The sequence below is a fragment of the Humitalea rosea genome, from assembly GCF_003253705.1.
GTDB classification, from domain to species: Bacteria; Pseudomonadota; Alphaproteobacteria; order Acetobacterales; family Acetobacteraceae; genus Humitalea; species Humitalea rosea.
Genome location: NZ_QKYU01000027.1, coordinates 1 through 53,995 on the forward strand (window position 1 = coordinate 1; position 53,995 = coordinate 53,995).

At 70.8% G+C, this 53,995-nt stretch carries 57 protein-coding genes and 1 pseudogene (1 of these 58 cut by a window edge); 31 read left to right on the forward strand and 27 right to left on the reverse strand.

Annotated features, from left to right (window positions below; translation table 11 throughout):
- Positions 1-263: 263 nt before the first annotated feature.
- The 10 genes from C8P66_RS19240 (at position 264) to C8P66_RS19280 (ending at position 9,944) form a co-directional block, all read left to right on the forward strand.
- A complete protein-coding gene (locus C8P66_RS19240; protein ID WP_111399913.1) occupies positions 264-1,733 on the forward strand; it encodes an FAD-linked oxidase C-terminal domain-containing protein in 1,470 nt (489 codons plus the stop codon).
- Positions 1,730-2,899, forward strand: coding sequence for a glycolate oxidase subunit GlcE (gene glcE / locus C8P66_RS19245; RefSeq protein WP_111399914.1), 1,170 nt, complete (start codon positions 1,730-1,732; stop codon positions 2,897-2,899). The genes C8P66_RS19240 and glcE overlap by 4 nt, the downstream gene beginning before the upstream one ends.
- A 147-nt stretch (positions 2,900-3,046) precedes the next feature.
- A complete protein-coding gene (locus C8P66_RS19250; protein WP_211314205.1) occupies positions 3,047-3,589 on the forward strand; it encodes a DoxX family protein in 543 nt (180 codons plus the stop codon).
- Between the two features lie 547 nt (positions 3,590-4,136).
- Entirely contained in the window at positions 4,137-5,150 is a 1,014-nt protein-coding gene (locus tag C8P66_RS19255) for an ABC transporter substrate-binding protein (protein ID WP_158537317.1), read from the forward strand.
- A 4-nt stretch (positions 5,151-5,154) separates the two neighbouring features.
- On the forward strand, positions 5,155-5,973 hold the full coding sequence (locus tag C8P66_RS19260) for an ABC transporter ATP-binding protein (protein ID WP_245903679.1): 819 nt from the start codon (positions 5,155-5,157) through the stop codon (positions 5,971-5,973).
- A 2-nt stretch (positions 5,974-5,975) separates the two neighbouring features.
- Entirely contained in the window at positions 5,976-6,860 is an 885-nt protein-coding gene (locus C8P66_RS19265; RefSeq protein WP_111399974.1) for an ABC transporter permease, read from the forward strand.
- 52 nt (positions 6,861-6,912) lie between these two features.
- Positions 6,913-7,053 carry a hypothetical protein gene (locus C8P66_RS23935; RefSeq protein ID WP_158537318.1) on the forward strand — a complete coding sequence of 47 codons (141 nt, stop codon included), beginning with the start codon at positions 6,913-6,915 and terminating at the stop codon, positions 7,051-7,053.
- Between the two features lie 235 nt (positions 7,054-7,288).
- Positions 7,289-8,251, forward strand: a complete 963-nt coding sequence (locus tag C8P66_RS19270) for a YncE family protein (RefSeq protein ID WP_111399918.1) — start codon at positions 7,289-7,291, stop codon at positions 8,249-8,251.
- Complete coding sequence (locus C8P66_RS19275) at positions 8,251-9,000, forward strand: polysaccharide deacetylase family protein (RefSeq protein WP_111399919.1); 750 nt, start codon at positions 8,251-8,253, stop codon at positions 8,998-9,000. The genes C8P66_RS19270 and C8P66_RS19275 overlap by 1 nt, the downstream gene beginning before the upstream one ends.
- Positions 9,000-9,944, forward strand: coding sequence for a sterol desaturase family protein (locus tag C8P66_RS19280; protein WP_111399920.1), 945 nt, complete (start codon positions 9,000-9,002; stop codon positions 9,942-9,944). The genes C8P66_RS19275 and C8P66_RS19280 overlap by 1 nt, the downstream gene beginning before the upstream one ends.
- Positions 9,945-10,086: 142 nt before the next feature.
- Here C8P66_RS19280 and C8P66_RS19285 read toward each other — a convergent pair whose 3' ends face one another.
- Entirely contained in the window at positions 10,087-10,584 is a 498-nt protein-coding gene (locus C8P66_RS19285) for a YqhA family protein (RefSeq protein WP_111399921.1), read from the reverse strand.
- A 71-nt stretch (positions 10,585-10,655) separates the two neighbouring features.
- Between C8P66_RS19285 and C8P66_RS19290 the strand changes: the two genes are divergently transcribed.
- The 7 genes from C8P66_RS19290 to C8P66_RS24775 all read left to right on the forward strand — a co-directional run bounded on the left by C8P66_RS19290 (position 10,656) and on the right by C8P66_RS24775 (position 19,010).
- Complete coding sequence (locus tag C8P66_RS19290) at positions 10,656-11,012, forward strand: RidA family protein (protein WP_111399922.1); 357 nt, start codon at positions 10,656-10,658, stop codon at positions 11,010-11,012.
- On the forward strand, positions 11,009-11,956 hold the full coding sequence (locus C8P66_RS19295) for a potassium channel family protein (protein WP_111399923.1): 948 nt from the start codon (positions 11,009-11,011) through the stop codon (positions 11,954-11,956). Before C8P66_RS19290 ends, C8P66_RS19295 begins: the two co-directional genes overlap by 4 nt.
- 152 nt (positions 11,957-12,108) lie before the next feature.
- The gene (rfbB, locus tag C8P66_RS19300; RefSeq protein WP_111399924.1) at positions 12,109-13,161 is read left to right on the forward strand and encodes a dTDP-glucose 4,6-dehydratase; all 1,053 of its coding nucleotides are present in this window, start codon (positions 12,109-12,111) and stop codon (positions 13,159-13,161) included.
- On the forward strand, positions 13,158-14,036 hold the full coding sequence (gene rfbA, locus C8P66_RS19305) for a glucose-1-phosphate thymidylyltransferase RfbA (protein ID WP_111399975.1): 879 nt from the start codon (positions 13,158-13,160) through the stop codon (positions 14,034-14,036). The genes rfbB and rfbA overlap by 4 nt, the downstream gene beginning before the upstream one ends.
- A complete protein-coding gene (locus C8P66_RS19310) occupies positions 14,026-15,024 on the forward strand; it encodes an NAD-dependent epimerase/dehydratase family protein (protein WP_111399925.1) in 999 nt (332 codons plus the stop codon). Before rfbA ends, C8P66_RS19310 begins: the two co-directional genes overlap by 11 nt.
- Entirely contained in the window at positions 15,021-16,160 is a 1,140-nt protein-coding gene (locus C8P66_RS19315; protein WP_111399926.1) for a DegT/DnrJ/EryC1/StrS family aminotransferase, read from the forward strand. The genes C8P66_RS19310 and C8P66_RS19315 overlap by 4 nt, the downstream gene beginning before the upstream one ends.
- 42 nt (positions 16,161-16,202) lie before the next feature.
- On the forward strand, positions 16,203-19,010 hold the full coding sequence (locus C8P66_RS24775) for a phosphoenolpyruvate carboxylase (protein ID WP_111399927.1): 2,808 nt from the start codon (positions 16,203-16,205) through the stop codon (positions 19,008-19,010).
- Between the two features lie 110 nt (positions 19,011-19,120).
- Here C8P66_RS24775 and C8P66_RS19325 read toward each other — a convergent pair whose 3' ends face one another.
- From C8P66_RS19325 to C8P66_RS19350, 6 genes are all read right to left on the reverse strand, one after another.
- Positions 19,121-20,125, reverse strand: coding sequence for an aldo/keto reductase (locus C8P66_RS19325; RefSeq protein ID WP_111399928.1), 1,005 nt, complete (start codon positions 20,123-20,125; stop codon positions 19,121-19,123).
- A gap of 99 nt (positions 20,126-20,224) precedes the next feature.
- Positions 20,225-21,568, reverse strand: coding sequence for a 3-carboxy-cis,cis-muconate cycloisomerase (pcaB, locus tag C8P66_RS19330; protein WP_111399929.1), 1,344 nt, complete (start codon positions 21,566-21,568; stop codon positions 20,225-20,227).
- Complete coding sequence (pcaG, locus tag C8P66_RS19335; protein ID WP_245903680.1) at positions 21,568-22,104, reverse strand: protocatechuate 3,4-dioxygenase subunit alpha; 537 nt, start codon at positions 22,102-22,104, stop codon at positions 21,568-21,570. Before pcaG ends, pcaB begins: the two co-directional genes overlap by 1 nt.
- Before the next feature lie 15 nt (positions 22,105-22,119).
- Positions 22,120-22,854 carry a protocatechuate 3,4-dioxygenase subunit beta gene (gene pcaH, locus C8P66_RS19340; protein ID WP_111399931.1) on the reverse strand — a complete coding sequence of 245 codons (735 nt, stop codon included), beginning with the start codon at positions 22,852-22,854 and terminating at the stop codon, positions 22,120-22,122.
- Positions 22,855-22,927: 73 nt separating this feature from the next.
- Positions 22,928-23,173 (reverse strand): DUF1150 family protein, encoded by a 246-nt coding sequence (locus C8P66_RS19345; protein WP_111399932.1) that lies wholly within the window; start codon positions 23,171-23,173, stop codon positions 22,928-22,930.
- 104 nt (positions 23,174-23,277) lie between these two features.
- Entirely contained in the window at positions 23,278-23,715 is a 438-nt protein-coding gene (locus C8P66_RS19350; RefSeq protein WP_111399933.1) for an Hsp20 family protein, read from the reverse strand.
- A 147-nt stretch (positions 23,716-23,862) separates the two neighbouring features.
- Between C8P66_RS19350 and def the strand changes: the two genes are divergently transcribed.
- The 3 genes from def to truA are packed head-to-tail and all read left to right on the forward strand — an operon-like array spanning position 23,863 to position 26,050.
- A complete protein-coding gene (gene def, locus C8P66_RS19355; protein WP_111399934.1) occupies positions 23,863-24,381 on the forward strand; it encodes a peptide deformylase in 519 nt (172 codons plus the stop codon).
- A complete protein-coding gene (gene fmt / locus C8P66_RS19360; protein ID WP_111399935.1) occupies positions 24,381-25,292 on the forward strand; it encodes a methionyl-tRNA formyltransferase in 912 nt (303 codons plus the stop codon). The genes def and fmt overlap by 1 nt, the downstream gene beginning before the upstream one ends.
- Positions 25,289-26,050, forward strand: a complete 762-nt coding sequence (truA, locus tag C8P66_RS19365; protein ID WP_111399936.1) for a tRNA pseudouridine(38-40) synthase TruA — start codon at positions 25,289-25,291, stop codon at positions 26,048-26,050. The genes fmt and truA overlap by 4 nt, the downstream gene beginning before the upstream one ends.
- On the opposite strand, the gene C8P66_RS19370 is transcribed toward truA, so the two are convergent.
- The 7 genes from C8P66_RS19370 to dapD all read right to left on the reverse strand — a co-directional run bounded on the left by C8P66_RS19370 (position 26,019) and on the right by dapD (position 31,624).
- Entirely contained in the window at positions 26,019-27,221 is a 1,203-nt protein-coding gene (locus C8P66_RS19370) for a multidrug effflux MFS transporter (protein WP_111399937.1), read from the reverse strand. The two genes, truA and C8P66_RS19370, sit on opposite strands and share 32 nt — an antisense overlap.
- Positions 27,218-27,676: a MarR family winged helix-turn-helix transcriptional regulator gene (locus C8P66_RS19375; protein WP_111399938.1), complete on the reverse strand. Its 459-nt coding sequence runs from the start codon at positions 27,674-27,676 to the stop codon at positions 27,218-27,220. The genes C8P66_RS19370 and C8P66_RS19375 overlap by 4 nt, the downstream gene beginning before the upstream one ends.
- Before the next feature lie 64 nt (positions 27,677-27,740).
- On the reverse strand, positions 27,741-28,301 hold the full coding sequence (locus C8P66_RS19380; RefSeq protein ID WP_281271363.1) for a sugar O-acetyltransferase: 561 nt from the start codon (positions 28,299-28,301) through the stop codon (positions 27,741-27,743).
- A gap of 101 nt (positions 28,302-28,402) precedes the next feature.
- On the reverse strand, positions 28,403-28,954 hold the full coding sequence (locus C8P66_RS19385) for a hypothetical protein (RefSeq protein ID WP_146422971.1): 552 nt from the start codon (positions 28,952-28,954) through the stop codon (positions 28,403-28,405).
- Between the two features lie 104 nt (positions 28,955-29,058).
- Positions 29,059-29,583, reverse strand: a complete 525-nt coding sequence (locus C8P66_RS19390; RefSeq protein ID WP_146422973.1) for a hypothetical protein — start codon at positions 29,581-29,583, stop codon at positions 29,059-29,061.
- Between the two features lie 65 nt (positions 29,584-29,648).
- A complete protein-coding gene (dapE, locus tag C8P66_RS19395) occupies positions 29,649-30,782 on the reverse strand; it encodes a succinyl-diaminopimelate desuccinylase (RefSeq protein WP_111399941.1) in 1,134 nt (377 codons plus the stop codon).
- 5 nt (positions 30,783-30,787) lie between these two features.
- Positions 30,788-31,624: a 2,3,4,5-tetrahydropyridine-2,6-dicarboxylate N-succinyltransferase gene (dapD, locus tag C8P66_RS19400; RefSeq protein WP_111399942.1), complete on the reverse strand. Its 837-nt coding sequence runs from the start codon at positions 31,622-31,624 to the stop codon at positions 30,788-30,790.
- Between the two features lie 112 nt (positions 31,625-31,736).
- Here dapD and C8P66_RS19405 point away from each other — a divergent pair, with 112 nt between their 5' ends.
- The 3 genes from C8P66_RS19405 to C8P66_RS19415 are packed head-to-tail and all read left to right on the forward strand — an operon-like array spanning position 31,737 to position 34,952.
- Positions 31,737-33,230: a GGDEF domain-containing protein gene (locus C8P66_RS19405; RefSeq protein WP_158537319.1), complete on the forward strand. Its 1,494-nt coding sequence runs from the start codon at positions 31,737-31,739 to the stop codon at positions 33,228-33,230.
- Positions 33,227-34,453, forward strand: coding sequence for a DUF2336 domain-containing protein (locus C8P66_RS19410; protein WP_111399944.1), 1,227 nt, complete (start codon positions 33,227-33,229; stop codon positions 34,451-34,453). Before C8P66_RS19405 ends, C8P66_RS19410 begins: the two co-directional genes overlap by 4 nt.
- 46 nt (positions 34,454-34,499) lie before the next feature.
- On the forward strand, positions 34,500-34,952 hold the full coding sequence (locus C8P66_RS19415) for a hypothetical protein (protein ID WP_146422974.1): 453 nt from the start codon (positions 34,500-34,502) through the stop codon (positions 34,950-34,952).
- A 9-nt stretch (positions 34,953-34,961) separates the two neighbouring features.
- Here the strand turns inward: C8P66_RS19415 and argB are convergent, their stop codons facing one another.
- From argB to rpmH, 9 genes and pseudogenes are all read right to left on the reverse strand, one after another.
- The gene (gene argB / locus C8P66_RS19420) at positions 34,962-35,846 is read right to left on the reverse strand and encodes an acetylglutamate kinase (protein WP_111399946.1); all 885 of its coding nucleotides are present in this window, start codon (positions 35,844-35,846) and stop codon (positions 34,962-34,964) included.
- 80 nt (positions 35,847-35,926) lie between these two features.
- Positions 35,927-36,943: an FkbM family methyltransferase gene (locus C8P66_RS19425; RefSeq protein WP_111399947.1), complete on the reverse strand. Its 1,017-nt coding sequence runs from the start codon at positions 36,941-36,943 to the stop codon at positions 35,927-35,929.
- Positions 36,940-37,848 (reverse strand): polysaccharide deacetylase family protein, encoded by a 909-nt coding sequence (locus tag C8P66_RS19430; protein WP_111399977.1) that lies wholly within the window; start codon positions 37,846-37,848, stop codon positions 36,940-36,942. The genes C8P66_RS19425 and C8P66_RS19430 overlap by 4 nt, the downstream gene beginning before the upstream one ends.
- Positions 37,848-37,943: pseudogene (locus C8P66_RS19435) on the reverse strand (SDR family oxidoreductase); the annotation flags it as partial. The gene C8P66_RS19430 and the pseudogene C8P66_RS19435, both read right to left, overlap by 1 nt.
- A gap of 87 nt (positions 37,944-38,030) precedes the next feature.
- Positions 38,031-38,747, reverse strand: coding sequence for a ribosome biogenesis GTP-binding protein YihA/YsxC (gene yihA / locus C8P66_RS19440; protein WP_111399978.1), 717 nt, complete (start codon positions 38,745-38,747; stop codon positions 38,031-38,033).
- Between the two features lie 221 nt (positions 38,748-38,968).
- On the reverse strand, positions 38,969-40,753 hold the full coding sequence (gene yidC, locus C8P66_RS19445) for a membrane protein insertase YidC (RefSeq protein ID WP_111399948.1): 1,785 nt from the start codon (positions 40,751-40,753) through the stop codon (positions 38,969-38,971).
- Positions 40,754-40,783: 30 nt separating this feature from the next.
- Positions 40,784-41,050: a membrane protein insertion efficiency factor YidD gene (yidD, locus tag C8P66_RS19450; protein WP_111399949.1), complete on the reverse strand. Its 267-nt coding sequence runs from the start codon at positions 41,048-41,050 to the stop codon at positions 40,784-40,786.
- Entirely contained in the window at positions 41,047-41,421 is a 375-nt protein-coding gene (rnpA, locus tag C8P66_RS19455; RefSeq protein WP_111399950.1) for a ribonuclease P protein component, read from the reverse strand. Before rnpA ends, yidD begins: the two co-directional genes overlap by 4 nt.
- Before the next feature lie 26 nt (positions 41,422-41,447).
- Complete coding sequence (gene rpmH, locus C8P66_RS19460) at positions 41,448-41,582, reverse strand: 50S ribosomal protein L34 (RefSeq protein ID WP_111399951.1); 135 nt, start codon at positions 41,580-41,582, stop codon at positions 41,448-41,450.
- Between the two features lie 190 nt (positions 41,583-41,772).
- Here rpmH and C8P66_RS19465 point away from each other — a divergent pair, with 190 nt between their 5' ends.
- From C8P66_RS19465 to C8P66_RS19480, 4 genes are all read left to right on the forward strand, one after another.
- Complete coding sequence (locus C8P66_RS19465; protein ID WP_111399952.1) at positions 41,773-43,200, forward strand: dihydrolipoyl dehydrogenase family protein; 1,428 nt, start codon at positions 41,773-41,775, stop codon at positions 43,198-43,200.
- A 40-nt stretch (positions 43,201-43,240) separates the two neighbouring features.
- On the forward strand, positions 43,241-44,035 hold the full coding sequence (locus tag C8P66_RS19470; RefSeq protein ID WP_111399953.1) for a 3-hydroxybutyrate dehydrogenase: 795 nt from the start codon (positions 43,241-43,243) through the stop codon (positions 44,033-44,035).
- Between the two features lie 140 nt (positions 44,036-44,175).
- Positions 44,176-45,855, forward strand: a complete 1,680-nt coding sequence (locus C8P66_RS19475) for a Hint domain-containing protein (RefSeq protein WP_111399954.1) — start codon at positions 44,176-44,178, stop codon at positions 45,853-45,855.
- Positions 45,856-45,886: 31 nt separating this feature from the next.
- The gene (locus C8P66_RS19480; RefSeq protein WP_211314206.1) at positions 45,887-47,137 is read left to right on the forward strand and encodes a low temperature requirement protein A; all 1,251 of its coding nucleotides are present in this window, start codon (positions 45,887-45,889) and stop codon (positions 47,135-47,137) included.
- Positions 47,138-47,227: 90 nt separating this feature from the next.
- Here C8P66_RS19480 and C8P66_RS19485 read toward each other — a convergent pair whose 3' ends face one another.
- Genes C8P66_RS19485 through C8P66_RS19500 form a run of 4 tightly spaced genes read right to left on the reverse strand, consistent with a single transcriptional unit; the run spans position 47,228 to position 49,669 of the window.
- On the reverse strand, positions 47,228-47,629 hold the full coding sequence (locus C8P66_RS19485; RefSeq protein ID WP_111399955.1) for a DUF3574 domain-containing protein: 402 nt from the start codon (positions 47,627-47,629) through the stop codon (positions 47,228-47,230).
- Positions 47,630-47,632: 3 nt separating this feature from the next.
- Positions 47,633-47,977 carry a DMT family transporter gene (locus tag C8P66_RS19490; RefSeq protein ID WP_111399956.1) on the reverse strand — a complete coding sequence of 115 codons (345 nt, stop codon included), beginning with the start codon at positions 47,975-47,977 and terminating at the stop codon, positions 47,633-47,635.
- On the reverse strand, positions 47,974-48,924 hold the full coding sequence (locus C8P66_RS19495; RefSeq protein ID WP_111399957.1) for a glycosyltransferase family 2 protein: 951 nt from the start codon (positions 48,922-48,924) through the stop codon (positions 47,974-47,976). The genes C8P66_RS19490 and C8P66_RS19495 overlap by 4 nt, the downstream gene beginning before the upstream one ends.
- Before the next feature lie 4 nt (positions 48,925-48,928).
- Positions 48,929-49,669, reverse strand: coding sequence for a class I SAM-dependent methyltransferase (locus tag C8P66_RS19500; RefSeq protein ID WP_111399980.1), 741 nt, complete (start codon positions 49,667-49,669; stop codon positions 48,929-48,931).
- Between the two features lie 185 nt (positions 49,670-49,854).
- Between C8P66_RS19500 and C8P66_RS19505 the strand changes: the two genes are divergently transcribed.
- The 4 genes in view from C8P66_RS19505 to C8P66_RS19520 are tightly spaced (at most 7 nt apart) and all read left to right on the forward strand, a layout consistent with a single transcriptional unit that may run on beyond the window.
- Positions 49,855-51,462: a hypothetical protein gene (locus tag C8P66_RS19505; protein ID WP_111399958.1), complete on the forward strand. Its 1,608-nt coding sequence runs from the start codon at positions 49,855-49,857 to the stop codon at positions 51,460-51,462.
- Positions 51,463-51,469: 7 nt separating this feature from the next.
- The gene (locus C8P66_RS19510) at positions 51,470-52,291 is read left to right on the forward strand and encodes an FAS1-like dehydratase domain-containing protein (RefSeq protein ID WP_111399959.1); all 822 of its coding nucleotides are present in this window, start codon (positions 51,470-51,472) and stop codon (positions 52,289-52,291) included.
- A gap of 6 nt (positions 52,292-52,297) precedes the next feature.
- Complete coding sequence (locus tag C8P66_RS19515; protein ID WP_111399960.1) at positions 52,298-53,230, forward strand: DMT family transporter; 933 nt, start codon at positions 52,298-52,300, stop codon at positions 53,228-53,230.
- Positions 53,230-53,995, forward strand: the 5' portion of a protein-coding gene (locus C8P66_RS19520; protein ID WP_111399961.1) for a DMT family transporter. Its footprint extends 149 nt past the window's final position; 766 of the gene's 915 nt are visible here — the first part of the coding sequence; the start codon lies at positions 53,230-53,232; the stop codon falls past the right edge of the window. Before C8P66_RS19515 ends, C8P66_RS19520 begins: the two co-directional genes overlap by 1 nt.

Sequence of the window (53,995 nt, forward strand, 5' to 3'; positions counted from 1 at the left end):
ACGGGCTGCGACGCCCCAGGGCCCTGCGGCCTTTCACCCGCCACCGCACCACCAACGCTAGCCGATGCCGGCGCGGATGAGCCAGACTTACAAGGCTCGGCGCCTCATCCAGTACGCAACGGCGGGCCTTGGCCCGCCGTTTTGCGTTTTGCTACCGGGCCTTGGCCCGCCGTTTTTGCGTTTGGGGTCGGGCCTTGGCGCTCTGCACCGTTGCAGCCCCGCCACGTCATGCGCATCTTCCCCGTCAGAGGGGAACCGCCACGATGATCCGCCAGCCCGATCCCAAGCCCGAGGTTTTGGCCCGCGCGCCCGAAATTGTCGCGGCCTTGCGCGCCATCGTCCCGGACGGCCCCCTCGGCCATGGCGTGATCAGCGACGCCAGGCGCCTCAAGCCCTATGAAACCGACGGCCTCGCCGCCTATCGCCAGCCGCCGCTCGCCGTGGTGCTGCCCACCACCACCGAACAGGTCGCCGCCCTCCTCGCCTATTGCAACCGCATGGGCGTGCGCGTGGTGCCGCGCGGGGCAGGGACCTCGCTCTCCGGCGGGGCGCTGCCGCTCGCCGATGCGGTGGTCATCGGCATGATGCGGATGAACCAGATCCTGGAGATCGACTACGCCGACCGGTTTGCCGTGGTGCAGGCCGGCGTCACCAATATCGGCATCACCAAGGCCGTCGAGGCCGCCGGATTCTTCTACGCCCCCGATCCGTCGAGCCAGCTCGCCTGCATGATCGGCGGCAATGTGATGATGAATTCCGGGGGCGCGCATTGCCTGAAATACGGCGTCACCGCCAACAACCTGCTCGGCCTCACCTTCGTCTCCATCGAAGGCGAGGTGATCAAGATCGGCGGCGACCATCCCGATGCGGCGGGGCTGGACTGGCTCGGCCTCATCACCGGCTCCGAGGGCCAGTTGGGCCTGGTCACCGAGGTCACCGTCCGCATCCTGCGCGGGCCCGAGGGCGCGCGCGCCATGCTCGCCGCCTTCGATGGCAATGAGGTCGCGGGCCAGGCCGTGGATGCCATCATCGGCAGCGGCATCATCCCCGTCGCCCTGGAATTCATGGACCGCCCCGCCATCCATGCCTGCGAGGCGTTTGCCCATGCCGGCTATCCGCTCGATGCCGAGGCGATGCTGATCATCGAGGTCGAGGGCAGCGTGGCCGAGCAGGACGACATGCTCGCCCGCATCCGCGACATCTGCGCGCAATTCAACCCGATCAGCATGAAGGTCGCCGAGAGCGCGGAGCAATCCGCCGCCATCTGGAAGGGGCGCAAGGGTGCCTTCGGCGCGGTCGGGCGGATCAGCCCGGATTACCTCTGCATGGACGGCACCATCCCGACCAGCCAGCTCCCCTTCACCCTGCGCCGCATCGGCGAGATGTCGGCGGACTACGGCCTGCAGGTCGCCAACATCTTTCACGCGGGCGACGGCAATCTGCACCCGCTGATCATGTTCGACGCCAATGATGCGGATAGCTTCGTGCGGGCGGAAAAATTCGGTGCCGATATCCTGCGCCTCTGCGTCGAGGTCGGCGGGTGCCTGACCGGCGAACACGGGGTGGGTGTGGAGAAACGCGACCTGATGGGGGTGCAGTTCACCGCCCGCGAGCTTGACCAGCAGCGCGCGCTGAAAACCGCCTTCGACCCGCAATGGCTGCTCAACCCCTCCAAGGTCTTCCCGCTGGACGGGCTGCCCGCCAGCGCCTCGATGCCCATGGCGGCCGAATGAGCGGCAGCCTCGCGCCCGCGGATGAGGCCGGCATCGCCGCCGCCGTGCTGGCCGCCGCCGCCGCCGGCGAACCGCTGGCGATCGAGGGCAATGGCAGCAAGGCGGGGCTGCTGCGCCCGGTGCAGGCGGCGCGCGGCCTCTCCACCCGGGGGCTGACCGGGATCACCCTCTACAAGCCGGCCGAATTGGTGCTGTCGGCCCGCGCCGGCACGCCGATCCCTCAGATCGAGGCCGCGCTGGCCGAACACGGCCAGCATCTGATCGCCGAGCCGCCCGATACGCGCGCGGTCTTCGGCAGCGACCTGCCCGCGACCCTCGGCGGCATCGTCGCCACCAACCTCTCGGGGCCGCGCCGCATCGCCTGGGGCTCCATGCGCGACCATGTGCTCGGCGTCCGCTTCGTGAACGGGCAGGGGGAGGTGCTGCGCTCGGGGGGGCGGGTGCTGAAGAATGTGACCGGGCTCGACCTCTGCAAGCTGCTCGCCGGCAGCCATGGCACGCTCGGGATCATGACCGAGATCACGCTGAAGGTGCTGCCCGCGCCCGAGGCCAGCGCCACCGTCGCGGTGCCGGTCGCCGATCTGGCCGAGGGCGTGCGGGTGCTGTCGGCGGGCCTGGGCAGCCCCTTCGGGGTGTCCGGTGCCGCGGTGCTGCCCGAGGGGTATGAGGCGCTGCGCGGCCCCGTCGCGCTGCTGCGGATCGAGGATTTCATCCCCTCCGTCGCCTATCGCTGCGGGCGGCTCGCGGCGGAGTTTCCGGGCGCCATCCTCATCGAGGAGGCCGCCTCCCGCGCCCTGTGGCGCGCGATCCGCGATCTTGGGCCGCTCGGCGCGGCACCCGGCGAGGCGATCTGGCGCCTCTCCGCCCGTCCCAGCGCGGGGGCGGGGCTGGCCGCCTGCCTCGGCGGCCGGGCGCTGCTGGATTGGGGTGGGGGGCTGGTCTGGCTCGCGGCCGAGGCCAGCGAGGCGAACCACCGCCGGGTGATGGCGGCGGCCGAGGCGGCCTCGGCCTCCTTCACCCTGTTCCGCGCCCCGGATGCGCTGCGCGCCGCGGTGCCGGTGATCAATGCGGAGGCGGCGCCACTCGCGGCGATCGCGGCGCGGATCAAGGCGGCGCTGGATCCGGGGCTGCTGTTCAATCCGGGGCGGATGCGGGCGGGCGGCTGATCGCTCCACCGACCCGCGGTTTGTTGAGGTGAATCAACGAAGGCTGCCTCGCCCTGAACCAGAGTGCCGTCAAATAAACGGCGCCTCTCTTCTTCAGGAGTTACTCAGATGGTTGAACAACCCCTTTTCTCGAATCCCCGAGACCGTATGTTTCTGCCCTTCATGGGGGTGTTCTACGATCGCGTCGCGCAGCCGCTGGGATGGATGTTGTTCCGGGTGCTGATCGGTGGGGCGCTTGTCTATGAAGGCTGGCCGAAGATCATCGACCCCCTGGGCCAGGTCGGATTTGTCGAGAACCTCGGTTTCTACCCCGGCTGGCTCTGGTCGCCGCTGCTGGCCGCCATGCAGTTCTTCGGTGGCTTCGCCATCGCCGCCGGCTTCCTGACCCGGCCGATCGCCCTGGCCAATGCGGTGATGCTGGCGATCACCCTCTGGTTCCACGTCTCCTTCCCCTATGGCGATCGCCTGGTCACCGATGCCGGCTTCCAGGTGCTGAGCGCCGGTGGCGCCGAGTTGCTGACCTCGGCCGGGGCACGGCGGCTGGCGGATGGCGGCCAGGCCTTCCTCGGCCAGGTGCAGGAGAAGGCCGAGATGGCCTCGCTGCTCTGGACCGGCGGGGCGGCCTTCTTCGCGGCCTTCGGCGGCGGCATCTGGTCGGTGGACCGCTGCCTGATGAAGAAGGAGTTCTGACGGCCCGCCGCGCGTAAAACCGCGGCGTCGTTCGCAGCTCACGCGTATTCGTGAATTAGCGATTTACAATATGAACGCGGCGGGGAAGCTTCCGGTGATTGCGGCGATGCCGCGCGCATATCCCGATCAACCTGGAGCGGGTCTTCGCCGCGCCTATCGCCATGTGGAGCTGCTCCGCTGGGGCCTGCCGGACCCCGACTGCCATGGTGCCGCGCGCGAACTTGCGCGGGGCTCGCGATCGCGGCGGTGGCGGCGGGGCGGGCCCCTTTCGCGCCGGCCGGTTGGATCATGCGGGCCTGCTGGCCGCATGGCCGCGATATCACCGACGCCGGCATGCTGGACGAGTCGCGCGGCCGCTTCGATGCGGCGCCCCTGATCAAGGCAGCCCGATCCCCCACGATCCCGGCCATCTGGCATGCCAATACCGAGCCGCGTGCGTCTTCGGCGCGCCCAGCTATGTCGTGGCCGGGCGTATGTTCCGGGGACAAGACCAGCTCGAATGGGTCGAGGACGCGCTGCAACAGGTTTCAACCGGGAGAACAGACCGATGCCCATCCTGACCAGACGCACCATGGCGGGCGCCGCCTTTCTCAGCCTCGCCGCGCCCCGGCTCGCCCGTGCCGAGGTCAGCGAGGTCCGTTTCGCCGAGGGCTTCGGCCTCAGCTATCTGCCGATCACGGTGATGGCGCATGAGCAGATGGTCGATCGCCGCGCCCGCGCCATGGGCCTCGGCCCGGTCAATACCCGGCTGCTGAAGCTGACCGGTGGCCCCGCGATGATCGACGCCATGCTGGCGGGGCAGGTCGATTTCATCTCGGGCGGCGTGCCGCCGATGATCAACCTCTGGGACAAGACGGTCGCCTCGCTGCATGTGAAGGCCATCGCCTCCATGGGCAATTCGCCGCTGCATCTGAACACCATCGTGCCCGATGTGCATGACCTCGCGGGGTTGGTGGACAAGGGCCGCATCGCGCTGCCGGCGGTGCGCATCTCGGTGCAGGCGCTGACCTTGCAGATGGCCTGCGAGAAAGCCTTTGGCAGGGATGACTACCAGAAGCTCGACCGCCAGACCGTCTCCATGCCCCACCCCGAGGCGATGCAGGCGCTGCTCGGCGGCCGCACCGAGATCACCTCGCATTTCGCCAGCATGCCCTTCCTTTGGTACGAGGCGAAGGATACGCGCGTGGCCCGCGTGCTATCCTCCAGGGATGTGCTGGGCGGCAACCATACCGGGGCGGTGCTCTACAACAGCGGCCGCTGGCGCGATGCCAATCCCAAGGTCTTCGATGCCGTGGCGCTGGCGATCGACGATGCCAACACGCTCATCAACGAACAGCCGCGCCGCGCCGCCGAGATCTATGCCGCCGCCAACCCCGGCCGCATCGACCTCGCCGAGATCGAGGCCATGATCGCCGACCGCGAGACCACCCAGTTCACCTCGACCCCGGAACGCGTGATGCCCTACGTCGAGTTCATGCATCGCCGCGGCCAGATCAAGACGATGCCGGCAAGCTGGAAGGATCTGTTCTGGGACAACATGCATGACCGCGCCGGGAGCTGAGGCGATGACCGCCGTCCCGCTGCTCGATGTGCCCCTGTTGCTTGATGTGCCCCTGTTGCTTGATGTGCAGGACGTCACCCTGCGCTTCGCCACGCCGGAGCGGCAGGTCACCGCGACCTCCCGCGTCAGCTTCCAGGTGCGGGACGGGGACCGTTTCGTGCTGCTCGGCCCCTCCGGCTGCGGCAAATCCAGCCTGTTGAAGGCGGTGGGCGGGTTCCTCAAGCCCGCGGAAGGGCAGATCCTGCTGAACGGCCGCGCGGTGGACCGCCCGGGGCCGGACCGGATGATGGTCTTCCAGGAATTCGACCAGCTGCTGCCGTGGAAGACCGTGCTCGGCAACATCGCCTTCCCGCTCAAGGTCGCGGCCAGCCTGGGGCGGCGCGAGCGGCAGGAGCGGGCGGAATATTATCTGGAGAAGGTGGGCCTGGCCCGCTTCGCCCATGCCTATCCGCATACCCTCTCGGGCGGCATGAAGCAGCGCGTCGCCATCGCCCGCGCCATGGCGATGAAGCCGGACATCCTGCTGATGGACGAGCCCTATGCCGCGCTCGATGCGCTGACCCGGCGGCGGATGCAGGAGGAGTTTTTGGCACTCTGGGACGACATCGGCTTCACCGCGCTGTTCGTGACCCATTCGATCGAGGAGGCGATCATCATCGGCTCGCGCATCCTCGTGCTCTCCCCGCATCCGGGGCGGGTGCGGGCGGAGCTGGATGCCTCCCGCTTCGACCAGCACCACCAGGGCGGCGCTGATTTCCAGGCTTTTCAACGGTGTATCCACGACATGCTCTTCGCCGAACCCATCGAGGAGGCGGTGGCGTGAACATGCTGAGCCCCGCCCCCCGCCGCAGCACCGCGCCGCGCCCCGATTTCGAACCCGCCGGGATCGCCGCCGAGGCGCCCGAGGCGGTGGAGACCCCGCTGCCTGTCCTGCGCCGGCTGCTCAACCAGGGCTGGGTGCGGCGCGGCATCATCCTCGCCGCCATCGCCTGCCTGTGGGAGCTGAACGCGCGGCTGCTGGACAATCCGCTGCTGTTCCCGACCTTCCTCGTCACCTTCAAGGCGCTGTGGGGGCTGATGCTGGATGGCACGCTGCCGGACCGGATCGGGGTGTCGATGCAGGTGCTGCTCTTCGGCTATGGCGCCGGGATCGTGCTCGCCGCGATCATGACCTCGCTGGCCGTCGGCACCCGTTGGGGGGCGGATGTGCTCTCGACCCTGACGGCGATGTTCAACCCGCTGCCGGCGATCGCGCTGCTGCCGCTGGCGCTGATGTGGTTCGGGCTCGGCACCGGCAGCATCGTCTTCGTCATCATCCATTCGGTGCTCTGGGCGGTCGCGCTGAACACCCTGGCCGGCTTCCGCGCGGTGCCGGATGCGCAGCGTATGGCGGGGCAGAACTACGGGCTGCGGGGGCTGCGCTATGTCGCGCTGATCCTGGTGCCGGCGGCGCTGCCCTCGATCGTCTCGGGGCTGAAGATCGGCTGGGCCTTCGCCTGGCGCACGCTGATCGCGGCCGAGCTGATCTTCGGGGTCTCGGCGGGGTCGGGCGGGCTCGGCTGGTTCATCTTCGAGCGCCGCAATGCGCTGGAAACCGCGGATGTCTTCGCCGGGCTGATGACCGTGATCCTGATCGGCCTGCTGGTCGAGGGCGTGGTCTTCCGCACGCTGGAGGCGCGCACGGTGGTGCGTTGGGGCATGCAGCGATAGGCTCGGGCCAAGCTGGGGCCGGCCGGCAGGAGAGGGAACCGCCCTGGACAGCATGCGCAGCGGCATTTCCGATCTGGCGCAGCGGGCCGATGCCGCCGCGACCCTGCGGGACGGTCAGCAGCGCCTCGCGCCGCGTGATGCGGTCGGCCCCCGCCTCGCACCATCGCGGGGTATGGCCTGGCTGTCATCCTGATCCAATGGATCTCTCCCCATTGGTTTGAGGGGGGGGATCGCAAGAGCCGCGCCGATGCTTTCGGCCGCCGGGGCCGCAATGCGCGCCCGTCGTTCGCGGAATGCATTGCAAATCGGTAACTCTCTGAAAACTCCCGATATTTTGCGGTGGTCACATCCTGGTCTTCGCTCGCCGGGGACAGAAAACTGGCGTAGAAGGGGCCCACCCCCCCGTTGCCACGAGACAAGTCCCCGCCATGCGCGTCCTCATCCTGTTGCTGACCCTCGCCTTCGTGGCCCCGGCGCACGCGGACCTGCTCTATGTGCTGAATTCCGGCGATGCCGACATCCAGGTGCTGGATGCCGGGACGCGCGAGGAAGTCCGCCGCATCTCCGTGCTGCGCGAGGCGCATCATCTGGTCTGGGCGCCCGATCGCTCGGTGCTGCTGATCGGGGATTCTGGCGGCAATGAGATGCTGTTCATCCAGCCCGCGACCGGCGAGGTCATCAGGCGCGAGCGGATCTCCAACCCCTACCACATGGAATTCAGCCCGGACGGCAAGCATCTGGTCGTCACCAGCCTGCGGCGGAACCAGGTGGACATCTACAACTGGGACGGCGCTGACCTGACCCTCGCCGCGCGGCTGCGGGTCTCGGACAAGCCGAGCCATCTCGCCTACCGCCCGGATTCCAAGGTCGTCTATGTCACCTTGCAGGGCACCCGCAGCCTGATCGCGATCAGCCTGGAGACCAACCAGCCGCTCTGGACCATGGAGGTCGGCCGCGATCCTGCCGGGGTGATCTGGCACCGTGACCGGCTGCTGATCGGCATCATGGGCAGCGACAATGTCGCGGTGGTGAACGCCGAGACCCGCGTGGTGGAGCGCCGGGTCGTGGTCGGCCGGGGCGCGCATGCGCTGTTCGTGGGCCCCAATGACGGGCCGGTCTATGTCACCAGCCGGGTGGACAGCCGGATCACCGTGCTCGACCCCGGCAGCCTCGCGGTGCTGCATGCCTGGAACGTGCCGGGCGGGCCGGATTGCCTGACCTTCGACCCCGAGGGCCGGGTCTGGGCCACCTTGCGCTGGGCCGGGCGGGTCGGGCTGGTCGATGTGGAATCCGGCACCATGGAGGAGACCCGCGTCGGCCGCAGCCCGCATGGCGTGCTCTTCGTGCCCCGGCGGGATGTGGCGGCGGCGGTGCCGGCGCCCGCCCCGTGATGCTGCGGCGGGGGCTGCTGGGCGCGGCCGGGGCGCTGCTGGCGCGGCCGGTTTTCGCGCAGCCGCGCGGCGCCGGCACGCTGTACCTGACGATCGACACCGGCTGGGGGCGGGAGGCGGAGCAGATCGCGGCCCTGCTGCGCGAACGCCAGATCCCCGCGACCCTGTTCCTGGCCGATGAGCCGACCTTTCGCGGCGACCGCAGCCTCGGCCCCGGCTGGGCGCCGTTCTGGCAGGCCCGCGCCGCCGAGGGCCATGCCTTCGCCAGCCACACCTGGCGGCATTGGTATTTCTCCGGCGACACCGGGCGGGACCGCGTGCGCTTCGCCTCCCGCCGGAGCGGCGAGGGGTCTGAGGTGCTGACCCCCGCCACGCTTTGCGCGGAGCTGGAGCATCCGATCCAGGCCCTGCGCGCGATGGTGCCCCATGCCTCGGTGCTGCCGCTGTGGCGCGCGCCGGGCGGGCGGGTCACGCCCAATGCCATCCGCATGGCCCGCGCCTGCGGGCTGACGCATCAGGGCTGGACCAGCGGCGGCTTCCTCGGCGACGAGCTGGAGTCCGCCGCCCATCCGAACGCCGCCCTGCTCAGCCGCGCCCTCGGCGGCATCCGCGATGGCGAGGTGCTGGTGATGCATTGGGGCGTCCGCTCCCGCCGCGACCCGATGGCCAATGTCTTCGGCGCGATGCTGGATGGGCTGTTGCACCGCGGCTTCCGCTTCGCGCTGCTGCCGCCGCAGGGCATCGGCTGATGTTCGACTTCATCGGGGACCTCTGGATACGCTTCACCGGCACGCTGTTCGAGCAGGCGCTGCAACCCACGCTCTACGCGCTCGGGCTGATGGATTGGGCGGATGACGCCTTCCAATGGATGGATTTCTTCCTCTTCGGCCTGTTCAGCGTCGGCGTGGTCTATGCCGTGTGCCGGCCGCTGGAGGCCTGGCGCCCGGTCGAGCGCTGGGCCGACCGGCGCGATGTCGGCACCGACATCATCTACACGCTGCTGGCCCGCCTCGGCATCCTGCCGCTGCTGGCCTTCATCCTGCTGGCCTCGGTCGACGCCTGGGTCATCGGCACCATCGCCGACAGCGGCTGGGTGCCGCCGAGTTTGGAGAACCTGTGGCCCGCGCTGCGCGAAAGCCCGCTGCTGGCCTTCGCCGTCTATGTCGTGGTGCTGGATTTCGGCGAATACTGGCGCCACCGCTTCCAGCACCGCATCGGCTGGTGGTGGGCTCTGCATTCGCTGCACCACGCCCAGACCCAGATGACCTTCTGGACCGATGACCGCAACCACATCCTGGACGACTGCCTGGGTGCGCTGTGGTTCGGCGGGCTGGCCTTGCTGATCGGCGTGCCGCCGGGGCAGTTCCCGCTGGTGGCGCTGGTGCTGCGGCTCGCGGAAAGCCTCTCCCACGCCAATGTCCGGCTCTCCTTCGGGTCGGTCGGCGAGCGGCTGGTGGTCTCCCCGCGCTTCCACCGGCTGCATCACGGCGTGCTGTCCGCGGGCGAGAGCGGGCGCAATTACGCCGTGCTGCTGCCGATCTGGGACTGGATCTTCGGCACCGCCGATTTCCGTCGCGACCAGTTCCCGTTGACCGGGGACCCCGATGCCTCGCCGGTTCTGGTGCATGGCGGCTGGTTCGCGCAGCAGATCGAGGGGGGGCGGCGGCTCTGGGGCGTGCTGCGCCGCGGCTGAAGCAGCCCGGTCTGAAGCAGCCCGGCCTGGGGCCGGCCGCCCCGAGCGCGATCGCCGCGCGATGATGCGCCAGAGTCGTATTTATAGCGCAATTTCATGGCGTTACCAATCGCCTCGCGATTCAGTCTGACGCGATGCCGCGCTAATGATCCTTCTTGTCCTCAAGCCGGTCGAGCAGGCCGAGCATCAGGATGCCGCCCAGGAACATCCCATGCAGCGCCATCGCCATCCAGAGGTCGCGGTCGCTGTAGTGGCCGACCTTGAGGAACATCGACAGCAGATGGATGCTGCTGATCGCCACGATCGAGGTCGCGAGCTTCACCTTCAGATTGCCCGGATCGACCGAACCGATCCAGGCGATGCCATCCGCATCCGCCTGTTTCGCCAGACGGCTGACCATGCCGTCATAGGAGGCGATGACGACGGTGATCACCAGCGAGGCCACCAGCGCCGAATCGAGCAAATAGAGCAGGCCGAGCAGGACGTCCTCGTCGCTCGCGACGAAGAGGTCGGTCCCGAATTTCCAAACCTTCCAGGCAAAGCGCACCCCATAGAGCCCGAGCGCCAAGGCCAGGCCGAGCATGAACACCGTCAGCACATGCCGGCTGGCGAGGATGATGCGGTCGAGCGGTGTGGTCATCACGATGCCTCCGGCCCCACACTTGCCCCGAATCCGGCGGACGGGGCAACATCATGGCAGTGACATCGGGCATGGGCATCATGCGGCTGGCGCCCGAGGCGCGCCTGTCCGGTGCCACCATCGGCGCCGGCTGCATCTGGCTCGCCGGGCAGGTCGCCGATGATTCGAGCCTGGATACCGAGGGCCAGACCGCCGACATCCTCGCCCAGATCGACGCGCTGCTGGCCGAGGCCGGGACCGACAAGCGCGCCCTGCTGTCCGTCACCATCGTGCTGACCGACATCAAGGAGGCCCCGGCCATGAACCGCGCCTGGGACCGCTGGCTCGACCCCGCGCACAAGCCCGCGCGCATGACCATCCAGGCGCCGCTGGTCGATCGCGCCTGGCGGGTCGAGATCACCGGAGTGGCGCTGGCCCCCCCGCCGTGAGCCTCCCCCACCTGCCCAGCCGCGCCTGGCTGCGTTCCTCCGCCATGACCTTCGGCCTGTCGCTGGTCGTGGCGGCGGGGGTGGCCGACCATGGCTGGACCTTGCCGCTGACCGTGCTGGCGGTGGCGGCGATCGGGCTGGGGCTGCTGTACCATCTGTTTCCGCGCGGACTGCATTTCGCCATCGGCACCGCCACCGGCCTGGCCCTTTATGCGAGCTTCTTCGCCGTGCTCGGCCGTGGCGCCTTTCCCGGCGCCAACCCCGGCGCCGTCGCCCTGGCCTTCACCTTGCCGGTCGCGGCCTTCCTCGGCAGCCTCTGGGTGCGGCGGGGCAGCCTCGCCGCGCTGGCCGAGCAGCAGGTTGCCTTCAACGCCGATCATGTGCCGGGCATCCTGCGCTGGCTGGTCGGGCTGGCGGGGGTGGCGACGCTCTCTTTCTCGATGCCGATCAACCGGCTGGACGGGCTCGGGCAGTCGCTCGCCTTGCTGGCGGCGATGGCGGTGATCGGCCTGCTGGTCGCGGTTGCGGCGCGCGACGTTGTCCGGCTGCTGACCTATGCCGCGCTGATCCTGGAGGAGATGGCCGACCGCGCCGCGCATCTGCTGGTGCCGGTCGTGGCCTTCATGATCCTTTACGCGCTGCTGACCATCGGCTTCGCCTCGGTCTATCGCGTCGCCGATGCGATGTCGCTGCATCCACTGTTCATTGGCCCGACCGGGGATGCGGCGCGGCTGAGCTTCAGCGATGCGCTGTATTTCTCGGTCGTGACCCTCTCCACCGTCGGCTACGGCGATATCCGGCCGAGCGATGACGGCATCCGCCTCTTGGCGGCGGTGCAGATGGTCTCGGGGCAGTTGCTGCTGCTGTTCGGCTTCTCCGAGGTGATGCGCAGCCGCGGCGCGCAGATGCCCCGCCCCCCCTCCGAGACGGGTGGGGAGGGCTGATGCGTTGATCGCCGCGGCAATGCCGGGCATAGCGCATGGCTGCTGCCGCCGGGGTGCCGCCAAGGCGCCGCGCGGCCGCCGCAATCGGGCGGCAGTCTCGGTGGACTCCCTAGAGTTCTTCTCTGGGGCAGATTGGATTCGGAAAACAGCGCATGCGTCTTCTCGTCACCGGCGGCTTGGGTTTCATCGGTTCGGCCGTGGTGCGGCGTCTGATCGGGCAGGGGCACCAGGTGCTGACGCTCGACCTCGCGACCTATGCCGCGAGTCCGGAGGCGCTGGGGACCGCGCTGAAGCACCCGAGCCACATCTGGCTCCGCGGCGATATCACCGACTTCGAGGCGGTGGCCGAGGCCTTCCGCCAGGCCGATCCGGATGCGGTGATGCATCTGGCGGCCGAGAGCCATGTGGACCGTTCCATCGACGGCCCGACCGCCTTCGTCGAGACCAATGTCACCGGCACGCTGGTGATGCTCCAGACGGCGCTCGCGCATTGGCGCGCGCTGCCGGAGGGGCGCAAGGACGCCTTCCGCTTCCACCACGTCTCCACCGACGAGGTGTTTGGCGCGCTCGAACCCGGTGACCCGGCCTTCAACGAAGCCACCCGCTACGATCCGCGCAGCCCCTATGCGGCGACCAAGGCGGCCTCGGACCACCTCGTCCGCGCCTGGCAGCACACCTATGGGCTGCCGACCTACATCACCAACACCACCAACAACTACGGCCCCTGGCAGTTCCCGGAGAAGCTGATCCCGCTGGTCGCGCTCAACGCGCTCGATGGCCGTCCGCTGCCGGTCTATGGCAAGGGCGACAACATCCGCGACTGGATCCATGTCGAGGACCACGCCGAGGCGCTGTGCCTCTGCCTGGAACGGGCGCAGCCGGGCGGCACCTACGGGCTCGGCGCGCGGCAGGAACGCACCAACCTTCAGGTCGTGTACGCCATCTGCGCCGTGCTGGACCGGCTGCGTCCCGACCCCGCCGGGCCGCGCGCGCGCCTCATCACCCATGTCGCCGACCGCCCGGGCCATGACTTCCGCTACGCCATGGACCCGGCCGCGGCCGAGGCCGCGATCGGCTGGCGCGCCCGCTACAGTTTCGAGGAGGGTCTGGAGCAGACGCTCGGCTGGTATCTTGCCAACGAGGCCTGGTGGGGCCCGATCCGCGCCGGGCGCTATGCCGGCAAGCGCCTCGGCGCCGCGGCGTGAAGGGCATCCTCCTCGCCGGCGGCAGCGGCTCGCGCCTGCATCCGATGACGCTGGCGGCCAGCAAGCAGCTGCTGCCGGTCTATGACAAGCCGATGGTCTATTACCCGCTGGGCACGCTGATGTTCGCCGGCATCCGCGACATCCTGCTGATCTCCACCCCGGCCGACCTGCCGCAGTTCCGCCGCCTGCTCGGCGACGGCTCGCGCTGGGGCATCCGCATCGACTATGCCGAGCAGCCGCGCCCGGATGGCATCGCCGAGGCCTTCCGCATCGGCGCCGACTGGATCGGCGGCGAGGCCTGCGCCTTGGCGCTCGGCGACAACATCATCTATGGCGACGGCCTCGCCGAGTTGGCCCAGGGGGCCGCCCGCCGCGCCGAGACCGAGGGGGGGGCCACCGTCTTCGCCTATCAGGTGCGCGACCCGGAACGCTATGGCGTGGTCGCCTTCGATGCCGAGGGCCGTGCCGTCTCGCTGGTGGAAAAGCCCGCGCAGCCCGCCTCAAACTGGGCCGTGATCGGGCTGTATTTCTACGGCCGCGATGTGGTGGCCGAGGCCGCCTCGCTCGCCCCCTCCGCCCGCGGCGAGCTTGAGATCACCGACCTCAACCTCGCCTACATGGTGCGGCAGAAGCTCTGGGTGGAGCGGCTGGGGCGCGGCTATGCCTGGCTCGACGCCGGCACCCCCAATTCGCTGCTGGCGGCCTCGATGTTCGTCCAGACGGTGCAGGAACGGCAGGGCCTGCAGATCGGCTGCCCCGAGGAGATCGCCTTCCGCATGGGATATTGCGACGCGCAGGCGCTGCGGGCCGAGGCCAGGCGCCTCGGCAAGACCGACTACGGTCGCTACCTCGCCGAGATCGCCGATGCCGGTTGATCCCGCCTATTGGGCCGGCCGCCGCGTGCTGGTCACCGGCGGCGCCGGCTTCCTCGGCTCCGGCCTCTGCCATGCGCTGGCGGCGATGGGTGCGGATGTGGTGGCGCTGGACGCGATGCTGACGGGCTCCGCGGCACTTGAGGCCAATCTCGCCGGGCTGCCGGTGCGGCTGCTGAAGCGCGATCTGCGCGACGCCGATCTGGAAGCGGCCTGCGGCGGCTTCTCCGTGCTGTTCAACCTCGCGGCCCAGACCAGCCATGCCGGCGGGCAACGCGACCCCGCGACGGATGTGGACATCAACACCACCGCGCAGATCCGCCTGATCCTGGCGATGCGCCTGGCGGCGCCGAAGGCGGTGGTGGTGCATGCCTCGACCCGGCAGTTCTACGGCAAGCCGCAATGGCTTCCGGTCACCGAGGACCACCCCATCGCCCCGCCCGACGCCAATGGCGTCTCCAAATTCGCCGGCGAGCAGTATTGGATGCTGGAGCACCGGGTGCATGGCCGCCCGGTCGTCTCGCTGCGCCTGACCAATTGCTACGGGCCGCGGATGCGGATCATCGATGCCCGGCAGACCTTCGTCGGCATCTGGCTGCGCCGGGTGATGGAGAAGCAGCCCTTCGAGGTCTGGGGGGGCGCGCAAATGCGCGACCTCACCTACCTCGACGACGTCACCGCCGCCTTCCTGCTCGCGGCCGAGCGGGCCGATTGCCATGGCCGGGTGTTCAACCTCGGCGGCGGCCCGCCGGTCACCTTGCTGGAACTGGCCGATGCGGTGATCGCGGCCAATGGCGGCGGGGCGTATGTGACCCGCGACTTCCCGGCCGAGGCCAAGGCCATCGACATCGGCTCCTACCACGCCGATGACAGCGCCTTCCGCGCCGCCTCGGGCTGGGCGCCGAAGATCGGGCTGGCCGAGGGCCTGGCCCGCAGCCTCGCGTTTTTCCGGCCGCGCATGGCCGATTACATCGACAAGGTGCCGACATGAACGCATCGCTTCCGACCATGGTGCCCCAGGCCGATCCCGGGGCCGCCTACCGCGCCCAGAAGACCGAGATCGACGCCGCCGTCGCCCGCGTGCTGGCCTCGGGCTGGTACATCCTCGGCAAGGAAGGGGCGGCCTTCGAGGCCGAATACGCCGCCTGGACCGGGGCGGGGCACCACGCCGTCGGCTGCGCCAATGGCACCGATGCCATCGCCCTGATCCTGCGCGGCATGGGGATCGGCGCGGGCTGCACCGTCGCCACCGTGAGCCACACCGCGGTCGCGACCGTCGCCGCGATCGAGATGGCCGGTGCCACGCCCCTGCTGCTGGACATCGACCCCGACCATTTCACCATGGACCCGGATGAGCTGGTCGCGGTGCTGGAGGACCCGCCGCCGGGCCTGCCGCCGATCCGCGCCGTCATCCCGGTGCATATCTACGGCCAGATGACCGAGCTCGACCCGATGCTGCGCGCCTGCCGCGCCGCCGAGGTCCAGCTGATCGAGGATTGCGCCCAGGCGCATGGTGCGAGCCTGAACGGCGACCGCGCCGGCACCATCGGCGATGCCGCCGCCTATTCGCTCTATCCCACCAAGAACCTCGCCGCCCTCGGCGATGGCGGGGTGGTGACGACCCGCGATGCCGAGCTGGCCCTGCGCATCGCGGCACTCCGGCAATACGGCTGGCGGGAGCGCTACATCTCCGACCTGGTCGGCGTGAACTCGCGGCTGGACGAGTTGCAGGCCGCCATCCTGCGCGTCCGCCTGCCGCTGCTGGAGGCCGGCAATGCCCGCCGCAACGCCATCGCCGCGGCCTATGACGAGGCCCTGGCCGGCACCCCCTATGCCCCCCCGGCGCGCCGCCCGGGCTATGGCCATGTCTTCCACCAATACGTGCTGCGGGTGCCGGAACGCGCCGCCTTGCAGGCGCGGCTGCGGGCCGAGGGCGTGGCGACCGCCGTCCATTACCCGGTGCCGGTGCATCTGCAGGGCGCCTATCGCGACCGCATCGCCCTCGGCCCCGCCGCCTGCGCCGAGACCGAGGTCGCGGCGCATGAGGTGATGAGCCTGCCGATGTTCCCCGAACTCAGCGATGCCCAGGTCGAGACGGTGTGCGGGGCCTTGCGCCGGCTGGCGTAATCCTCGCTTTCCCTCGGAAGCTTCGCTGGTGCAGCATGGGGCATGCCCGATACCAACCTCGCCCCGTCCGCCTCGACGCTGACCACGCAGGAGATCGAGGCCGAGCTTCTGGCCGGCCTGCGCTCCGCCCGCGCCGCCGCCGCCGCCGACCCCTTCGGCGATCCGGTGCTGGCGACCGCGCTTTCGGTCAGCCGGCGCCTGGATGATGGCCGGCTGGACGAGGTTTCGGTCGCGGCGCTGATCCAGCGCCTGGCCGATGCCGCCGCGGCGGATCGGGCGGCGCGGCTGGATGCCTATCTCGGCACCCGCGATCGCAATGGCGTCGCGGCACTGGCGGTGCGGCTGGTGCGGCCCGACCCGGATGACAGCCCGGTGCCCTTCGCGGCCTTCCGCCGCGCGATCGAGCGGCCGCGCTTCGCCGCCGTCTTCACCGCGCACCCGACCTTCGCGCACCCGCCCGCGACCTATGCCGCCATCGCCGATGCCGCCAGCGGCGGGGCGCCGCAGACCGGGCTGCGCCACCGCCCCGATGCGCCGACCCTGGCGCAGGAATTCGACGCGGTGGTGCTGGCGATCCAGAACGGCCGCGGCGCGCTGGACGAACTGGCCGGCGCGCTGCTGGACGCCGCCACCACCACCTGGCCCGACCGCTGGCACAGCCTGAACCCCGCCCCGGTGCTGCTGACCTCCTGGGTCGGCTATGACACCGATGGCCGCACCGATATCGGCTGGTACGACACGCTGCGGTTCCGCCTGACCATGAAGCGGCTGCAACTCGCGCGGTTGCGGACCCAGATCGCCGAGGCCGGCGCCTGCGCCGCCCCGCTGCTCGCGCGCCTCGCGGAGGCCGAGGCCGCCGTCGCCGCCCAGATCGCCGCCTGCCCGCCGGATGGCGAGGCCAGGGCCACCGCCGACTTCGCCGCTTTGCTGGTCGGCGAGCGGGAGGTGGCGCTGGTCACCCCCGCCGCCCTGCTGCCGCTGTTCGAGGCGGCGATCGCCGCCGCCCCCGAGGCCGCGATCAAGCGCCGCCTCGTCGTCGCCCGCGCCGGGCTGCTCGCCCAGGGGCTGGCGCTGGCCCATACCCATGTCCGGCTGAACGCGCAGCAGATCCACAACGCCCTGCGCCAGCGGCTGGACGAGGCCGCCAATCCGGAGGACCCCGCGCAGCGCCGCGGGCTGCTCGCGCGGATCAACGCCGCCCTGGCCGAATGCGTGCCGCAGCCGGTGGATTTCGGCGCGCTGCTGACCGAGCAGGCCTCGGCCGCGCGGCTGATGATGACGGTCGCCCAGATCGCCAAGCACATCGACGGCGCGACCCCGGTGCGCTTCCTGATCGCGGAGACCGAGACCGGCTACACCCTGCTCGCCGCGCTCTGGCTGGCCCGGCAATGCGGGATCGAGCATCTGATCGAGATCTCGCCGCTGTTCGAGACCGCCGAGGCGCTGGAACGCGGCGAGCGGGTGCTGGAGGAGGCGCTGCGCAGCCCGCATTACCGCGCCTATGTGCAGGCGCAGGGGCGCATCTGCCTGCAATTCGGCTATTCCGACAGCGGCCGCTACGTCGGCCAGATCCCGGCCTCCTACCTCGCCGAGCGGCTGAAGCTGCGGCTGGCGGAACAGCTCAAGCGGCATGGGCTCTCGGGCATCGAGGTGGTGCTGTTCGACACCCATGGCGAGAGCGTCGGGCGCGGCGCGCATCCAGGCTCGCTGGCCGACCGCTTCGAGTATCTGACCCCGCCGGCGGTGCGGCAGTCCCTCGCCAATGCCGGGGTGATGCTGCGGGAGGAGGCGGCCTTCCAGGGCGGCGATGGCTACATGCTGTTCGGCACGCCGGCGCTGGCGCGGCGGGTGATCGCCCGCATCGCCGGCCATGCCTTCGCCGAGGTGCCGAAAGCCCCCGATCCGATCTATGCCGAAAGCGACTGGGCGGCGGATTTCTTCGCCACCGCCCGGCGCGAGATGCAGGAGCTGGTCGAGGACCCGGGCTATGCGGCCCTGCTCGGCGCCTTCGGGCCGGGGCTGCTGGACAAGACCGGCTCGCGCCCCGCCGCCCGGCAATCGGATGGCGTCGGGGGGGCCGCGCGGATCACGCATCCCTCGCAGCTGCGGGCGATCCCGAACAACGCGATCCTGCAACAGCTCGGCTACATGGCCAATTCGCTGCATGGCCTTGGCCGTGCCGCCGAGGCCAATCCCGAGACCTTCACCGATCTCTGCGAGCGCTCGCCCCGTTTCGCCCGGGCGCTCGGCATCGCCACGCGAGCGGCGGCGTGCAGTGACCTCGGCGTGCTGCGCGCCGCGATCGGCAGCCTTGATCCGGGACCGTGGCTCGACCGCGCCGGCTTCACCCATCGCCCCGGGCGGCGGGAGGCGCTGATGGCGGTGGCCGAGGCGCTGGAGCGGCTGGACCTCTCCGCCCCGATCCGGCGCATGTTCCGCCGCTTGCAGGCCGATCATCTGGCGCTGGTCGCGGCCTGGCCGGAGGGGCTGCCGGCGATGCCGGACCGGCTGGTGCTGCTGCATGCGCTGCGCCTCGCGCTGATCCAGCGGATCTGGCTGCTGGCGGTGTCGCTGCCCGATTTCTCACCCCGGCATGGCGCGACGCGGGAGACGGTGCTGAACGCCATGCTGCGGCTGGAGGTCGAGCCGGCGCTGCGGGTGCTGGAACAGATCTTCCCGGTCGGGGCCGGCCCGGCCCAGGGGCTGGACTTCCACGAGGTGGCCGCCCCCCGCGGCGGGCATGACTACAGTCGCGAGCATGCGACCATCTTCCAGCCGATCCGCCGGCTGTTCGGCCTTACCCGCGATTGCGCCGCGGCGATCGCGCATGAGGTCGGGGCGTTCGGGTGACGGTCGAGGGGCGTCGCCCCTCGATCACCCCAGCAGGCTGATTTTATTGATAAAAAAGGAAGGTCCAGGAAACTCGGTTTCCTGGTGGGGGGGTGCGGGGGGGCGACGCCCTACCGCGGAATCCGCCCCTCCACCGGATACGCCGGATCATTGTAGCCCGGCGTCGAGGGATGCCCGGGTGCCACCAGGCTGTCCATCATCGCCTCATCCTCATCGGTGAAGCGGTAGTCCAGTGCGGCGACATAGTCTTCCCACTGCGCCTCGGTCCGCGGCCCGGCGACGGCGCCGGTGACCAGCGTGTTGTTCAGCACCCAGGCCAGCGCGAATTGCCCGGGCGGGATGCCGCGGGCGGTGGCGTGGTCGGCAAGCTTGGTCGCGATCTCCAGGCTCTCGGGGCGCCATTCGCTTTCCAGCATCCGCCGGTCCCGCCGCGCGGCGCGGGTGCCCTCGGGCGGCGGCGTGTCGCTGCGGTACTTGCCGGTCAGCACCCCGCGCGCCAGCGGCGAATAGGGGAAGACGCCGAGGCCGAAATGCGCGCAGGCGGGCAGATGATCCACCTCGATCTGGCGGTTCAGCGCGTTGTAGAGCGGCTGGCTGACCACCGGGCGGTCGATGCCGAGGCTGTCGCAGATGCGGCAGATCTCGGCCAGGCGCCAGGCGCGGTAGTTGGAGACGCCGAACTGGCGGATGCGCCCGCTGCGCACGAGGTCGGCCAAGGCATGCACCGTCTCCTCCAGCGGCGTGCCGTGGTCTTCCTTGTGCAGGTACAGGATGTCGATGACATCGGTGTTGAGGCGCCGCAGGCTGGCATCGACCGCGGCGAAGCAATGCCGGCGGGACAGCCCGCCGCCATTGGGGCCGGGCATGGTCGGGTTGGCCATCTTGGTCGCCAGCACCCACCAGCCGCGATCGGCGGCGATGGCGCGGCCGACCTCCTCCTCCGACCTTCCCTCGTTGTAGGCATCGGCGGTGTCGATGAAGTTGACGCCCTGCTCGCGGGCGCGGGCGATGATGCGGCCGCTGGTCGCCGAATCCGTCGCCCCCCCGAACATCATGGCGCCGAGGCAGAGCGGCGAGACCTTCAGCCCGTTCCGGCCGAGCTTGCGGTAGTTCATCCTGGCCTCTCCTATGGGACATCCGCCGGCGTCCGCGGTGGCGCCGGGCGTGTGTCCGCAGCCTCTCACGCAGGCGGAAGGGGCGAAAGCCCGGGGCCGTCAGACCCGCGCCAGCACCCGGTCCACGAAGTCCAGGCACGCGCCGAGGTAGTTCGCCGGATCGGTGAGCCGCGCGATCTCCTCGGCGGAGAGGCGCTGCGCGACCTCCGCATCCCGCGCCAGCGCCTCGGCCAGGGGGATGCCTTCGGCCAGCGCGATGTCGCAGGCGTGGTGGACCACATCATGCGCGGGGCCCCGGCCGAGCACCGGGGCGAGGCCCATCATCACCGCCTCGGCCACGATCAGCCCGCCGGTGCTGTCGAGGTTCTTCTGCATCCGCGCGGCATCGACCGTCATGCCCTCGGCGATGGTCAGCGCCTGGGTCAGCGCGCCATGGGTCAGGGCGAAGGCCTGGGGCAGGGCCAGCAACTCGGCCTGCCAGGGGCCGGTGCCGCGCTCATGGTCCTGCGCCATGGCGGCCAGCATCTGCGGCACCAGCGCATGGACCCCGCGCGATTGCGCCAGCACGTATTCGCAGGCGATCGGGTTGCGTTTCTGCGGCATGGTGCTGCTGCCGCCACGGCCCGGGGCATGGGGCTCGAAGACCTCGGCGACCTCGGTCTGCATCAGCAGCATGATGTCGGTGGCGAGCTTGGACAGCGCGCCGCAGAGCAGCCCGCACCAGGTCACCGCCTCGCAGAAGCCGTCGCGGGTGACGTGCCAGGGCAGGTCGGGCTCGACCAGATCCAACTCGCGCGCGAGTTCGGCCGTGACCTCCAGCCCGCGATCGCCGAGGCTCGCCAGGGTGCCGGCCGCACCACCGAACTGCACTCGCAGCACGCGGGGGCGAAGCTGGGCCAGGCGCTCGCGCATCGTCAGCAGCGGCGAGAGCCAGACCGCGCATTTGTAGCCGAAGGTCACGGGCAGGGCGTGTTGCAGATGCGTGCGCCCGGCCATCACCAGCCCGCGGTATTCCTCAGCGCGCGCCGCGAGGCCGGCGATGGTGCGGTCCAGATCCGCCTCCAGCAGCGCCAGCCCGTCGCGCAGCATCAGCACCAGGGCGCTGTCCATGATGTCCTGGGTGGTGGCACCCCAATGGGTCCAGCGCCCGGCCTCCGGCCCCGCCAGCGCCGAAAGCTGGCGCACCAGCCCGAGCACCGGGTAGCCGGTGTTGCGGGTCGCGGCGGCCAGCGCCGGCAGGTCCAGCGCGTCCACCTGGGCCGCGGCGGTGATGGCGGTCGCGGCCTCGGCCGGGATCAGCCCGAGGCGGGCCTGGGCGCGGGCCAGCGCGGCCTCCACCTCCAGCATGCCGGCGAGAAAGGCGCGTTCGCCCATCGCGGCGCGCATGGCGTCGGTTCCATACAGCGCGCCGAGAACGGCGCCATCGGCGGGGTTGAGGGTCATCAGACGTCCAGGAAAACGGTTTCGCCGTCCCCTTGCAGCACGATATCCAGCCGCCAGGAACCTGGAGCGGTCTCCTTCGCGATCAGCGTGCCCGCACGGGGGCCGGCGGCGGCGAGCAAGGGGTCCTCGGCATTGCGGGGCTCGCCGGCGAAATAGGCGCGGGTGACGAGGTGTTTCATCAGCCCGCGGGCGAAGATCGCCAGCACGATATGCGGCGCCTGAGAGGCATTGCCGAGGCCCGGCACCGATCCGGGCCGCAGGGTGGTGAAGTGGAAGACGCCATCGGCATCCGCCGCGCAGCGGCCGAAGCCGTGGAAGGGGGGCTCGTAGGAGCCGGCGGCATCGGCCTGCCAGATCTCCACCATGGCATCGGGCGCGGCCGCCCCGGCGCCGTCGGTGATGCGGCCCGTGAGGGTGATGCGGGGGCCGGGAATGCCCTCATTGGGGCCGCCGGCGCGGAGCAGATCGGCCCATTCGGGGAAGTCGATCAGGTGCCAATAGGGGCCGGCGGTCTGGTGCGCGGTCGCGGCGGTCATCTCAATGCGCCCATCTTAGTGACCCTCGTCGTCGTGGCCGGCATCCTCGAAGGGCGTGGCCGCGGCCCCCCGCAGCACGATGTCGAAGCGGTAGCCGAGGGCGTGCTCCGGCACCGTCAGCCCGAGGTCGAACTTCGCCACCAGCCGGTCCCGCGCCGCGGCATCCGGCGTCGCCTGGAACACCGGGTCCAGCGCCAGCAGCGGGTCGCCGGGGAAATACATCTGGGTGATGAGGCGCTGCGCGAAGCCCGCGCCGAACAGCGAGAAATGCACATGCACCGGCCGCCAGGCATTGTGGTGGTTGCGCCAGGGATAGGCGCCGGGGCGGATGGTGGTGAGGCTGTAGCGCCCCTCGGCATCGGCGAAGACGCGGGCGCGGCCGGTGAAATCGGGGTCCAGCGGCACGTCATGGGTGTCGCGCGGGTGGTTGTAGCGGCCGGCGGCATTGGCCTGCCAGACCTCCAGCATCGCGCCGGGGACGGGGCGGCCGTCCTCATCCAGCACGCGGCCGCCGATGATGATGCGCTCGCCCATGACGACGCGGCCATTGGGCAGCCGGGTCATATCCGCCTCGGCCGGGTAGGCGCCCTGCGACATGCGCGGGCCGGTCACTTCCGAGAGGGTGTGCGGCATCCGCAGCAGCGGCGCCTTGGGGTGGCGCAGATGCGTGGACCCATAGGCGGGGCTGTCGTAGGCGGGCTGGGTGGCCGGGGCGGGGCGGCGATACGCCGGGGGCTGGGTGTCGGGCATGGCGCGTTTCCCTCCTCTTGGCGCTGCTGTCATGCCGCAAATGGCAGCAGCGCGGCAAGAAGGAGAGAAGCGCTTAATGCAGCCGGGCGGGCGCCATCTCGTTCTGCACGATGGCGGCGGCGGCCAGATCCACATCCGGGGCGGCGCCGATCGGCGTGCCATCGGCGGCATGGATCGCGATCACCGATTCCCCGTTCACCAGGGTCGGGCGCATATAGGCGATCTCGGAGGCGCCAAGGGCGGCGAAATCGCGTGCATTCAGCCCGCGCAGCAGCGTGGTGACACTGTCATAGGGCTTCAACTGGGTCTTATTGGTCATCTCTGCGGCACCTTTCGTGGCCCGGTGGGACCGCCGCCCGAATGGGCCGGCGGTTCAGAAGGGGGGCAGCTTTGCCGTTCAGCTTTGCCACTCAGCTTTGCCGTTCAGCTCTGGACGACGGTTCGCCCATTGCCCTTCTGGTCAATCTTGATCGCGCGGACCTTGGTCTCAGGCAGCGGGCGACGCAGGTCGATGTGAAGCAGACCATTGTCGAGGTAAGCGCCTTCGACCTCGATGTGCTCGGCCAGGACGAAAGCCCGCTGGAACTGCCGCGCGGCAATGCCGCGATGCAGGAATACCCGGCCTTCGCCCTCTTCCTTTTGCCGGCCTCGGATCACCAGCTGGTTGTCCTCCTGAGTGATCTGGAGATCATCCATGCTGAAACCGGCCACGGCGAGGGAAATCCGCAGCATCTGGTCGCCGGTCTGCTCGATATTGTAGGGGGGGTAGCCGTCAGAGCTCTTCTGAACCCGATCGAGCATCTGTTCGAGATGATCGAAGCCAAGGAACAATGGGGACCCGAAAAGCGAGGAACGCGACATGGAGTGGCAGCCTCCTGATGGCGGAGCGAAGCGTGAGTGGAAGGCCCGAAGCACCTCCCACGCATACCGATTTTGGCTGTCGGCCCCCATGTTGCAAGGCCCCCCGCCGTTGCAACCACACGGGAGGGCGCGTATCTGCGCCGCTTCATGGACCTGATCCCTATTCTCGTGGTGCCCGACGCACGCCTGCGTGCCAAGGCCAAGCCCGTCTCCCCCGCCGATACCGGCCACGTCAACGCTTTGGCGGAGCGGATGCTCGCCGCCATGTATGCCGCCCCCGGCATAGGGCTGGCAGCACCCCAGGTCGGGGAGCTGCTCCGCATGGCGGTCATCGACCTCCAGCGCGACGACATCCGCGCGCCGCTGGTGCTGGTGAACCCGACCATCGTCGCCCAGAGCACCGAGCGCGCCGTCCGCGAGGAAGGCTGCCTCTCGCTGCCGGGCATGTATGCCGATGTCGAGCGCCCGGCCCGGGTCAAGGTCCGCTACCAGGATCTGACCGGGGCGAAACGGGAAATAGAGGCGGATGACCTCCTCGCGACCTGCCTGCAGCATGAGATCGACCACCTGGATGGGGTTCTGTTCGTCGATTACCTCTCGGCGCTGAAGCGGAACATGATCCTGCGCAAACTCGCCAAGGAGCAGCGGCTGCGGAAGGAGCTGTGATGCGCCTCGCCTTCATGGGCAGCCCGGGGTTCTCGGTGCCGGCCCTGAGGGCGCTGGTGGCGGCGGGGCATGAGGTCGTGATGGTCTATGCCCAGCCGCCGCGCCCCGCCGGGCGCGGCCAGAAAGAGACGCCATGCCCGGTGCATCGCGCGGCACTGGATCTGGGGCTGCCGGTGCGGACGCCGCAGCGGCTTCGCAACAACGCCGCAGAACTTGCTGATTTTGCAGCATTGAACCTGGATGTCGCGGTGGTCGCGGCCTATGGGCTGATCCTGCCTCAGGCGATGCTGGACGCCCCCCGCCTCGGCTGCCTGAACATCCATGCCAGCCTGCTGCCGCGCTGGCGCGGGGCGGCGCCGATCCAGGCGGCGATCCTGGCCGGCGACGCCGAAAGCGGCATCACCATCATGCAGATGGAGGCGGGGCTGGACACCGGCCCGATGCTGCTGGCCGAGGCCCTGCCGATCGGCCCCCGCATGACCATGCCCGAACTGCACGACGCCTTGTCGGAGATGGGCGCGCGGCTGATCCCGCGGGTGCTGGAGGCGATCCCCGCCCCGGTGCCGCAGCCCGAGGCGGGCGTGACCTATGCCCCCAAGCTGACCAAGGCGGATGCCAGGCTGGACTGGACCCTGCCGGCCGATGTGCTGGACCGCCGCATCCGCGCGCTGAACCCCTGGCCCGGCACCGTCACCGATTGGGGCGGCGAGACGCTGCGCATCCTGGCCGCCGAACCCGGCGTGGGGGAGGGCGCGCCCGGCACCATCCTGGCCCTCGGCGCTGCGCCGCTGGTGGCCTGCGGGCAGGGCGCGCTGCGCCTCACCCGGCTGCAACGGGCGGGGCGGGCGGCGATGCCCTCGGGCGATTTCCTGCGGGGCTCGCCGATGACGCTGGGCATGATCCTCGGGTGACGCGCTACGCGCTGCTGATCGAATATGATGGCGGCCCTTTCGTCGGCTGGCAGCGCCAGGGCAGCGGGCTTGCGGTGCAGCAGGTGCTGGAGGAAGCGGCCGCGAAGCTGAACGGGGGCGTGCCGCCGCTGGTCCAGGCCTCGGGCCGCACCGATGCCGGGGTGCATGCCGAGGGCCAGGTTGGGCTGGTGGAGCTGCCCGGCGACCTCTCCCCGGTGCGGGTGCGGGAGGCGCTGAGCTTCCACACCAAGCCCCATCCGGTGGTGGTGACGCGGGCCGCGATCGCGCCGGAGGGCTGGAACCCGCGCTTCTCGGCGGTGTCGCGCGCCTATCGCTACCGCATCCTCAACCGCCGCGCCCGGCCGGCGCTGGAGGCGGGCAGGGTCTGGCATGTGCCGGTGCCGCTGGATGCGGGGGCGATGCATCGCGCGGCGCAGAGGCTGCTCGGGCGGCACGACTTCTCCGCCTTCCGCGCCGCCGCCTGCCAGGCGAAGGAGCCGGTGCGGACGCTGGACCGGCTCGACGTGTCGCGCTTCGGCGAGGAGGTGGTGATGGTCGCCGAGGCGCGCTCCTTCCTGCACCACCAGATCCGCAACCTGATCGGCACGCTGGCGCTGGTCGGCCACGGGCGCCGGCCCGAGACCTGGCCCCGGCAGGTGCTGGAGGGGAGGGACCGGACCCGCGCCGGGCCGACGGCGCCGCCGGAGGGGCTGTGCTTCACCGGGGTCAGCTTTGCGGCGGCGTTGGACTGGGTTTAGCCCCCCGTCGTGCCCGCAGCGCCACCCGCAACGCCACCTGCCCCACCACCCCCGCGCCCACCAGCACCGCCGCCGCCGCCAGCGCCGGATTGCCGCCGAGGCTCGCCAAGGTGGTGCAGATCGCCCCCACCGCCATCTGGATGAAGCCATAGACGCCGGAGGCCGAGCCCACCGCATGCGGGTTCACCCCGATCGCCTCGGTCAGCGCCGCCGGGGCCGCGATCCCGGCGCCGAAGGTGAAGACCAGCATGGAGCCCATGACCACCGGCAACGACAGATACCCCGCCAGCACCGAGGCGAGGAACACCACGGCGCCGCAGACGCAGATCCGGCTCGCGCCCACCAGCAGCCGGTCCATCGGCACCCGCCCGGCGAGGCGGCTGGCCGCGAGGCTGCCGAGCCAGACCCCGCCGACGGTGACGGCGATATAGACGCCGACCTCGGCCGGCGGCCGGCCAAGCTGGTTCACGAAGATGAAGGGCGCGGCGCTGACGAAGGCGAACATGGCCGTGGTCGCGCAGCCGCCGATGACGGAGTAGCCGAGGAAGGCGGGCGAGGCGAAGAGCCCGCGATAGGCCCGGAACACGCTGGCCGCGGTCTGACCCGCGCCGCCGCTGGTCTCCGGCAGCATCCGCCAGGCGAAGAGCAGGTTGGTCACGCCAAGGCCGCAGAGGATGTAGAAGATCGAGCGCCAGCCGGTGAGGTTCGCCAGCGCCCCGCCGACCAGCGGCGCCAGGCCCGGCCCCAGGGTGACCATCAGGTTCATCAGCGCGAGCCGCCGCGCCGCATCCGCCGGCGCCGCCCCGTCGCGCACCATGGCGCGCCCCAGCACCAGCCCGGCGCAGCCGCCCAGCGCCTGGAACAGCCGGGCCACGATCAGGAAATCCACGCTCGGCGCCAGCGCCGAGGCCAGGCCTGACACCGTGTAGAGGCACAGCCCCACCACCAGCACCGGCCGCCGCCCGAACCGGTCGGAGAAGGGGCCATAGACCAACTGCCCGACCGCGAGGCCGAAGATATAGATGCTGATCGTCAGCTGCATCGCGCCCGGGCTGGCATCCAGCTCCACCGCCGCCAGCGGCAAGGCGGGGACGAACATATGCATGGCCAGCGTGCCGCTGAAGGTGATCAGCGCCAGCAGCCACAGCGGCGCGCGGCGGACGGCGCTCATGCCGCATCCTGCCGCAGCGATTCCGAGACTTGGCGCAGCACCCGCGCGGCACTCTCCAGCGCCGCGTCGTCCAGCCCGGCCAGCGCCTCCTGCCGCACCTGGCGGGAGACGGCCTCGACCTGCGCCACGGTGGCGCGGCCCTGCTCGGTCAGCAGGATGGTCTTGGCGCGGCGGTCGCCCGCTTCCTCGCGGCGTTCGACCAGCCCTGCGCCTTGCAGCCCGTCCAGCAGCCGCACCACCGAGGAACTGTCCAGCGCCAGGGATGCGGCAAGGTCCTTCTGCCGCATCGGGGCGGGGGCGCGGGCGAGGTGCAGCAGCGGCAGCCAGGTCGCCTCGGTCAGGCCGAAGGGCTGCAGGCGCAGATCGACGGCGCGGCGCCATTGCCGTCCGACGGTGGCGATGAGGCTGCCGAAGCCATCGCGCAGGCGGTCGGGATCGGGTAGGGCGGGCGACATTTAGATGCATTACCATCTATTGGTATGGCACCTATATGGCGACGATCACCTTGCGCCAAGGGACTCAGCCCGGCGCGATCCGCGCCGGATTGCCCCGCACGATCGCCCCCGCCGGCACGCTGCGGGTGACGACGCTGCCCGCGCCGACCACCGCCTCATCGCCGATGCTGACCCCCGGCAGGATGATCGCCCCGCCGCCGATCCAGACGTGGCGGCCGATATGCACGGGGCGCCCGAACTCCGCCCCGGTCCGCCGGATCGCCGCATCGCGCGGATGGTCGGCGGTGTAGATCTGCACGGCGGGGCCGATCTGCGTGCCCGCGCCGATCGTCACCGCGACCACATCCAGCACCACGCAGTTGAAGTTCAGGAAGGCGCCGGCGCCGATGCGGATGTTGTAGCCGTAGTCGCAATGGAAGGGCGGGCGGATCACCACATCCTCGCCGACCTCGGCCAGCAGTTCGCGCAGCAGCGCGCGCCGGGCCGCTGCCGGGGTGCCGAGGGAGGCGTTGTAGCGCACCATCCAGGCCTTGGCGGCGGCCGCCTCGGCGGCAAGCTCGGGGTCGCCGGCGTGGTAGAGTTCGCCGGCCAGCATCTTCTGCTTTTCCGTACGGGTCTGCGTCACGCGGCCTGGCTCCCGGTTGTGGGGCCGAGGTTAGAGCCTTCGGCGTTCCGGGTCGTCAGGCGAGTCCGCCGGAATTGGCGATGATCGCGGCACGCGGGGCGCTACGGCGTCACGGTCAGCGACGTCACCATGCCGGCGGCATAATGGCCCTGCACGTTGCACAGCAGCAGGTAGGTGCCCGGGGCCAGGGTCAGGACCAGGGTCTTGCTGGAGTTCGCGGGCATGGCCTCTGCCTCGCCGAGCACCCGCATCCGGCTCTCGTCCAGCTTGCCCGTCGCGGGATCATAGGGAAGCTCCGCATCCGCGCTCTCGACCGCAACGACCAGCATTTCATGCACCATGCCCCGCGATGCGTTGGTGACATCGAAGCGCACCTCGCCCGCCGGCACGGTCGCATGATCGGCGCGAATGGCCATGGCGCCGCGGCCCATCATGCCGCCCCCCGTCATGCCCCCGCCACCCATCATGCCCCCACCCATCATGCCCCAGCCGCGGCCGCGCCTGTCGTAGGCATGGGGCCCGGCCCCGGCGGAGGCGGACATGTCGATGAGCTCGACCTTCACGCTACTCGTCCCGGAGGCCGCGAGAGCCGGCGCCGCCAGGGCCTGAAGCGCCACCAGGACCGTAGCGATGGGGCGGAGGAAACGAGGCATGTTGGCTGCTCCTGTATCTCCCGCCAGCCATAGGCCGATGCCCCGACCCCGGTCTTGATCGACCGCAAAATACGACGATCGGCAGGGGCCTCGGGCGGGGCGCGCTAGCCTGTCAGCTTCTCGGTGATCCCGCCGACGACCAGCCCGATCATCACATCCGCCGCCACGATCGCCAGCGCCACGCCGGGCCCCGCGCCCAGCGCGGTCTTGGCGACCCACCACTCCAGCCACAGCGCCCAGCCGAAGGCGGCAAGCGTCGCCGCCTGCCCGAACCACTCGGGCAGGCCCAGCAGCCCCGGCAGCACGATCGCGACCAGCAGCACCGCGTATTGCGGCACGTTCGCCCAGTTCCAGGCGGCGACGAAGCGCGCCCAGCGCGGCCCCGCGCCCGCGGCCTCGGCGATCGGCAGCGTGCCCAGCAGCAGCGCCGACCAGGCCAGCACATAGGCCGCCGTCTCCGCGACCAGCCCGGTCAGCAGCCCGCCCGGCGGCGCGCCACCCTCCCAGCCGATCAGCCGCAGCGCCAGGAAGGCCGGCAGGCAGATCGCCATCGCCCGGAAGGACCGCCAGGCCCCGGCGCCATCCGAGGGCAGCAGCGCCAGCCCCTCCGGCCGCCCGCGCGCCATCATCAGCGAGGCGACGAGCCCGGTCGCGACCTCGACCTGGGACTGGCTCGGCGGGGGTGTCGGCGGGCTCAGAGGCCCGACCCCGGCAGGACCAGCGTCTCGGCGATCACCGCGGCATAGAGCGCGGTCAGCGCGCGAAGCTCCGCGACCGGAGTCTGTTCATCCGCCTTGTGCATCGTGGCCCCCACCGCGCCGAGTTCGGCGACCGGACAATAGCGGGAAATGAAGCGCGCGTCCGAGGTCCCGCCGCCGGTATCGAGCGTGGGCTCCCGCCCGCAGGCGGCGCGGACGGCGCGCTTCAGCGCCTCCACGAAGGGGCCGGGCCGGGTCAGGAAGGATTCGCCGGAGCAGGACAGCTCCAACTCGTGCCGCGGCGCGTGCTCGGCCAGCACGCCGCGCAGATGCTCGCCCAGCGAGGCCGAGGAATGCAGGTCGTTGAAGCGGATGTTCAGCCGCGCCGTGGCGCTGCCCGGGATCACATTGGTCGCGGGATTGCCGACATCGACGCTCGTGACCTGCAAGGACGTCGCCTCGAAGAATGCGCTGCCGGTGTCCAGCGGCGTGGCGGTCAGCGTGGCCAGCACCCGCACCAGCCGGTGGATCGGGTTGTCGGCGCGCTGCGGATAGGCCGAATGGCCCTGGGTGCCATGCACGGTGATGGTCGCGTTCAGGCTGCCGCGCCGGCCGACCTTGATCGTGTCGCCCAACGCCACCTTGCTGGTCGGTTCGCCGACCAGGCACATGTCGGGGATGTGGCCTTGGGCCTGCATCCACTCCAGCACGCGCACGGTGCCGCCGGTCGCGGGGCCTTCCTCGTCGCCGGTGATCAGCAGCGAGATCGTGCCTGGGCTGGCCTCGGGGATCGCGGCGATGAAGGCGGCGACGCCGCCCTTCATATCCGTGGCCCCGCGCCCATAGAGGATGCCGTCGCGGACCTCCCCGCCGAAGGGCTCGACCGTCCACGGCCCCGCCCCGGGCGGCACCACATCGGTGTGCCCGGCGAAGCAGAGATGCGGCCCGTTGGTGCCCGGGGTGGTGCGGATCGCAAACAGGTTCGGCGTGCCGTCGAAGTCCAGATGCGTGACGGCAAACCCGAGCGGCCGCAGCGCCGCCTCCACCACCGCCAGCGCGCCGTCGTCCGCCGGCGTCACGCTGGCGCAGCGGATCAGCGCCTGGGCGAGGGGGAGAGGGTCGCGCGCCATCGGGCTCAGTCGCGCAGCAAATCGTTGATGCTGGTCTTGGAGCGGGTCTGGGCATCCACCCGCTTCACGATCACGGCGCAGTAGAGGCTCGGCCCCATGCTGCCGTCGGGCAGCGGCCGCCCCGGCATGCTGCCCGGCACCACCACCGAATAGGCCGGCACCCGGCCGACAAAAATCTCGCCGGTCGCGCGGTCGATGATCCGGGTGGTGGCCGAGAGGAACACGCCCATCGACAGCACGCTGCCGCGCTCGACGATCACGCCTTCCACGACCTCGCTGCGGGCGCCGATGAAGCAGTCATCCTCGATGATGGTGGGGTTGGCCTGCAACGGCTCCAGCACGCCGCCGATGCCGACGCCGCCCGAGAGGTGGCAGTTCTTCCCGATCTGGGCGCAGGAGCCGACCGTGGCCCAGGTATCGACCATGGTGCCGGCATCGACATAGGCGCCGACATTCACGAAGGAGGGCATCAGCACGACGTTCGGCGCGACATAGGCCGAGCGGCGGGCGATGGCGCCGGGGACGGCACGGAAGCCGGCGGCCTGGAAGCGGGCGGCATCCCAGCCCTCCCACTTCAGCGGCACCTTGTCCCAGGCGCCGGCGCCCTCATGCATGCGGATCGAGTTGTCCTCCAGGCGGAAGGACAGCAGCACCGCCTGCTTCAGCCATTGATGCACCACCCAGCCGTCATTGCCCGGGCTCGCGACGCGCAGCGTGCCGTCGTCGAGCAGCGCCAGCGCGGTCTCGACCGCCGCGCGATCGGGGCCGGTGGTGGCGGGTGTCACGCTCGCGCGGGCCTCCCACAGAGCGGTGATGCGGGTCTGCAGGGCGGCGATATCCATGCGGGGCTTCCTCTGTCGCGGCGGCGGCGACCTATCCGGCGGGGGGGCAGGGCTGTCAACGCCGCGCGCGGCGTTCACGGCTCCTTCATGCCCGCTGCGGTCAGATGCCGGAATGCACCTCCTGCCGCGCTCCCTGGACGACCCGCACCTTCCCCAGCGTGACCGGCCGCCGCCGGATGCGGCCGCGGCCCTGCGCCTGGCCCTGCTCGACAGCCGCAACCGCTGGCGCGATGTGGCCTTGCTCGCGGCCGATCTGGTGCTGGAGACGGATGCCGCCGGCCGCATCGCCTTCCTGGCGCCGGAGACGGTGCTCGGCCATGTCGCGGACCGGCTGCTGGGCGAGCCCGCGGCGCTGCTGCTGGACCTGCCCGATCCGGCGCTGCTGGCGTCGGGCGGTGCGGCGCGCGACCTGCGGCTCTGGGCGCATCGCGCCGATGGCGGCGCGGCCTGCCTGCTGGCCTCGGCCGCGGCGTTGCAGGATGCCTCCGGCCGCGCGATCGGGCTGCGGCTCGCGGCACGGGACATCACCGCCGAGGACGCCTCCGCCAGCGAGGCGGCGCTGTCGCTGCGCCGGATGCAGGCGCGCGACCAGGTCGCCGATGCCTGCCTGCACGCGGCCGATCCGCGGCGCCGCATCGCCGCCTTGCTGGAGGGGGTGAGTGCCGCGCTGGGCCTCGCCGCCGCCGCGGTGCTGGACCTCGGCGAGGGCCCCGGCCCCGCCATCGCGAGCCATCTGCAGGGCGATCTGCCCGATGCGCTGCTGCCGCTGGCCGCGGGGCTCGTGCCGGGCAGCAGCCGGTTCCTGTCGCCGCAGGGGGCACCCCTGGCCCTGCTGGCGCTGGACCTGCCGGAGGACCGCCGCCCCGTCCTCGCCGCCCTGCGCCGCCCCGGCGGGCGCGACTGGGATGCGGATGACCACTACATGCTGGCCGCGATGCGCGACCTGCTGCGGCCGTTGCTCGCCGTGGAATGGCATGCGCGGCGGCTGGAGCGCGAGGCGGGGACCGACCCGCTGACCGGGCTGCTGAACCGCCGCGCCTTCGTCGATGGGCTGGAGCGGCGGCTGCACCGCCTTGCGCGCGGCGGTCGGCTGGCGGGCGCCCTGCTGTTCCTCGACCTCGACAATTTCAAGCCGGTGAACGACGAGCGCGGCCATGCCGCGGGCGATGCCGCGCTGCGCCGCGTCGCGGGGCTGGTGCGCGACGGGGTGCGGCCCGCGGATCTGGTCGGCCGGCTCGGCGGCGATGAATTCGCCGCCTGGCTGGATGGCGCGGATGGCGCGGTCGGCGGGATGCGGGCCGATGTGCTGCTGCGCCTCGCCGCCATCGAACTGCGGGACGTGGGGCTGCCGGGGCGCCCGCTGATGATGTCGATCGGGGTCGCGGCCCTGGGCCAGACGCCGGGGCTCGCCTCCGACGGGGCCGAGGATGCCGCGGCGCTGATGGCCCGCGCCGATGCCGCGATGTATGCGGCCAAGCGCGCGGGCGGCGCCCGCTGGCAGCTCGCGATCCCCCCCGGCCAGCCGCAGCCGTTGCCCATGCCGGTATCCGGCAGCCGCCGGGGTCGCCGGCCGCTCCACCCCGCCCATCCGGGATCGCCGCGATGACCGCGACCTTCGACTATGAAACCGCCCGGCACGTGGTCCGCGACGGCGCCGTCACGGCCCGCGCCGCTTTGGCCAGCGCCGCCGATGCGCGGCCGGAGATGCTGTATTTCCTGGCCTCCGACCCCGATGCCCATGTCCGCGCCGCGGTCGCCGCCAATGCCGCCACCCCGTCCCAGGCCGACCGCATGCTGGCGGCGGATGAGAATGAGGCGGTGCGGCTGGTGCTGGCCCGGCGCCTCGGCTCGCTCGCGCCCGGGCTGTCGCCGGCGCGGCAGGACCGGCTGGCGCGCATGGCCTGGGACACGCTCTGCCTGCTGGCGGAGGATGCCGCCATCGCCGTCCGCGCCGTGGTGGCCGAAGCCGCCGTGGGCATGACCGACCCCGCCCAGCGCAGCCTGGTGCTGCTGCTGGCGCAGGATTCGGCCATGGCGGTCTGCGGCCCGGTGCTGCGTGCCTGCCCGTTGCTGACCGATGCCGATCTGCTGGCGCTGATCGCCGCCCCGCCGACACCGGAGACCCTGACCGCCGTCGCCCGCCGCCAGGGCCTGGGCGAGGTCGTCGCCGATGCCATCGCCGCCACCGCCGATACCCCGGCGGTCGCGGCCCTGCTGGCCAACCCCTCGGCCGCGATCCGGGAGGCGACGCTGGACACGCTGGCCGCCCAGGCCGCGAGCGATCCCGTGGCGCGCGCCGCCTGGCATGCGCCGCTGGTCGGGCGGCCCAGGCTGCCGCCGCATGCCGCGCGGTTGCTGGCCGATTGCGTGGCGCGGGACCTGATGGCGCGGCTGGCGGAGCGGGGGGATCTGGACCCCGGGCTGCGCGACCAGTTGCAACGCCGGCTGACCCAGCCCGCGGCGCTCACGCCGCGGCCGGCGGCCCGGCCCGGCCCCGCGATCCTGGCCAGCGAGCAGAATGAGGCCGAGGCCGCCTTCCTCGCCGCGAGTGCCGCAGGCGATGTGGCGGCCTGCCGCGCCCTGCTGATCCGCCGGGCGGATGTGCCGGAGGCCATCGTGGAGCGCGCCATCGCGCTGCGCAGCGGCAAGGCGCTGCTCTCGCTGTCCTGGCGCGCCGGGCTGTCGCCGCGGGCCGCGGCGGCGGCGCAGTCGCTGCTGGGGCGGGTGCCGCGCGAGCAACTGCTGGAGGCGGCACCCGATGGCGGCTGGCCGCTGTCCCTGGCCGAAATGCGCTGGCATGTGGACATGCTGGGGCGCCGGAGCGGTTGACGCGCGGCCCGCCCGGCGCGGCATGATCCGGGCGGAGGCAGTTCCGATGTGGCCGTTCCGCTCTCGTCCCGCGCCGCTTCAGGCGTTGTCGCTGATCCCGCCCGAGGTGGTGCGGCGCTGGGGGCGATTGCCCGGCGCCAGCATAGCCGGCAGCCTGCCCGCCGGCCAGTCCGATCCCGCGCTGTTCCAGCCCAACCCCGCCTTCGCGGCGCTGCTGCGGCAGGTGATCCGCGACACCGGCCCGGACGATCCGGGGCTACGCGCCGCCGCCGCCGCGCAAGGCACCGGCTGGGTCTATGTCATCGACCTGCGCACGCCGCAGGGCCCACAAGGTCAGGTGCCCTTCACCGACATCATCGCCGGCTTCGAGGTCGCCGAGGGCCGCATCCTGCCCGAAGGCTTCTGGGCCAATCCCAACCACAGCGCCTATTCGGCGCAGGGGCTGACCCGGCTGGACCCCTACTTCCAGGCCGCGCTGATCGCGGCGCTGGAGGTCTGAACGGGCCGTTCAGGGGCGGATCAGCGTGCCCGACCCCTCATCCGTGAACAGTTCCGCCAGCACCGCATGCGGCACCCGGCCGTCGAGGATGACGGCGCCCTTCACCCCTTGCTCGATGGCATAGATGCAGGTCTCGACCTTGGGGATCATGCCGCCCGAGATCATGCCATTGGCGATGCCGGCCTTCACCTCGGCGACGGTCATCTCCGGGATCAGGTTGCGGTCGGCATCCAGCACGCCGGCGACATCGGTCAGCATCAGCATCCGGTCGGCGTTCAGCGCGCCGGCGACGGCGCCGGCCACGGTATCGGCGTTGATGTTCCAGGTCTGGCCGTCCTCGGAGACCCCGACCGGGGCGATCACCGGGACGATATGCGCGCCGATCAGCAGGTCCAGCACCCTGGTGTCGATCCGTTCCGGCTCGCCGACGAAGCCCAGGTCCAGCAGTTGCTCGATGTTGCTGCCGGGGTCGCGGATGGTGCGGTTGAGCTTGCGCGCGCGGATCAGCCCGCCATCCTTGCCCGAGATGCCGACGGCGATCGCCCCGGCCCGGGTGATGGCCTGGGCGACCTGTTTGTTGACCGGCCCGGCCAGCACCATCTCGACCACATCCAGCATGGCGGCGTCGGTGACGCGCAGGCCGTGGACGAAGGTGGATTTCACATCCAGCCGCTTCAGCATGGCGTTGATCTGCGGCCCGCCGCCATGGACCACGACGGGCTTGATGCCGACCTGCTCCAGCAGCGCGATGTCGCGGCCGAAGCGCAGCGCCGTCTCCTCCTCGCCCATCGCATGCCCGCCGTATTTCACGACGATGATCTTCTCGTCATAGCGCTGGAGAAAGGGCAGGGCGCCCGAGAGGAGGGCCATGCGGTTGCGCGCGTCGTCGGTCATGGCGGCCCTCGGTTCCGCCACCTTGGCGCGGCGTGGTGCGTGTGACGGTTGGGGGTTTTGCGGCGCCATGGGTGGAAGGGTCAAGCCGGGCCGTCCGTGAAGATTTCGGCAAGCCTCCCGCCGGTCCGCGCATCCAGCCGCGCGACGAGATGCTCGGCCAGCGAGGGCTTGCGATAGACCAGCAGGGCCGCCAGCGCCTGCGCGGCCAGCATGCGGTCATCGGCGTCCTCGCGGAAGAACAGCGCATCGGCCCAGATCAGCCGGTCCATCGAGGCCCGCCTCGACTCCGGCTGGTAGCTGTAGCGGGCCTGCTCCAGCAGATCGATCAGGATGAAGCCGCGCGCGGCCAGATACGCCGCGACCTCGTGGAACAGCGGCTGACCCGCGTAGATCGGCGCGAACTCCACCTCGCAGTGCACGAGGGCGGTGCGGGTGAGGCAGGCCTCGGCGCCCTTGAGCGCCATCAGCTCCGCACCCTGGATGTCGAGCTTGAGGAAGTCGATCGGCCCCGGCGGCAGCACCTCATCCAGCCGGTGCGTCTCCACCCGCTCGGTCCGCAGCGTGTGCAGCGTGTGCAGGTGGTTGAACGCGCGGTTCAGCGCCGGGTTGAGCGGGAACAGCGAGGAGGTGGCGTCGTCATTGTTGATGTGCAGCACATGCGGCCCGCCATCGCCGATCGCGTAGGGCAGCATCTCCAGCGCGCCACCGGCCTCCGTCGTCACCCGCTCGGCGCGGCGCTCGGACAGCGGCTCAAAGCCGATGACATGGTGCGGGAGGTCGCGCCGGCGCAGCGGTTCGTACACATGCGCCTCGGCGGCCAGGATCTGGGCGCCGACATCGATGATGGTCAGCGGGGCCGCGCCGAAGGCCACGGCCAGCCCCGCGATCAGCGCAGGCGAGGCGCGGGGTGCCTCGGGCGGATGGCGGCGGCGGTATTCGTCGCTGGCCTGGATGGCGGCCAGCACCGCGGTCGGATCGCCGCCGGCCGCGAGCATGCCGGTCCAATGGGCGAGCCCGCCGCCATCCGGCTCCCGCCCCAGCGCCAGGCGGAACAGGGCGGTGACATAGGCCGCGGCATCCAGGTCCGGCCGGGTCATGCGGCCGGGTGGGTTTGGGCCCAATGGCGCGCGATGGCGCTGCGCGGCGCGATCCAGACCTCGGAGCGGCGCTTGGCGATGTGATCCAACAGCCGCACCAGCCCCATGGCCCGCGCCGGCTGGCCGATCATCCGCATATGCAGCCCGATGTTCATCATCTTCGGCTGCCCGGCCCGGCCTTCCGCCAGCAGCAGGTCGAAGGCGTCGCGCATATAGGCGAACCAGAGGTCGCTGGTGCCGGCGGTGCTCATCATCTTGGTGTCGTTGGTGGTCAGCGAATAGGGCACCACCAGATGCGGCGTCTCCCCGACCCGGGTCCAGAACGGCAGGTCGTCGGCATAGGAATCGCTGTCATAGGCAAACCCGCCATGCTCGACGAGCAGCCGTCGGGTGTTCTCCGAGGGCGAATAGCGGCAGTACCAGCCCACGGGCGGGGCGCCGGTGGTGGCGATCAGGCTGGTCACCGCCATGGCGATACGGTCGCGTTCCTGCGCCTCGGTCAGCGCAAAATGATTCTCCCAGCGCCAGCCGTGGCAGCAGATGTCGAGCCCGCCGGTGCGGATCGCCTCGGCCGCGGCCGGGTTGCGTTCCAGCGCCAGGGCGCAGGCGAAGATGGTCGGCGCCATGCCATGGTCGGCGAAGATCCGCAGCAGGCGCCAGAAGCCGGCGCGGGCGCCGTATTCGAACATGCTCTCCGCCGCCAGGTCCCGCCCCTGCACGCCGCGCCCGCCGGCGGCATCGGAGACGCCGGTCTCGGTCGCGGCATCGCCATCACCGATGGAGGGCTCGGAGCCTTCCTCGTAGTTGATGACGAAGTTCACGGCGAGCTTGGCCCCACCCGGCCAGTGCGGATCGGGTGGGTTGGCGCCGTAGCCGATGAAGTCGCGCTGCACGCTATAGGTCATCAGAACGCCATCCATCCGCCATCGACCATCAGATTATGGCCCGTGACATGGGCCGCGTCATCCGAGGCGAGGAACAGCACCCAAGCAGCCCCTTGCCGAGGCCGATGGCGGCATCCTTCACCGGGATATCGAGCCTTCCGTGGCGGGCGATGGTGGCGGCGACCCTGTCCCGCAGCCGCATGCTATTCGGCGAGGCTGGCCAGCTCCGCCCGCAGCTCCGGGATGCCGAGGCCGGTCTGGCTGCTGGTGGTGATGATCGAGGGCAGGGCCGCGGCGCGCAGCTTCACGAGGCCGGCGATCTCGCGCTGCTTCTTCTCAAGCTTCGCGGCGGTCACGTCATCGGCCTTGGTCAGCACGATCTGGTAGGCGACGGCGGCCTGGGACAGCAGATCCATGACCGCGAAATCGACGGCCTTGGTCTCGATGCGGGCATCGATCAGCAGGATCAGCCGCTTCAAGGTCGGCCGTCCGCGCAAAAAATCGAACATGAGCCCCTGCCAGTCTTCCTTCACCGATTTGGCGGCCTCGGCATAGCCATAGCCCGGCATGTCCACGAGGGTGAGCCGCCCGTCCGACAGGTCGAAGAAGTTGAGCTGCTTGGTGCGGCCGGGGGTGTTGGAGACGCGGGCCAGCGCATTCTGCCCGGCCAGCGCATTGATCAGCGAGGATTTGCCGACATTGGAGCGGCCGCAGAAGGCGACCTCCGGCCCCTTGGGCTCGGGCAGCTGGTCGATCCGCTGGGCGGCGAAGAAGAAGGTGCAGGGCCGCGCGAACAGCAGCCGCCCTTCCTCCAGCCAGGCGTCGCGGTCCTCGGTCGGGCCGGCGGCGACGGGATCGGCGGGCGGGACCGGCGCGGGCAGCTTCGGCTTCTCGGGCTTGGGCTCCGGCCGTGGGGTCATCCAGGCCGGGCGGGTGCCGAAGGCGCCCTTGGTGTGGCGGAACTCGCGCGGCTCGGGCGGCTCCTGCGGCACCGCGAGCTTGGTCGCCCGCGTCCGCAGCACATTGGCGGGCTTGGGGGCCTTGGGGCCGGCGGGTGCGCCGCTCTTGGCCGCGGAGGACGGGCGGGTGGAGGCACGCCCCCCCCCGGCCCGATAGCCGCCAACGACCGGGCGCTTGCCCATCAGCGCTTGCCCCGGATCAGCGCGCGTTCCTCGCGCTTCTTCGCGCGCTCACCCCGCATGATGTAATACTGCTGGCTGATGGAAAGCAGATTGTTCCAGGACCAGTAGATCACGAGCCCGGCCGGGAAGCTGGCCAGCATGAAGGTGAAGATCAGCGGCATGAAGGCAAAGACCTTCGCCTGGACCGGATCGGGCGGCGCCGGGTTCAGCTTGAACTGCAGGAACATGGTGATGCCCATCACGATGGCCCAGGCCGGCAGGTGCAGGAAGCTCGGCGCATCCCAGGGGATCAGCCCGAACGCCGTGAACAGATTGGTCGGGTCGGGCGAGGACAGATCGTGGATCCAGCCGAAGAACGGCTGATGCCGCATCTCGATGGTCACGAACAGCACCTTGTAGAGCGAGAAGAACACCGGGATCTGGATCAGGATCGGCAGGCAGCCCGAGGCCGGGTTGATCTTCTCGGTCTTGTAGAGCTGCATCATCGCCTTTTGCATGGCGCCCGGATCGTCCTTGTGACGCTCCTTCAGCTCCGTCATCTTCGGCCCGAGCAGCTTCATCTTGCTCATGGACTTGTAGGACTTGTTGGCCAGCGGGAAGAACGCCAGCTTGAACAGGAAGGTCATGATCAGGATCGACACGCCGAAGTTGCCGACGACGCCGAATATCCAGTCGAGCAGATAGAAGAACGGCTTAGTCATGAAGTAGAACCAGCCGAAGTCGATCGCCTTGTCGAAATCGATGACGTTCAGCGTCTCGCGGTAGCTGTCCAGCAGCCGCACTTCCTTGGCGCCCGCGAACAGCCGGGTCGCCTGCCTCCCGGTCTCGCCCGCTGCCACGGTGATCGGGGCGGGGGTCGCGATATCGACCTGCCAGCGGTCGTTGGCGGGGGTGTTGCCGCCCTCGGCGACGTGGCGATAGGCGAAGTGGGTGGAGGCGGTCTGGTCGGCCGGCATCAGGGCGGCCAGCCAGTACTTGTCGGTGAAGCCGGCCCAGCCGCCCGGGCTGTCCTGCTCCATCGCGGTGCCGCTGCGCTTCTCGGCCTCGGATTTCGCGTTGGAATAGCTGGTCTCGGTCAGGCGCTCGCCGATCACGCCGACGAAGCCCTCATGCAGGATGTAGAAGCCTGCGAGATGCGGCGTCCGCTCGCGCCGCACCCGGGCCCAGGGCAGCACGGAAATCGGCGCGTCGGTGCGGTTCACGATGCGCTGGTCGGCGGTGAACATGTAGTTGGCGTCGAGCGAGAGGCCGATCTCATAGGTCACGCCGGCGCCATTGTCCCAGGACAGCGTCACCGGGTTGCTGGGCGAAAGCGTGCCTGCCGTGGCGGCCCAGTCGGTATCCGGCGCCGGGACGGCGGTATGGCCATCGGCCGCGGTCCAGCCCCATTGGGCGAAATACGGGTTGGCATCGTCGCGGTCGGCGAACATGCGGACCAGCGGGCTGTTGGGCTCGGTCGTCTCGCGGTAGCCGCGCAGGACCAGATCGTCCAGCCGCGCGCCGCGCAGGTTCACGCTGCCGAACAGGCGCGGGCTGTCCACCACCACGCGGGCGGCGGCGGGCGCCGCGGGGGCGGCACTGGCCATGGCCGGCGCCCGGGTGGCGGCGCCCCCCGGCAGCGGCACGGCCGAAAGCGGTGCCGGGGTCGCGGGCACGGCCTGCTGGGCGGTCTCCTGCGGCAGGCGCGGCAGCGGCGTCTCGCGGGTCGCGCGATTGTAGACGTCGAAGAGCAGCAGGATCCCGATCGAGAGCGCGATCGCGGCAAGCAGGCGCTTATTGTCCATCGTGATCTCGGCTGGCGGGGCGGTCTGCGCTCAGAGGGCGCGCGGATCGTCGCAGGTGAAGGCAGGGGTGAAGCGGGCGGGCGGCACGGGGTCGTGGCCGCCCATGTGCCAGGGGTTGCAGCGGCAGATGCGCCCGGCTGCAAGCCAGCCGCCGCGGATCGCGCCATGGCGGGCGATGGCCTGCATCGCATAGTCGCTGCAATGGGGCTCGAAACGGCAATGCGGCCCGAGGAAGGGGCGGAGGGTCCAGCGGTACAGGACAACCGCGGCGCGCAGCAGATGCGCCGCGGGGCTCATCCGGCCGGGCTTTCGGCAGCACGGGTCCCGGCAATCGGAACACCGAGCTTGCCGAGCGCCGAACGCAGATCACCGAGCAGAGCCGCGAAGTTGCGGCGCGGGGTCGCGTCGCGGCCGATCACGACAAGATCCCAGCCCTGTGGGGCCGGGCCGTCGAAGACGATCCGCGCCGCTTCCCGCAGCCGGCGCTTGGCGCGGTTGCGGACGACCGAATTGCCGACCTTCTTGGTCACGGTAAAACCAACGCGCAAAGGCTGGCCCGGGGCGGGCAGGGCCTGGAGCACCAACCCGTCCCGGCCAGCGCGTTTGCCACGGCTGGCGACGCGCAAAAACTCGCGCCGTCGCTTGAGGCGCGGGGGATGGGCCGGCATGGCACTATCGCCCGCGGCCGATGGCCCTAGGCCGTGAGCTTCTTGCGGCCCTTGGAGCGGCGGTTCGCAACGATGTTGCGCCCACCGACGGTCTCCATGCGGCTGCGAAACCCGTGGCGGCGCTTCCGCACGAGCTTGGAGGGCTGGTAGGTCCGCTTCACGACGCAACTCCTGAAAAAAGCGCCGGACCCTGCCGGCGCGCGATAGAAGGCCCTGATGTCGCCATCGGAGCGTGAGGTCGCCCGTATAGGTAAGGGTGGGGCGTGGCGTCAACCGCCGTTACCGTGCGGCCCGCCGTGCCGAAGCCCTCATGGACTGCTATGCCACGGCCGACCACCCGGCGGAGACCCCATGGACAGATACGATATTGCCATCATCGGCGCCGGTGCGGCCGGGTTGTCGGTGGCCGCGATCGGGGCGGCGTTCGGGCTCAAGGTGGTGCTGATCGAGCGGGGCGCCATGGGGGGCGACTGCCTGAATTACGGCTGCGTGCCGTCCAAGGCCATGCTGGCGGCGGGCCATGCGGCGGCGGCGGCGCGCGATGCCGGGCGCTTCGGCGTGCGAACCGGGCCGGTCACGGTGGATTGGGCGGCGATGCGCGCGCATGTCCGTGGCGCCATCGCCGCCATCGCGCCGAATGATTCCATCGCCCGGTTCCAGGGCATGGGCGTGGAGGTCATCCAGGCCGCCGCGCATTTCACCGCCCCCGATGAGATCGAGGCCGGCACCCGCCGCCTCCGATTCCGCCGCTGCGTCATCGCCGCCGGCAGTGCCGCGGTGGTGCCGGACCTCCCCGGCCTCTCGGGCCTGCCCTTCCTGACCAATGAGACGCTGTTCGAGCTGGAGTCGCCACCCGAGCATCTGCTGATCCTCGGCGGCGGGCCGATCGGGATCGAGATGGCCCAGGCCCATGCCCGCCTCGGCTGCGCCGTCACCGTGATCGAGGCGGCCGAAAGCATCATGGGCCGCGAGGACCCCGAGGCGGTGGCCGCCCTGCGCACCGCGTTGGCACGGGACGGCGTCGCCTTCATCGAGGGCGTGGCCGCGACGGGGGCCGAGCCGGATGGGGAAGGGGTGGCGCTGCTGCTGGCCGATGGCAGCCGCATCGCGGGCAGCCATCTGCTGCTGGCCCTCGGCCGCGCGCCGCGCCTCGCGGGGCTGGACCTGCCGGCCGCCGGGGTGGAGGCCAGCAAGCGCGGCGTCGCCGTGGGCCGGGACCTGCGCAGCCGCTCCAACCGCCGCATCTGGGCAAGTGGCGACATCGCCGACCCGGCCGGGATCGGCCCGCGCGCCTTCACCCATGTCGCGAGCCAGCATGCCGGGATCATCGTGCAGTCGATGTTCTTCCGCCTGCCGGCAAGGCTCTCCTATGCCGCTTTGCCGCGCGTCACCTACTGCGACCCGGAGCTGGCCCAGATCGGCCTCACCGAGGCCGAGGCCCGCGCGGAGGGGCGTTGCGCCGAGGTGCTGCGCTGGCCGCTCGGCGAGAACGACCGCGCGGTGGCCGAGGGCATCGAGGCGGGGATCGTGAAGCTGGTGGTCGATGCCCGCGCCAGGCTGGTCGGCGCCACCGTGCTCGCCCCCCGCGCCGGCGATTGGGCCGGAATCTTCGGGCTGATGATCGCGCGTGGCCATAAACTCTCGGCGCTGGCCCAGCTTGTGCTGCCCTATCCGAGCCTGCCCGAGGCCGCCAAGCGCGCGGCGGGCGAGTATTACGGCCCCCGCCTGCTGCGCCCGGCGATCAAGCGCCTCGTGGCGTGGTTGATGCGCCTGCCGTGACGGGACTACCAACACGCTATCCCTCCCGGAGAACACCCCCATGTCCCTGGTCCTCGCCAATCGCACCGCCCTGGTCACCGGCTCCACCAGCGGGATCGGCCACGGCATCGCCCTGATGTTCGCCGAGGCCGGGGCCCGCGTGATGCTCAACGGCTTCGGCAAGCCCGAGGAGATCGCCGCCGCCCGCGCCGAGGTCGGCCGCGCGATGGGGGTGGCCGAGGCGCCCTATTCCAGTGCGGACCTCTCGACCGGGGAGGGGGTGCGCCAGATGTGCGCCGAGGCGACCGCCGCCCTCGGGCATGTGGACATCCTGGTGAACAACGCCGGCATCCAGTTCGTCAGCCCGGTGCAGGACTTCCCGGATGCGAAATGGGACGCGATCATCGCCATCAACATGTCGTCCAATTTTCACGCGATCAAGGCGCTGCTGCCGGGGATGCTGGAACGCGGCTGGGGGCGGATCGTCAATATCGCCTCGGCGCATGGCCTCGTCGCCTCGCCGTTCAAATCCGCCTATGTCACCGCCAAGCATGGCGTGCTGGGGCTGACCAAGACCGTGGCGCTGGAAACCGCGCGCCAGGGCGTGACCTGCAACGCGATCTGCCCGGGCTTCGTCCGCACGCCGCTGGCCGAGGTGCAGGTGACCGCGCTGGCCAAGCAGCATGGCGTGTCGGAGGAGGTCGCGCTGACCGATATCCTGATGGAGAAGCAGGCCTCCAAGAAATGGGTGGAGGTGCCGGAGGTGGCGCGGATGGCGCTCTACCTCTGCGGGCCGGACAGCGGTTCGGTGACGGGCTCGGCCTTTTCGATCGATGGGGGGTGGGTGGCGGCCTGAACCCAGGGGCCATCTTCCGATCGTTTCAGGATGTGGCTGGTTGCAGTCTGTTGCACAGGCGCCGCTTTGCCTGTTCTCTGCATCGACCCCGGCCGCCCGTCCTCTGACGCGGCGGGCCGGGCGGTCGGGGAGCGGGACGCATGGCCACGATCTATGGCACCAATGGTGCGGACACTCTCGTCGGCACCGAGGGCGATGACACGATCTTTGGCAACGGCCCGGGCGCGGCTCCCGACTGGGAGCACCGGGATGTCGGCGACCTGATCCATGGCGGTGACGGCAACGACTCCATCAACGGCTGGTTCGGCCGCGACACAGTTTACGGCGGCGAGGGCAATGACACCATCCAGCAGATCGCCGGCGGAAGTTTCATCGATGGCGGCCCCGGCAACGACTACATCTATGCACCAGGCTACCAGACCGCCGTCACCCCCGATTGGTCGGGCGACAACACCGTGTACGGCGGCGACGGCAACGACACCATCGCCGGCTACAGCCTGGTCGACGGAGGTGCGGGCGATGACGTACTCCGGGGCGACCTGAGGGGGGGCACCGTCATCGGTGGAGCCGGCAATGATACGTTGGGCTCTGCGAGTGACTACAACTCGTATTACCCGTCGGCCACCTTCGACTATTCTGGCGCTTCGACCGACTATGCCTATACGGCGGGCCATTGGGGCGCGACGAGTTTCAATTGGATCGACAGCGTCACTGACACGCGTCCCGGTTCCCCCGATGGACATGACACTATCCTTCAACCGGCGGGTTTTCACTTCAGCGACGGTTCCTTCAGCAGCGAAGCCCTGCTGGCCCTGCCTTGCTACCTCCGCGGCACCCGCATCCTGACCTCCTCCGGCGAAGTACCGGTGGAGGCGCTGCGCGCGGGTGATCTGGTGGTCACCTGCCTCGGCCGCGGCGCGAGGCTCAAGCCCGTGCTCTGGCTCGGCCATCGCCATTTGGATCTGCGCCGGCATCCGCAGCCGCGCCTCTGCCATCCCATCCGCATCCGCGCCGGCGCCCTGGCCGATGGCGTGCCGGGGCGCGACCTGCTGGTCAGCCCGAGCCACGCGCTCTGCCTGGAGGGCCATCTGGTCCGTGCCGAGGATCTCGTGAACGGCGCCACCATCACCCAGGAGCGGCGGGAGGAGGTGGCGTATTTCCACATCGAACTCGCCGCCCACGACATCCTGCTGGCCGAGGGCACGCCGGCGGAAAGCTGGCTGGACCAGGGCAACCGGGCGCATTTCTCCAATGCGCCGGTCGCGGCACTGCGGCCCGATCTGGCGGCGGGCGGGGCGGATGGGTTCTGCCTGCCCTTCCTGGACGCGGCGGCATGCGCGGCCCTGGCACAGCGCCTGGCCGCCCGCGCCGAGGCGCTGGGCTGGCGCCGCGCCCTGCCCGACATCCATCTGCTGGCCGATGGCCGGCGCCTGGCGCCCGAGCACACCGCCCCCGGGCACCGCCGCTTCCGCCTGCCCCCGGCGGTGCGGGCGCTGCATCTGCGCTGCCCGGTCGAGGCCTCGCGCGGCCGGGACCCCGGCTGCGCCGATGGCCGCCTGCTCGGCCTCGCGCTCAGCCGGATCGAGCTGTCCGGCCCGGAGGGGGCATGCAGCATCGCGGCCGATGACGTCCGGCTCGCCCGCGGCTTCCATGCGGCCGAGCGCCGGGGCCAAAGATGCTGGCGCTGGACCGATGGCTGCGGCGAGCTTTCCGCCATCGTCCCGGCCGGCGGCGGGTTGCTGGATCTGCATTTTTTCGGCATCTGCGATGGCTGGCTGCCGCCGGCCGAGGCCACCGCCGGCGCGCGCGCCGTGGCCTGATACGCCGTAGCCTTGGGGGCAGTGAGGACGCATGGCAGGGACCAGATCCGGGGCGGCCCTGCCGCGCACCATCGCCATGCGCGGCCGCGACCCGCATGAGGCCGGCCGCGCGGCGACCCCGCTGGAGCTGCTGTTCGACCTGACCTTCGTGATCGCCTTCGGCCAGGCGGCGTCCGAACTCGCCCATGCCCTGGCCGAGGGCCATGTCGCGACCGGGTTGATCGGCTTCGCCTTCGCGATGTTCGCGGTCTGCTGGGCCTGGGTGAATTTCTCCTGGTTCACCTCGGCCTTCGATACCGACGACTGGCTGTTCCGTGTCGTCACCATGGTGCAGATGGTCGGCGTGCTGATCCTGGCGCTCGGGCTGCCGCGGATGTTCGCCTCGCTGGAGCATGGCGCGCATCTCGACAATGGCATCATGGTGCTGGGCTATGTGGTGATGCGGCTGGCCATGGTGTTCCAATGGCTGCGCGCCGCGCGGCAATGCCCGGAGCAGCGGCGGACCTGCCTCGCCTATGCCGCGGCGATCACCCTGGCGCAGGTCGGCTGGGTCTTCCAGATGGTGCTGCATCTGCCGGTCGGGACCGCTTTCGCCCTGGCCGTGCCCTTGATCCTGATCGAGATGGCCGGGCCGGTGCTGGCCGAACGCTTCGGCGAGGGCACGCCCTGGCACGCGCACCACATCGCCGAACGCTACGGGCTGCTCGCGCTCATCGCGCTCGGCGAGGGCGTCATCGGCACCGTCGCCACCGTCTCGGCGATCGTCGAGCACCAGGGCTGGAGCCTCGATGCGCTGCTGGTCTGCGTCGCGGGGATGGGGCTCACCTTCGGCATGTGGTGGGTCTATTTCATGCTGCCCTCGGCCGTGATCCTGCATGCGCACCGGCAGCGCGCCTTCGTCTGGGGCTATGGCCACATGTTGATCTTCGCCGCGATCGCCGCGACCGGGGCCGGGCTGCATGTCGCGGCCCTGTTCATCGAGGCAAAGGCGCATGTCGGCGGGCTGGCGACCATGCTGACCGTCGCCGTTCCGGTCGGGCTGTTCCTGCTGCTGGTCTACGCGCTCTACACCTATCTGATGCGGGTCTACGATCCGCTGCATGGCTGGCTGCTGGCCGGCACCGCGGCGGTGGTGCTGCTGTCCGTGGCGCTGGCGGCGGCCGGGGTGGACATGGCCAAATGCCTGATCGTGCTCATGCTGGCCCCGGTGGTGACGGTGGTCGGTTACGAAGGCATCGGACATCGCCACAAGGCGGAGGCGCTGGGCGAGGGGCATGCGTGAGCCGCCCATCGCTGCCGCTATCGTTGCGGCGGCACGGCGACGCTCTCCTCCTGACCGCCCCGCGCCCCGGGGCGCCATCCCCATCCCGGCTCAGAACCCCGCGCAGCCCTCCGACAGCACCCGCAGCACCGACTCCTGCCCCTGCCGCCGGCGCCATTCCGCCTCGACCGGCGCGAGGCGCGCGATGGCCTCGGCCTGGGTCGCGCCGGGCAGCACCACGAACAGCACCCGGCTCTCCTCCCGCAGGATCGCAGCGCCCGAGCGCCATTGCCCGGCGGCGGGCCAGGCGGTCAGCCCGTCGGGGAAGGCGGGGGTGACGGTATCGGCGAGGAAGGCCTGCCACGCCGCCTCGGGCACCGGGGCCGCATCGCGCCGCCCCAGGCCGAAATAGGCGGTCGCCAGCACTGCCCGCGAAAGCCCGGGCGGGCAGGCGGCGGGTGCCGCGCAGCCGGCCAGCAGCAAGAGGCAGGGGAGCAGAAACCCCGCCCGCATGGCTCAGGCGCTGGCCAGCAGCAGCACGCCCGCCGAGATCAGCACGATCGCCGCGAGCCGCTGCGGCCCCAGCGCCTCGCCGAAGACGAAATGCCCGATGAAGGCGACCACGATATAGGAGGCTGCGGTGCAGGGCAGCGCCACGCTCATCGGGATCTTCCGCAGCGCGATGATGTAGAGCAGCGCCGAGACGCCGTAGCAGCCAAGCCCGATGATCGTCTGCCAGCGCATCACCTGCGCGACCAGCCCAGGCTCGGCCAGGGCGCCGGTCGCCCCCGCCTTCAGCAGCACCTGGCCGCCGAGCGAGACGCAGATGGCCGCCCCCAGCGCGATCCAATACGGCATCATGCGCGGGGATCGATCTGTTCGCGGATCACACCCTGCGGCTTGCCGTTCGCCGCGAGGTAGGCGCGGCCGACATATTCGCCGAGCACGCCGAGGATCACGAACTGCGCCCCGGCCGTCAGCAGGATCACCATCATGGTGCTGGCCCAGCCGGAGGGCGGCTGGCCGGTCGCGGCCTCCAGCATCACGAAGGCTGCCGCCATCAGCCCGAGGAAGCCCATGCCCACGCCCGCATAGGCCGCGAAGCGCAGGGGGGCCACGGAGAAGGAGGTGGCGAGGTTCAGCCAGAGCCGGATCAGCCGCACCAGCGTGTAGTTGCTGCGCCCCTCGAAGCGGGCGAGGTGCAGCACCTCGATGCTGGCGATGCGCTGCGTCACCTGCATGATCAGCCCGTCGATATAGGGGTAGGGGCCGGTGTAGCGGGCGACCTCGCGCACCACGAGCGCGCTCATGCAGCGGAAGGAGGAGAGGTACAGCCCGCGCGGCTTGTCGATCAGCCGGTCCGCGACCGCATTGGCGAAGCGCGAGCCGAGGTTGCGCCAGCCCTCGTGCATCTTCTCGGCATAGCGCGTGTAGACCACGTCCCAATGGCCCAGCCGCGCGTGGTCGTAGAGCTTGATGACCTCCTCGGGCGGGTTCTGCAGATCGTCGTCCATGGTGATGACATAGGCGCCGCGGGCGTGGCGCAGCCCGGTCATGACCGCGTTGTGCTCGCCGAAGTTCCGCGCGTGCTCGATGTAGGTCAGCGGCACGGTCGCGGTTTCGGCCAGCGCGCGGCAGACATCGCCGGAATTGTCCGGGCTGCCGTCATTGACCAGGATGATCTCGATGCCGCCCTCGGGCCGCAGGGCGGACAGCGCCTCGACCAGCGTGCCGATGGTGGCAGCACCCCGGTACACGGGGACGACGATGGACAGGCCCACAACGGGCGCGGTGGGCTCGGGGATCATGCGGTCAGGCTTCCAGGGGGCGAGAGGCGATGGCGAGCACGGAGCCGCCGGCTGGGTAGCGCAGCCCGGCGCGCGCCAGCAGGCGCTCCGCGCGGGTCGCGGCGAAAAGGCTGGCATCGAGCCAGGGCGGGAATTCGCCGACATCGCTGGTGTGGTCGGGCTCGCGCGCCAGCACCTTGCGCTGCAACACCATCAGCGGCAGCAGCAGGCTGTTCCAGTAATCGGCCCGCACATCGGTGAAGCCGGCCTGCCGCAGCATCGCCTCGGCGCCGGGGCGGGTGGAGCGGCGGGCATTGTGGACGCGGATGTCATGCGCCGAGGCCAGCCAGTCGAAGGCCGGCAGGTTCAGCACCAGCGTGCCGCCCGGGGCCAGCACGCGGCGCAGCTCGGCCAGCGCCCGGGTGGGATCGACCCCGCGGTGGCAGAGCACGTCGATCGAGGCGCAGGCGGCGAAATGCCCATCGGGAAAGGGCAGCGCATTCACATCGCCCGAGACCACCGGGGCGCCGGATTTCTCCGCCGCCCGGGCCGCGGCGCGCGGGTTCCATTCGAGCCCGGCGAGGTCCCGCCCCAGCCCCATCAGCCGCACCAGCAGCCCCCCGGTGCCGCAGCCGGCATCCAGCCACGGCCGGCCGGGCGGGCCGGGCCGGGCCGCCAGCGCGTCGAGCACGCGGGCATGGACGGCGCGGTACCACCACATCCGGTCCTCGACCGCGTCCATCAGATCATATTCGGGTGCGTCCATCTGGCCATCCGTGTGGCAGCCGCGCGTGGCGGCGGCAAGGCGGGGATGCGGCCGGGGCGGGGCAGCCGCCGCCGCAATCATGCCGCATCCAGGGCGCAAGGCTTGTGCCAGCGGGCGGTGCGGCCGATGACAGCGCCGATCCCACGATCCTCCGATCCCGTCGCCACAGCCAAGCTCAAGATCGCATGACCCATCGCCCCGATCCCGAACCCCGCACCGTGGCCCTGCCCAGACCCCTAAGCGGCAGCGCGCGGCTATCGGTGGCTGCGGTGCTGTCCTTCCTGCCGGCGGCGCTGTGGCTGCTGGTGATCCTGGCGCCGCCGCTCAACCATGACGTCGCCGCCATCCTGAACTTCTCCGAGCGCTGGCTGACCGGGGACCGGCTCTATCGCGACCTGATCGACGTCAACCCGCCGCTGATCTTCGTCCTGACCCTGATCCCCGCCGCGATCGCGTCCTGGACGCCGCTGGACGGGCCGCAGGCGTTGCAGCTTTGCATGCTGGTGATCTGCGGCGGGGCCTGGCGGCTGTCGCTGCTCGCCCGGCGCGGGCGGGAGGAGGGGGTGGTGGAAGCCGCCTTGCTCGACTGCGGCATTCCGCTGGCCATGGTCATCGTCGGCTACGACTTCGCCCAGCGCGAGCATCTGATGGCCGTGGTCGCCATCCCCTATGCGCTGCTGGCGGCACGCCGGGCGGAGGGGCGGCCGACGGGGCGGCTGCTCGCCTTCGGCATCGCCTGCTTCGCCGCCTTCGGCTTCGCGCTGAAGCCGCATTTCCTGGCGGCGCCGGCGTTGATCGAGGCCGTGGTGCTGCTGCACCGGATGCAGCAGCAGGGCTGGCGCCGGGGGCTTCGCACCAGCCTGCGCGATCCGGTGCCCTGGCTGATGGCCGGCATCTGGACCGCCTATCTCGCCGCCATCCCGCTCTTCTTCGCGGATTACTTCGATTACGTGGTGCCGCTGGTCTGGTCCTACTACGTCGATCTCGGCGTCTTCACCTTCTGGAACGTGCTGCTGGCGAGCCAGCTCGGCACCTCCGCCCTGGCGCTGGCGATCCTGCTGCCGCTCGCCTTCCGCCGCCGCTCCCGGCTGGTGGTCAAGGTGATGGCGGCGGCGACCGCGGGGGCCTTCCTCTCCGCCTGGGTGCAGCACAAGGGCTGGTCCTACCATGTCGCCCCGGTGCTGGCGCTGGGCACGCTGACGGCGATGCTGATGGCGGCCTGCTGGGCCGATACGGCGCTGACGCCCGCGCGCGCCGCGGCCTCGGCGCGCGGCTTCGCCGCGGCCCTGGTCGGCGCCGTCTCCGTCGCCGTCGCCTATGGGGGCGAGGCGCCGTGGCGGGAGTTCGACTTCCGTTGGGACGCGGCCGGGGTCATCACCTCGGAGATGCGGCACTACGCCTATGGCGAGCGGCTGCTGGTGCTCTCGCCCGATATCTTCCCGGTCTATCCGGCGCTGAACTATGCCCGCGCGCAATCGACGCTGCGGACCATGACCCTGTGGCTGTTGCAGGGCGTCTATCGCCACTGCACCGCGCCGGACGCGCCGCGCTACCACGAGACCTGGGAAATGAGCCGCGCCGAATTCTTCGTCTACCGCACCGTGGCCGAGGATTTCGCCGCAGCACCCCCCTCGGTGGTGCTGGTCGCGCGCAATCCCGGCATCCCCGACTGCAACGGCGTGTTCGATTTCATCGAATACTTCCGCCGCCACCCGCTGTTCGACGCCGCCTTCGCGTCCTACGAGCCGACGGCCGAGACCGTCGGCTACCGCATTTTTACGCGCAAGGACTGACCGCTCCATGACCCATGCTGACTTCATCGGCCGGACCGAGACGCGGGATGATGTGCTCGACGCGCGCCTGGTGCAGGGCCTGGCCGCGACCCTTGGCGTGCCGCTGCCGGCGGGCGAGGTGCCGCCGCTCTGGCATTGGATGCTGTTCCAGGACTGGAAGCGGCCCGAGGGCCTCGGCCCCGACGGGCATCCGCGCCGGGGCGGCTTCCTGCCGCCGGTGCATGACCTGCCGCGCCGGATGTGGGCGGGCGGGCGGCTCGTCTTCCACGGCGGGCTGCGCGCGGGGGATGCGGTGACGCGGCACTCGACCATCGCCTCGGTGGAGGAGAAATCCGGCGGCACCGGCCGCCTCGTCTTCGTCACCGTGCGGCACGAGATCGAGGGCCCGCGCGGCCCGGTGCTGACCGAGGAGCAGGACATCGTCTATCGCGGCGCCGAGGGGGCCGCGATCCGCCCCGCGCCGCCCGCGCCGGACTGGCCGGATGCAATGACCGCCGAACGCCCGACCGATGCGGTGCTGCTGTTCCGCTACTCGGCGCTGACCGGCAATGGCCACCGCATCCATTACGACCACCCCTATGTGACGCAGGTCGAGGGCTATCCCGGCCTCGTCGTGCACGGGCCGTTGCAGGCGACCTGGCTCGCCGCCCATGCGCTGGCGATGGCTCCGGGCGCCGCGCTCGCCCGCTTCGCCTTCCGCGGCAAGCGGCCGGCGATCGGGGATGGCACGGTGGCCCTGCTCGGCCGGCGGGAGGGCGCCGTGCTGCGCCTTGAGACCCGCGACGCCGCCGGCTGCACCTGCCAGTCGGCCGAGGCCGAACTCGCGTGACCCTCCATGCCTGAGGGCCGACAACGCCTGCCCTATGTCCCGCTCGGCGAGAACGGGGTCCGGGCCATCGGCTTCGTCTGCGCCGGCTTCTTCATCGTCTCCTGCGCCGATGCGGCGGTGAAATGGGCGCTGCCGGAGGTGGGCATCGCCGCGGCGATGATCTGGCGCGGCGTCTTCGGGGCGCTGGCGGTGGCGGTCATCGCCGGCTTCCGTGACCTCAGGCCGCGCAACACCAGGCTGATCGCGGCGCGCAGCGGGCTGCATACGCTGGTCTCGGCCGCCTATTACGGTGCCTGGATGCTCGGGATGCCGCTCGCGGAATCCTACGCGGTCTCCTCCGCCGCACCCTTGATGATGACGCTGCTCGCGGTGCCGCTGCTCGGCGAGAGCTTCGGCTGGCGGCGGACGATCTCGACCACGGTCGGCTTCCTCGGCGTGCTGATCATGCTCCGCCCGGGTGGCGATCTGTGGCGGCCGGAGACGGTGATGCTGCTCTTCGCCGTCGCGGCGCTGGCGCTGACCCGCATCTGGACCCGGCTGCTGGCCCGGACCGACCGGCCGGAGACCATCGCCTTCTGGCTGATGCTCGCCCATATCCCGGCCGGGCTCGTGCTGCTGCCGATATTCCCGGGGCCGGTCATCATCCCGGCCTTGCCGGTGGTGGCGGCGCTGGTGTTCCTGGGCCTGGCCAATGGCATCGCGCATGCGCTGTTCGCGCGCGGCTTCGCCATGGCGCCGATCTATTCGCTGGCGCCTTACGAATACACGCCGCTGATCTGGGGCGGGGCGCTCGGCTACCTGATCTGGGGCAATGTGCCGGGCTGGGGCACGATCGCCGGGGCCGGGGTCGTGATCGCGGCCGGGCTCTACAACCTGCATCGCGAACAGCTGCGTGCCAGGGAGCGCCGGCTGGAGGCCCGCACGGTCCCCGCGATCTGATGGCCGCAACCCTTGCCCCACGGCGCCACGACCCGCGGCGCGGCGCGCTGCTCATGCTCTGCGCCTGCGCGCTGTTCATCCTGATGGGCGCCACCATCAAGGGGCTGGCCGGGCGGGTGCATTGGGCGGAGATCATGTTCTTCCGCTGCGCCGTCTCGGTGCCGCTGGTGGTGCTGCTCGCCGCCTCGCGCGGGCAGGTCAATTTCGCCACGCGCCGGATCGGCGGCCATATCGGGCGCGCCTTCAGCGGCACCCTGGCGATGACCTGCTCCTTCTTCTCGCTGACGGTGCTGCCGCTGGCGGAGCAGACCGCGCTGACCTACAGCACGCCCCTCTTCGTGACCCTGCTCGCCATCCCCTTCCTCGGTGAGCGGCCGGGGGCGGCGCGCTGGACGGCGGTGCTGGTCGGCTTCTGCGGCATCCTGGTGATCGCGCTGGGGCAGGGGGCCTTCCTGGTCTCGGGGCCGCGGGACGTGCTGTACCTGTTGGGATTCGGCGCCGCGGTGACGCATGGGCTGTTCTCCGCGATCACCACCATGCTGGTCCGCAGCCTTTCGGCGACCGAAAAGAGCACCACCATCGTGCTCTGGCAGAGCCTGTTGATGAGCCTGCTGATCGCCTTGGCGCTGCCCTTCGTCTGGGTCACGCCGGGGCTTGGCGACCTTGCGCTGCTGGTCTGCATCGGGCTGCTCGGCGGTGTCGCGCAGTTGCTGCTGACCGAGGCCTGGGCCTCGGCGCAGGTCTCGGCGGTCGCGCCCTTCTCCT

Bases quoted from the DNA above. Each gene is read 5' to 3' on its own strand.
- C8P66_RS19240 (WP_111399913.1), top strand. From the start codon at position 264: ATGATCCGCCAGCCCGATCCCAAGCCCGAGGTTTTGGCCCGCGCGCCC.
- glcE (WP_111399914.1), top strand. From the start codon at position 1,730: ATGAGCGGCAGCCTCGCGCCCGCGGATGAGGCCGGCATCGCCGCCGCC.
- C8P66_RS19250 (WP_211314205.1), top strand. From the start codon at position 3,047: ATGTTTCTGCCCTTCATGGGGGTGTTCTACGATCGCGTCGCGCAGCCG.
- C8P66_RS19255 (WP_158537317.1), top strand. From the start codon at position 4,137: ATGCCCATCCTGACCAGACGCACCATGGCGGGCGCCGCCTTTCTCAGC.
- C8P66_RS19260 (WP_245903679.1), top strand. From the start codon at position 5,155: ATGACCGCCGTCCCGCTGCTCGATGTGCCCCTGTTGCTTGATGTGCCC.
- C8P66_RS19265 (WP_111399974.1), top strand. From the start codon at position 5,976: ATGCTGAGCCCCGCCCCCCGCCGCAGCACCGCGCCGCGCCCCGATTTC.
- C8P66_RS23935 (WP_158537318.1), top strand. From the start codon at position 6,913: ATGCGCAGCGGCATTTCCGATCTGGCGCAGCGGGCCGATGCCGCCGCG.
- C8P66_RS19270 (WP_111399918.1), top strand. From the start codon at position 7,289: ATGCGCGTCCTCATCCTGTTGCTGACCCTCGCCTTCGTGGCCCCGGCG.
- C8P66_RS19275 (WP_111399919.1), top strand. From the start codon at position 8,251: ATGCTGCGGCGGGGGCTGCTGGGCGCGGCCGGGGCGCTGCTGGCGCGG.
- C8P66_RS19280 (WP_111399920.1), top strand. From the start codon at position 9,000: ATGTTCGACTTCATCGGGGACCTCTGGATACGCTTCACCGGCACGCTG.
- C8P66_RS19285 (WP_111399921.1), bottom strand. From the start codon at position 10,584: ATGACCACACCGCTCGACCGCATCATCCTCGCCAGCCGGCATGTGCTG.
- C8P66_RS19290 (WP_111399922.1), top strand. From the start codon at position 10,656: ATGGGCATCATGCGGCTGGCGCCCGAGGCGCGCCTGTCCGGTGCCACC.
- rfbB (WP_111399924.1), top strand. From the start codon at position 12,109: ATGCGTCTTCTCGTCACCGGCGGCTTGGGTTTCATCGGTTCGGCCGTG.
- C8P66_RS19310 (WP_111399925.1), top strand. From the start codon at position 14,026: ATGCCGGTTGATCCCGCCTATTGGGCCGGCCGCCGCGTGCTGGTCACC.
- C8P66_RS19315 (WP_111399926.1), top strand. From the start codon at position 15,021: ATGAACGCATCGCTTCCGACCATGGTGCCCCAGGCCGATCCCGGGGCC.
- C8P66_RS24775 (WP_111399927.1), top strand. From the start codon at position 16,203: ATGCCCGATACCAACCTCGCCCCGTCCGCCTCGACGCTGACCACGCAG.
- C8P66_RS19325 (WP_111399928.1), bottom strand. From the start codon at position 20,125: ATGAACTACCGCAAGCTCGGCCGGAACGGGCTGAAGGTCTCGCCGCTC.
- pcaB (WP_111399929.1), bottom strand. From the start codon at position 21,568: ATGACCCTCAACCCCGCCGATGGCGCCGTTCTCGGCGCGCTGTATGGA.
- pcaG (WP_245903680.1), bottom strand. From the start codon at position 22,104: ATGACCGCCGCGACCGCGCACCAGACCGCCGGCCCCTATTGGCACCTG.
- pcaH (WP_111399931.1), bottom strand. From the start codon at position 22,854: ATGCCCGACACCCAGCCCCCGGCGTATCGCCGCCCCGCCCCGGCCACC.
- C8P66_RS19345 (WP_111399932.1), bottom strand. From the start codon at position 23,173: ATGACCAATAAGACCCAGTTGAAGCCCTATGACAGTGTCACCACGCTG.
- C8P66_RS19350 (WP_111399933.1), bottom strand. From the start codon at position 23,715: ATGTCGCGTTCCTCGCTTTTCGGGTCCCCATTGTTCCTTGGCTTCGAT.
- def (WP_111399934.1), top strand. From the start codon at position 23,863: ATGGACCTGATCCCTATTCTCGTGGTGCCCGACGCACGCCTGCGTGCC.
- fmt (WP_111399935.1), top strand. From the start codon at position 24,381: ATGCGCCTCGCCTTCATGGGCAGCCCGGGGTTCTCGGTGCCGGCCCTG.
- C8P66_RS19370 (WP_111399937.1), bottom strand. From the start codon at position 27,221: ATGAGCGCCGTCCGCCGCGCGCCGCTGTGGCTGCTGGCGCTGATCACC.
- C8P66_RS19375 (WP_111399938.1), bottom strand. From the start codon at position 27,676: ATGTCGCCCGCCCTACCCGATCCCGACCGCCTGCGCGATGGCTTCGGC.
- C8P66_RS19385 (WP_146422971.1), bottom strand. From the start codon at position 28,954: ATGCCTCGTTTCCTCCGCCCCATCGCTACGGTCCTGGTGGCGCTTCAG.
- C8P66_RS19390 (WP_146422973.1), bottom strand. From the start codon at position 29,583: ATGATGGCGCGCGGGCGGCCGGAGGGGCTGGCGCTGCTGCCCTCGGAT.
- dapE (WP_111399941.1), bottom strand. From the start codon at position 30,782: ATGGCGCGCGACCCTCTCCCCCTCGCCCAGGCGCTGATCCGCTGCGCC.
- dapD (WP_111399942.1), bottom strand. From the start codon at position 31,624: ATGGATATCGCCGCCCTGCAGACCCGCATCACCGCTCTGTGGGAGGCC.
- C8P66_RS19405 (WP_158537319.1), top strand. From the start codon at position 31,737: ATGCACCTCCTGCCGCGCTCCCTGGACGACCCGCACCTTCCCCAGCGT.
- C8P66_RS19410 (WP_111399944.1), top strand. From the start codon at position 33,227: ATGACCGCGACCTTCGACTATGAAACCGCCCGGCACGTGGTCCGCGAC.
- C8P66_RS19415 (WP_146422974.1), top strand. From the start codon at position 34,500: ATGTGGCCGTTCCGCTCTCGTCCCGCGCCGCTTCAGGCGTTGTCGCTG.
- argB (WP_111399946.1), bottom strand. From the start codon at position 35,846: ATGACCGACGACGCGCGCAACCGCATGGCCCTCCTCTCGGGCGCCCTG.
- C8P66_RS19425 (WP_111399947.1), bottom strand. From the start codon at position 36,943: ATGACCCGGCCGGACCTGGATGCCGCGGCCTATGTCACCGCCCTGTTC.
- C8P66_RS19430 (WP_111399977.1), bottom strand. From the start codon at position 37,848: ATGACCTATAGCGTGCAGCGCGACTTCATCGGCTACGGCGCCAACCCA.
- yihA (WP_111399978.1), bottom strand. From the start codon at position 38,747: ATGACCCCACGGCCGGAGCCCAAGCCCGAGAAGCCGAAGCTGCCCGCG.
- yidC (WP_111399948.1), bottom strand. From the start codon at position 40,753: ATGGACAATAAGCGCCTGCTTGCCGCGATCGCGCTCTCGATCGGGATC.
- yidD (WP_111399949.1), bottom strand. From the start codon at position 41,050: ATGAGCCCCGCGGCGCATCTGCTGCGCGCCGCGGTTGTCCTGTACCGC.
- rnpA (WP_111399950.1), bottom strand. From the start codon at position 41,421: ATGCCGGCCCATCCCCCGCGCCTCAAGCGACGGCGCGAGTTTTTGCGC.
- C8P66_RS19465 (WP_111399952.1), top strand. From the start codon at position 41,773: ATGGACAGATACGATATTGCCATCATCGGCGCCGGTGCGGCCGGGTTG.
- C8P66_RS19470 (WP_111399953.1), top strand. From the start codon at position 43,241: ATGTCCCTGGTCCTCGCCAATCGCACCGCCCTGGTCACCGGCTCCACC.
- C8P66_RS19475 (WP_111399954.1), top strand. From the start codon at position 44,176: ATGGCCACGATCTATGGCACCAATGGTGCGGACACTCTCGTCGGCACC.
- C8P66_RS19480 (WP_211314206.1), top strand. From the start codon at position 45,887: ATGGCAGGGACCAGATCCGGGGCGGCCCTGCCGCGCACCATCGCCATG.
- C8P66_RS19485 (WP_111399955.1), bottom strand. From the start codon at position 47,629: ATGCGGGCGGGGTTTCTGCTCCCCTGCCTCTTGCTGCTGGCCGGCTGC.
- C8P66_RS19490 (WP_111399956.1), bottom strand. From the start codon at position 47,977: ATGATGCCGTATTGGATCGCGCTGGGGGCGGCCATCTGCGTCTCGCTC.
- C8P66_RS19495 (WP_111399957.1), bottom strand. From the start codon at position 48,924: ATGATCCCCGAGCCCACCGCGCCCGTTGTGGGCCTGTCCATCGTCGTC.
- C8P66_RS19500 (WP_111399980.1), bottom strand. From the start codon at position 49,669: ATGGACGCACCCGAATATGATCTGATGGACGCGGTCGAGGACCGGATG.
- C8P66_RS19505 (WP_111399958.1), top strand. From the start codon at position 49,855: ATGACCCATCGCCCCGATCCCGAACCCCGCACCGTGGCCCTGCCCAGA.
- C8P66_RS19510 (WP_111399959.1), top strand. From the start codon at position 51,470: ATGACCCATGCTGACTTCATCGGCCGGACCGAGACGCGGGATGATGTG.
- C8P66_RS19515 (WP_111399960.1), top strand. From the start codon at position 52,298: ATGCCTGAGGGCCGACAACGCCTGCCCTATGTCCCGCTCGGCGAGAAC.